This is a genomic window from Streptomyces sp. NPDC001970 (assembly GCF_053594115.1).
Genome location: NZ_JBSFDW010000017.1, coordinates 30,989 through 87,318, shown reverse-complemented (window position 1 = coordinate 87,318; position 56,330 = coordinate 30,989). Strand labels below are relative to the sequence as shown.

General features: G+C 71.3%; 45 protein-coding genes, 3 tRNA genes and 2 pseudogenes. 29 read left to right on the top strand and 21 right to left on the bottom strand.

What is annotated here, in order from left to right; translation table 11 throughout:
- The first annotated feature begins 118 nt into the window (after positions 1-118).
- The 3 genes from ACWCP0_RS21350 (at position 119) to dnaG (ending at position 4,859) form a co-directional block, all read left to right on the top strand.
- On the top strand, positions 119-1,441 hold the full coding sequence (locus ACWCP0_RS21350) for a deoxyguanosinetriphosphate triphosphohydrolase (protein ID WP_451080375.1): 1,323 nt from the start codon (positions 119-121) through the stop codon (positions 1,439-1,441).
- Between the two features lie 235 nt (positions 1,442-1,676).
- A complete protein-coding gene (locus ACWCP0_RS21345) occupies positions 1,677-2,945 on the top strand; it encodes an NAD(P)/FAD-dependent oxidoreductase (protein ID WP_451080374.1) in 1,269 nt (422 codons plus the stop codon).
- Between the two features lie 9 nt (positions 2,946-2,954).
- Positions 2,955-4,859 carry a DNA primase gene (gene dnaG / locus ACWCP0_RS21340; RefSeq protein WP_451080373.1) on the top strand — a complete coding sequence of 635 codons (1,905 nt, stop codon included), beginning with the start codon at positions 2,955-2,957 and terminating at the stop codon, positions 4,857-4,859.
- Position 4,860: 1 nt separating this feature from the next.
- On the opposite strand, the gene ACWCP0_RS21335 is transcribed toward dnaG, so the two are convergent.
- Entirely contained in the window at positions 4,861-5,850 is a 990-nt protein-coding gene (locus ACWCP0_RS21335) for a nucleotidyl transferase AbiEii/AbiGii toxin family protein (protein WP_451080372.1), read from the bottom strand.
- Positions 5,851-6,002: 152 nt separating this feature from the next.
- On the opposite strand from ACWCP0_RS21335, the gene ACWCP0_RS21330 reads away from it, so the two are divergent.
- Positions 6,003-7,259: an RNA polymerase sigma factor gene (locus ACWCP0_RS21330; RefSeq protein WP_451080371.1), complete on the top strand. Its 1,257-nt coding sequence runs from the start codon at positions 6,003-6,005 to the stop codon at positions 7,257-7,259.
- Here the strand turns inward: ACWCP0_RS21330 and ACWCP0_RS21325 are convergent.
- The 5 genes from ACWCP0_RS21325 to ACWCP0_RS21305 all read right to left on the bottom strand — a co-directional run bounded on the left by ACWCP0_RS21325 (position 7,247) and on the right by ACWCP0_RS21305 (position 13,413).
- Positions 7,247-7,561 carry a hypothetical protein gene (locus ACWCP0_RS21325; RefSeq protein WP_451080370.1) on the bottom strand — a complete coding sequence of 105 codons (315 nt, stop codon included), beginning with the start codon at positions 7,559-7,561 and terminating at the stop codon, positions 7,247-7,249. The genes ACWCP0_RS21330 and ACWCP0_RS21325 overlap by 13 nt on opposite strands.
- 101 nt (positions 7,562-7,662) lie before the next feature.
- Positions 7,663-9,588, bottom strand: a complete 1,926-nt coding sequence (locus tag ACWCP0_RS21320; protein ID WP_451080369.1) for an ABC transporter ATP-binding protein — start codon at positions 9,586-9,588, stop codon at positions 7,663-7,665.
- Positions 9,588-11,321 (bottom strand): ABC transporter ATP-binding protein, encoded by a 1,734-nt coding sequence (locus ACWCP0_RS21315; protein WP_451080368.1) that lies wholly within the window; start codon positions 11,319-11,321, stop codon positions 9,588-9,590. Before ACWCP0_RS21315 ends, ACWCP0_RS21320 begins: the two co-directional genes overlap by 1 nt.
- A 235-nt stretch (positions 11,322-11,556) precedes the next feature.
- The gene (locus tag ACWCP0_RS21310) at positions 11,557-12,996 is read right to left on the bottom strand and encodes an FGGY family carbohydrate kinase (protein ID WP_451080367.1); all 1,440 of its coding nucleotides are present in this window, start codon (positions 12,994-12,996) and stop codon (positions 11,557-11,559) included.
- A gap of 114 nt (positions 12,997-13,110) precedes the next feature.
- Positions 13,111-13,413 carry a YtxH domain-containing protein gene (locus ACWCP0_RS21305; RefSeq protein WP_451080366.1) on the bottom strand — a complete coding sequence of 101 codons (303 nt, stop codon included), beginning with the start codon at positions 13,411-13,413 and terminating at the stop codon, positions 13,111-13,113.
- A gap of 169 nt (positions 13,414-13,582) precedes the next feature.
- Here ACWCP0_RS21305 and ACWCP0_RS21300 point away from each other — a divergent pair.
- The 3 genes from ACWCP0_RS21300 (at position 13,583) to ACWCP0_RS21290 (ending at position 13,988) form a co-directional block, all read left to right on the top strand.
- Positions 13,583-13,655: transfer RNA gene (locus ACWCP0_RS21300), tRNA-Asn, on the top strand.
- A 5-nt stretch (positions 13,656-13,660) separates the two neighbouring features.
- Positions 13,661-13,733: transfer RNA gene (locus ACWCP0_RS21295), tRNA-Asn, on the top strand.
- Between the two features lie 178 nt (positions 13,734-13,911).
- Positions 13,912-13,988 (top strand) — tRNA-Ile (locus ACWCP0_RS21290).
- 565 nt (positions 13,989-14,553) lie between these two features.
- Here the strand turns inward: ACWCP0_RS21290 and ACWCP0_RS21285 are convergent.
- From ACWCP0_RS21285 to ACWCP0_RS21275, 3 genes are all read right to left on the bottom strand, one after another.
- Entirely contained in the window at positions 14,554-14,925 is a 372-nt protein-coding gene (locus ACWCP0_RS21285) for a hypothetical protein (RefSeq protein ID WP_451080365.1), read from the bottom strand.
- A 641-nt stretch (positions 14,926-15,566) separates the two neighbouring features.
- Positions 15,567-16,127 (bottom strand): NADPH-dependent FMN reductase, encoded by a 561-nt coding sequence (locus tag ACWCP0_RS21280; RefSeq protein ID WP_451080364.1) that lies wholly within the window; start codon positions 16,125-16,127, stop codon positions 15,567-15,569.
- Between the two features lie 82 nt (positions 16,128-16,209).
- The gene (locus ACWCP0_RS21275) at positions 16,210-16,980 is read right to left on the bottom strand and encodes an SDR family NAD(P)-dependent oxidoreductase (RefSeq protein ID WP_451080363.1); all 771 of its coding nucleotides are present in this window, start codon (positions 16,978-16,980) and stop codon (positions 16,210-16,212) included.
- A 236-nt stretch (positions 16,981-17,216) separates the two neighbouring features.
- Here ACWCP0_RS21275 and ACWCP0_RS21270 point away from each other — a divergent pair, with 236 nt between their 5' ends.
- On the top strand, positions 17,217-17,666 hold the full coding sequence (locus tag ACWCP0_RS21270) for a winged helix-turn-helix transcriptional regulator (protein WP_451080362.1): 450 nt from the start codon (positions 17,217-17,219) through the stop codon (positions 17,664-17,666).
- Positions 17,667-18,214: 548 nt separating this feature from the next.
- The gene (locus ACWCP0_RS21265) at positions 18,215-18,784 is read left to right on the top strand and encodes a cation transporter (RefSeq protein WP_451080361.1); all 570 of its coding nucleotides are present in this window, start codon (positions 18,215-18,217) and stop codon (positions 18,782-18,784) included.
- 141 nt (positions 18,785-18,925) lie between these two features.
- Here the strand turns inward: ACWCP0_RS21265 and ACWCP0_RS21260 are convergent, their stop codons facing one another.
- Positions 18,926-19,420: an Lrp/AsnC family transcriptional regulator gene (locus ACWCP0_RS21260; RefSeq protein WP_451080360.1), complete on the bottom strand. Its 495-nt coding sequence runs from the start codon at positions 19,418-19,420 to the stop codon at positions 18,926-18,928.
- Between the two features lie 123 nt (positions 19,421-19,543).
- On the opposite strand from ACWCP0_RS21260, the gene ACWCP0_RS21255 reads away from it, so the two are divergent.
- Both ACWCP0_RS21255 and ACWCP0_RS21250 read left to right on the top strand, forming a co-directional pair.
- Positions 19,544-20,467 (top strand): SMP-30/gluconolactonase/LRE family protein, encoded by a 924-nt coding sequence (locus ACWCP0_RS21255; RefSeq protein ID WP_451080359.1) that lies wholly within the window; start codon positions 19,544-19,546, stop codon positions 20,465-20,467.
- Positions 20,468-20,502: 35 nt separating this feature from the next.
- Positions 20,503-21,486 (top strand): aldo/keto reductase, encoded by a 984-nt coding sequence (locus ACWCP0_RS21250; RefSeq protein ID WP_451080358.1) that lies wholly within the window; start codon positions 20,503-20,505, stop codon positions 21,484-21,486.
- A 464-nt stretch (positions 21,487-21,950) separates the two neighbouring features.
- Here ACWCP0_RS21250 and ACWCP0_RS21245 read toward each other — a convergent pair.
- Together ACWCP0_RS21245 and ACWCP0_RS21240 are read right to left on the bottom strand one after the other, a co-directional pair.
- Positions 21,951-22,028 (bottom strand): annotated as a pseudogene (locus tag ACWCP0_RS21245) (hypothetical protein); the annotation flags it as partial.
- 583 nt (positions 22,029-22,611) lie between these two features.
- Positions 22,612-22,953, bottom strand: a complete 342-nt coding sequence (locus ACWCP0_RS21240; protein WP_451080357.1) for a YciI family protein — start codon at positions 22,951-22,953, stop codon at positions 22,612-22,614.
- 459 nt (positions 22,954-23,412) lie between these two features.
- Between ACWCP0_RS21240 and ACWCP0_RS21235 the strand changes: the two genes are divergently transcribed.
- From ACWCP0_RS21235 to ACWCP0_RS21165, 15 genes are all read left to right on the top strand, one after another.
- Entirely contained in the window at positions 23,413-24,036 is a 624-nt protein-coding gene (locus ACWCP0_RS21235; protein ID WP_451080356.1) for an aminoglycoside adenylyltransferase domain-containing protein, read from the top strand.
- Between the two features lie 227 nt (positions 24,037-24,263).
- Positions 24,264-24,752, top strand: a complete 489-nt coding sequence (locus tag ACWCP0_RS21230) for a hypothetical protein (RefSeq protein ID WP_451080355.1) — start codon at positions 24,264-24,266, stop codon at positions 24,750-24,752.
- Positions 24,752-25,789 carry a phosphate ABC transporter permease subunit PstC gene (pstC, locus tag ACWCP0_RS21225; RefSeq protein ID WP_351231858.1) on the top strand — a complete coding sequence of 346 codons (1,038 nt, stop codon included), beginning with the start codon at positions 24,752-24,754 and terminating at the stop codon, positions 25,787-25,789. The genes ACWCP0_RS21230 and pstC overlap by 1 nt, the downstream gene beginning before the upstream one ends.
- A 1-nt stretch (position 25,790) precedes the next feature.
- Positions 25,791-27,080 (top strand): phosphate ABC transporter permease PstA, encoded by a 1,290-nt coding sequence (gene pstA, locus ACWCP0_RS21220; protein ID WP_451080354.1) that lies wholly within the window; start codon positions 25,791-25,793, stop codon positions 27,078-27,080.
- Positions 27,081-27,214: 134 nt separating this feature from the next.
- A complete protein-coding gene (gene pstS / locus ACWCP0_RS21215) occupies positions 27,215-28,894 on the top strand; it encodes a phosphate ABC transporter substrate-binding protein PstS (RefSeq protein ID WP_451080353.1) in 1,680 nt (559 codons plus the stop codon).
- Positions 28,891-31,443 carry a hypothetical protein gene (locus tag ACWCP0_RS21210; protein ID WP_451080352.1) on the top strand — a complete coding sequence of 851 codons (2,553 nt, stop codon included), beginning with the start codon at positions 28,891-28,893 and terminating at the stop codon, positions 31,441-31,443. The genes pstS and ACWCP0_RS21210 overlap by 4 nt, the downstream gene beginning before the upstream one ends.
- Before the next feature lie 96 nt (positions 31,444-31,539).
- Positions 31,540-32,538 (top strand): substrate-binding domain-containing protein, encoded by a 999-nt coding sequence (locus ACWCP0_RS21205; RefSeq protein WP_451080351.1) that lies wholly within the window; start codon positions 31,540-31,542, stop codon positions 32,536-32,538.
- A 110-nt stretch (positions 32,539-32,648) separates the two neighbouring features.
- On the top strand, positions 32,649-34,223 hold the full coding sequence (locus ACWCP0_RS21200) for an Ig-like domain repeat protein (protein WP_451080350.1): 1,575 nt from the start codon (positions 32,649-32,651) through the stop codon (positions 34,221-34,223).
- Between the two features lie 124 nt (positions 34,224-34,347).
- A complete protein-coding gene (locus tag ACWCP0_RS21195) occupies positions 34,348-36,234 on the top strand; it encodes a WxL protein peptidoglycan domain-containing protein (protein WP_451080349.1) in 1,887 nt (628 codons plus the stop codon).
- 73 nt (positions 36,235-36,307) lie between these two features.
- Entirely contained in the window at positions 36,308-37,180 is an 873-nt protein-coding gene (locus ACWCP0_RS21190; RefSeq protein ID WP_451080348.1) for a hypothetical protein, read from the top strand.
- Between the two features lie 20 nt (positions 37,181-37,200).
- Entirely contained in the window at positions 37,201-37,443 is a 243-nt protein-coding gene (locus ACWCP0_RS21185; RefSeq protein ID WP_451080347.1) for a hypothetical protein, read from the top strand.
- Positions 37,440-38,414: a sortase gene (locus ACWCP0_RS21180; RefSeq protein ID WP_451080346.1), complete on the top strand. Its 975-nt coding sequence runs from the start codon at positions 37,440-37,442 to the stop codon at positions 38,412-38,414. Before ACWCP0_RS21185 ends, ACWCP0_RS21180 begins: the two co-directional genes overlap by 4 nt.
- A gap of 82 nt (positions 38,415-38,496) precedes the next feature.
- Positions 38,497-39,312: a phosphate ABC transporter ATP-binding protein gene (locus ACWCP0_RS21175; RefSeq protein WP_451080450.1), complete on the top strand. Its 816-nt coding sequence runs from the start codon at positions 38,497-38,499 to the stop codon at positions 39,310-39,312.
- Between the two features lie 182 nt (positions 39,313-39,494).
- The gene (locus ACWCP0_RS21170) at positions 39,495-40,790 is read left to right on the top strand and encodes an MFS transporter (RefSeq protein ID WP_451080345.1); all 1,296 of its coding nucleotides are present in this window, start codon (positions 39,495-39,497) and stop codon (positions 40,788-40,790) included.
- Between the two features lie 164 nt (positions 40,791-40,954).
- The gene (locus ACWCP0_RS21165) at positions 40,955-44,635 is read left to right on the top strand and encodes a S8 family serine peptidase (RefSeq protein WP_451080344.1); all 3,681 of its coding nucleotides are present in this window, start codon (positions 40,955-40,957) and stop codon (positions 44,633-44,635) included.
- A gap of 119 nt (positions 44,636-44,754) precedes the next feature.
- On the opposite strand, the gene ACWCP0_RS21160 is transcribed toward ACWCP0_RS21165, so the two are convergent.
- The 4 genes from ACWCP0_RS21160 to ACWCP0_RS21145 all read right to left on the bottom strand — a co-directional run bounded on the left by ACWCP0_RS21160 (position 44,755) and on the right by ACWCP0_RS21145 (position 48,478).
- Positions 44,755-45,000, bottom strand: a complete 246-nt coding sequence (locus ACWCP0_RS21160) for a hypothetical protein (protein WP_451080343.1) — start codon at positions 44,998-45,000, stop codon at positions 44,755-44,757.
- Positions 44,984-45,235, bottom strand: coding sequence for a DUF6400 family protein (locus ACWCP0_RS21155; RefSeq protein ID WP_351236209.1), 252 nt, complete (start codon positions 45,233-45,235; stop codon positions 44,984-44,986). Before ACWCP0_RS21155 ends, ACWCP0_RS21160 begins: the two co-directional genes overlap by 17 nt.
- 110 nt (positions 45,236-45,345) lie before the next feature.
- Positions 45,346-47,019, bottom strand: a complete 1,674-nt coding sequence (locus ACWCP0_RS21150) for a carboxyl transferase domain-containing protein (RefSeq protein WP_451080342.1) — start codon at positions 47,017-47,019, stop codon at positions 45,346-45,348.
- A complete protein-coding gene (locus tag ACWCP0_RS21145) occupies positions 47,012-48,478 on the bottom strand; it encodes an acyl-CoA synthetase (protein ID WP_451080341.1) in 1,467 nt (488 codons plus the stop codon). Before ACWCP0_RS21145 ends, ACWCP0_RS21150 begins: the two co-directional genes overlap by 8 nt.
- A 92-nt stretch (positions 48,479-48,570) precedes the next feature.
- Between ACWCP0_RS21145 and ACWCP0_RS21140 the strand changes: the two genes are divergently transcribed.
- Together ACWCP0_RS21140 and ACWCP0_RS21135 are read left to right on the top strand one after the other, a co-directional pair.
- The gene (locus tag ACWCP0_RS21140; protein WP_451080340.1) at positions 48,571-49,131 is read left to right on the top strand and encodes an esterase/lipase family protein; all 561 of its coding nucleotides are present in this window, start codon (positions 48,571-48,573) and stop codon (positions 49,129-49,131) included.
- Positions 49,128-49,256 (top strand): hypothetical protein, encoded by a 129-nt coding sequence (locus tag ACWCP0_RS21135; RefSeq protein ID WP_451080339.1) that lies wholly within the window; start codon positions 49,128-49,130, stop codon positions 49,254-49,256. The genes ACWCP0_RS21140 and ACWCP0_RS21135 overlap by 4 nt, the downstream gene beginning before the upstream one ends.
- A gap of 63 nt (positions 49,257-49,319) precedes the next feature.
- Here ACWCP0_RS21135 and ACWCP0_RS21130 read toward each other — a convergent pair whose 3' ends face one another.
- The 3 genes and pseudogenes from ACWCP0_RS21130 to ACWCP0_RS21120 form a co-directional block, all read right to left on the bottom strand.
- Positions 49,320-49,676: a hypothetical protein gene (locus tag ACWCP0_RS21130; RefSeq protein ID WP_351236162.1), complete on the bottom strand. Its 357-nt coding sequence runs from the start codon at positions 49,674-49,676 to the stop codon at positions 49,320-49,322.
- 90 nt (positions 49,677-49,766) lie between these two features.
- Positions 49,767-51,437, bottom strand: a pseudogene (gene ctaD / locus ACWCP0_RS21125) (aa3-type cytochrome oxidase subunit I); the annotation flags it as partial.
- Between the two features lie 452 nt (positions 51,438-51,889).
- Positions 51,890-52,549, bottom strand: coding sequence for a LysE family transporter (locus tag ACWCP0_RS21120; protein ID WP_451080338.1), 660 nt, complete (start codon positions 52,547-52,549; stop codon positions 51,890-51,892).
- 70 nt (positions 52,550-52,619) lie between these two features.
- Here ACWCP0_RS21120 and ACWCP0_RS21115 point away from each other — a divergent pair, with 70 nt between their 5' ends.
- Entirely contained in the window at positions 52,620-53,048 is a 429-nt protein-coding gene (locus tag ACWCP0_RS21115) for an Lrp/AsnC family transcriptional regulator (protein ID WP_451080337.1), read from the top strand.
- A gap of 331 nt (positions 53,049-53,379) precedes the next feature.
- Here the strand turns inward: ACWCP0_RS21115 and ACWCP0_RS21110 are convergent, their stop codons facing one another.
- Together ACWCP0_RS21110 and ACWCP0_RS21105 are read right to left on the bottom strand one after the other, a co-directional pair.
- The gene (locus ACWCP0_RS21110; protein WP_451080449.1) at positions 53,380-54,909 is read right to left on the bottom strand and encodes a GAF domain-containing sensor histidine kinase; all 1,530 of its coding nucleotides are present in this window, start codon (positions 54,907-54,909) and stop codon (positions 53,380-53,382) included.
- Between the two features lie 43 nt (positions 54,910-54,952).
- Positions 54,953-55,990, bottom strand: a complete 1,038-nt coding sequence (locus ACWCP0_RS21105) for a rod shape-determining protein (protein WP_451080336.1) — start codon at positions 55,988-55,990, stop codon at positions 54,953-54,955.
- Between the last annotated feature and the right edge of the window lie 340 nt (positions 55,991-56,330).

Genomic DNA, 56,330 nt, shown 5'->3' with positions numbered 1-56,330 from the left:
GGCGCGGCTCGTGCTGCAGCGTTACGACGAGACGGCGGCCGGCCTCTCCACGGCGAACCGGCGTCGACTGGTCACCGCCTGAGCGACGCTGTCCCCGTCTGCGGTTACCGTCAGGTGCATGGAAGGCACCACGGGCAGCACCCACCCCCACGACCACGGCGTCGATCAGCGCTACGACGCCGCGGCCACCGCGCGCTGGGCCGCCGAGCCCGACAAACGCCCGGGCCGCACCGCCTTCCAGCGCGACCGCGCGCGTGTGCTGCACTCCGCGGCGCTCCGCCGTCTCGCCGGCAAGACCCAGGTGGTGACCCCCGGCTCGCGCAGCGCGGCCTGGGACCCGAGCCCGCGCACGCGCCTGACCCACTCCCTGGAGTGCGCCCAGGTCGGCCGTGAGCTGGGCGCCGCGCTCGGCTGCGACCCCGACCTGGTGGAGGCCGCGTGCCTCGCCCACGACATGGGCCATCCCCCCTTCGGGCACAACGGCGAGCAGGCGCTCAACGACGTGGCCAAGGACTGCGGCGGCTTCGAGGGCAACGCTCAGTCCCTGCGGCTGCTCACCCGTATCGAGCCCAAGCGCTTCGTCCACTCCTCCGACACGGGTGAGCTGGTCAGCGTCGGCCTCAACCTCACCCGCGCGGTGCTCGACGCCGCGACCAAGTACCCCTGGGCACGCGGCGGCCACCCCACCGATCCCGACTCGCCGAAGTTCGGGGTCTACGAGGACGACCTCCCCGTCTTCGACTGGGTGAGGGAAGGCGCCCCCGCCCATCGGAAGTGCTTCGAGGCGCAGGTCATGGACTGGTCGGACGACGTGGCCTACTCGGTCCACGACTTCGAGGACGGCCTCCACGCCGGGCACATCGACCCGAATGCGCTGCTGTCCGAGCACGAGCGCCAGGAGATCTGGGCGGTGGCCATCGGCCGTTACGTGTCCAAGGACACCGATCCGCACAGGCTCGCCGACGCACTCGACCGGCTCGTCGACGAGGAGTGGTGGCCGCACGGCTACGACGGCTCGGCCGTCGCCCAGGCCCGCCTCAAGGACGCGACGAGCCAGCTGATCGGCCGGTTCTGCCTGGCCGCCGAGGGCGCGACCCGGCAGGCGTACGGCACCGGCCGGCTCACGCGGTACGCCGCCGAGCTGGTCGTCCCGGACGAGGCCCACCTCGAGTGCGCGGTCCTCAAGGCGGTCGCCGACCGCTATGTCATGCAGCGCGCCGAGCAGGAGGCGCTCCGGGCCGAACAGCGCATCGTCGTCGCCGAGCTCGCCGACGCCCTGGTCACCCGCGCACCGGAGGGCCTGGACCCGCAGTTCCGCGCGCAGTACGAGGCGGCGGACGACGACCGTTCGCGCAAGCGGGTGATCGTCGACCAGATCGCCTCGCTCACGGACGCCTCGGCCCGCACGCTCCACGCCCGCCTGACATCGCCCCGAGGCTGAGTGCGCCGGCGGGTGAGCGCGTCTGCCGAGTGCGCCGGCGGCCGAGCGCGTCCGCTGAGCGCGCCGCGACCGACCGCGCGGCCGGGCCCGCCCGGTCAGGCGGTGTGCGTCGCGAGATGGCCTGAACCGACACGCCCGCCGGGACACCCCCTCTTCCCCCATCACGCTCCGTGCGGGAGGCTCGCAGAAGGCGGCGTAGCGTGCAGTGGAAGCGGAAGCCAAGAGGAGGCATCAAGTGGTCGACGCGCATCAGACATTCGTCATCGTGGGCGGGGGACTCGCCGGAGCCAAGGCTGCGGAAACCCTCCGCGCCGAGGGATTCACCGGCAGGGTCATCCTGATCGGTGACGAACTCGACCACCCGTACGAACGCCCGCCGCTCTCCAAGGGCTATCTGACCGGCAAGGAGGAGCGGGAGAGCGCCTTCGTCCACGAGCCGGCCTGGTACGCCCAGCACGACGTCGAACTGCACCTCGGCCAGCCCGTCACCTCCGTCGACCGCGAGGGCCGGTCCGTGCGCCTCGGCGACGGCACCACCGTCCGCTACGACAAGCTGCTGCTCGCCACCGGCTCCGAGCCCCGGCGCCTCGACATCCCGGGCACCGGCCTCGCGGGCGTCCACCACCTGCGCCGCCTCGCCCACGCCGACCGGCTGCGGCAGGTGCTCGCCGGCCTCGGCCGTGACAACGGCCATCTGGTGATCGCCGGAGCCGGCTGGATCGGCCTGGAGGTCGCGGCCGCCGCCCGTGGCTACGGCGCCGAGGTCACCGTCGTCGAGCCCGAGCCCACCCCGCTCCACCAGGTGATCGGCCCCGAGCTGGGCCAGATCTTCACCGACCTCCACCGGGAGCACGGCGTCCGCTTCCACTTCGGCGTCCGCCTCACCGAGATCATCGGCCAGGACGGCATGGTCCTCGCCGCCCGCACCGACGACGGCGAGGAGCACCCGGCCCACAGCGTCCTCGCCGCCATCGGCGCCGCCCCGCGCACCGGCCTCGCCGAAGCCGCCGGGCTCGCCCTCGTCGACCGTGCCCACGGCGGCGGCGTCGCCGTCGACGCCTCCCTGCGCACCTCCGACCCCGAGATCTACGCGGCCGGCGACGTCGCGGCCGTGCACCACCCGCTCCTCGACATCCGGCTCCGCGTCGAGCACTGGGCGAACGCGCTGAACGGCGGTCCCGCCGCCGCCCGCGCGATGCTCGGCCAGGAGGTCTCGTACGACCGGATCCCGTACTTCTTCTCCGACCAGTACGACCTCGGCATGGAGTACTCCGGCTGGGCGCCCCCCGGCTCGTACGACCAGGTCGTGCTCCGCGGCGACGTCGGCAAGCGGCAGTTCGTCGCCTTCTGGCTGAAGGACCGCAAGGTTCTCGCCGGAATGAACGTCAATGTGTGGGACGTCACCGAGCCCATCCAGAAACTCATCCGTTCCGGCGCGCCCGTTGATGCCGAGGCCCTCGCCGACCCGGCCACTCCGCTCAGTGCTGTCACACCGGCCCCGTAGAATCGGTGCGTGGCAGGCAGGATCAACGATGACGACGTGAAGGCGGTACGGGACGCGGTCCCGATCGACTCCGTCGTGTCCGAATACCTCCAGCTGCGCAATGCGGGCGGTGGCAACCTCAAGGGCCTGTGCCCCTTCCACGACGAGAAGTCCCCCTCCTTCCAGGTCAGTCCGAGCAAGGGTCTCTTCCACTGCTTCGGCTGCCAGGAAGGCGGGGACACCCTCACCTTCGTGATGAAGGTCGACCACCTCTCCTTCTCCGAGGCGGTCGAGCGGCTCGCCGCGAAGGCCGGCATCACGCTGCGGTACGAGGAGGGCGGGTACAACCCGAGCCACCAGCGGGGCGAACGCATCCGCCTGGTCGAGGCCCACCAGATCGCGGCCCGGTTCTACGTCGAGCAGCTGGAGACCTCCGCGGAGGCCGAGATCGGCCGGAAGTTCCTCGCCGAGCGCGGCTTCGACCAGGCGGCGGCCCAGCACTTCGGCGTCGGGTACAGCCCTGCGGGCTGGGACCACCTCACCCGCTTTCTGCGCGGGAAGGGCTTCTCCGACAAGGAGCTCATCCTGTCCGGGCTCTCCCAGGACGGCCGCCGCGGCCCCATCGACCGCTTCCGCGGACGGCTGATGTGGCCCATCCGGGACATTTCCGGCGATGTCGTCGGTTTTGGCGCCCGCAGGCTCCGCGACGACGACAACGGCCCGAAGTATCTGAACACCCCCGATACGGCGATCTACAGGAAGTCCCAGGTGCTGTACGGCATCGACCTGGCGAAGAAGGAGATCGCCAAGTCCAGCCGGGCCGTGGTCGTCGAGGGCTACACGGATGTCATGGCCTGCCATCTCGCCGGGGTGACCACGGCGATCGCGACCTGTGGCACCGCCTTCGGCACCGACCACATCAAGATCCTCCGCAGGCTGCTGATGGACAACGGCAGCGCGAAGGTGATCTTCACCTTCGACGGTGACGCGGCCGGCCAGAAGGCCGCCCTGCGCGCCTTCGAGGACGACCAGAAGTTCGCCGCCGAGACCTTCATCGCCGTCGCGCCCGACGGCATGGACCCGTGCGAGCTTCGCCTGGCCAAGGGTGACGAGGCCGTGCGGGAGCTGGCCGAGCCGCGCAACCAGCTCTTCGAGTTCGCGATCCGGCACCTCGTGAAGAACTACGACCTGGAGACCCCGGTCGGCCGGGCCGCCGCGCTCGACGAGGCCGCGCCGATCGTCGCCCGGATCAAGAACAGCGCGTCCCAGCACGAGGTCGCCGTCCAACTCGCGGGGCTCCTCGGCATCCTCGACACCCAGTTCGTGGTGAAGCGGGTCGGGCAGCTCGCGCGGTGGGCCAGGGAGCGCGGCGGCGGCCAGGGCCCGGCGCCCGCGCGCCAGGCGCCGTCGTACGACACCGCGCGCCCCGCCGCGGGTCCGAGCGGCCCCGCGCTCAACCTCCGCAGCCCCGCCCACCGCACCGAGCGCGAGCTGCTGAAGCTCGCCCTCCAGTACCCGGAGCTGGTCTCCCCGGCCTTCGACGCGTACGGGGTCGACGAGTTCACCGCACCGCCCTACGCCGCCGTGCGCCAGGCCATCGCCGACGCGGGCGGCGCGGAGCCGGGCGTGCCCGACGCGCCGTCCTACCTCGCCCGGGTCCGTGACGCGGCGCCCGACGACACGGTCCGCGCGATGATCACCGAGCTCGCCGTGGAAGCGGTCCACGGCCGCACGATCGACGAGACCTACGCCGGCGACCAGCTCGTCCAGGTCCGCCTCCGCGCGGTCGACCGCCGCATCCGCGACGTCCAGGGCACCCTCGCCCGCGTCGGCGCCCACGGGGACCCGGAGCACCACGCGGCCGTGCAGAACGAGCTGTGGGTGCTGCAGCAGTACGGACAGTCGCTGCGGAGCAGGGGCGCGGAGGCGCTCTGACTCAGCGGCCGGCGAAGGTGGGCGCGAGAGCCGCGAGCAGCCGCTCGCGGTGGGCCCCGTACTCGCCGGCGAGGTGCGGATACTCGGCGCGGAAGCCCGCCCATTCCCGCTCGCCGTCGAGATCCTCGAAGACGCTCAGCGTCACGGGGTTCTTGGCGTACCAGGCCGAGTCGTCGGTCTTGAAGATCTCCTCCAGGAGCTCGTGGCGCAGCGGGTACCGCTCGGCGAGCAGCACGGCGTCGTACATGTCCTTGCCCTGCGGATGGAAGTCCGTGAACATCCACAGCAGTTTCCAGGCGAGCGACAGCTCCGGTGTGACCGCCCACAGCAGCGATCCGGCCCCGACCTCGGTCGGCTCCGCAGGCACCGGCAGGAACTCGTTGAAGACGAAGTCCAGCTGAACCGTCCCGCGTGCGTCACCGTCCGCCGCCCACGGCAGCACCATGCGCCGGCCGGGCACCCGGTCGTACGTCCAGATGTACTCGGACTGCGCCCCGTCCGCGAAGATGCGGACGACGCCGCCGCGCTCCTGCGCCGCACCCTCGGCGGCCTCCGCGATCCCGTCGAACATGCGCTGGGTGCGGCCCTGCTCGATGCGCCAGTCCGGCGGTACCACCACGAAGTCGAGGTCGCCCGGCTCCCGCGCGGCTGTGCCGAACCAGACGTCGAGCAGCACGCTGCCGCGCAGTACCAGCGAGTCCACCCATGCCGAGCCCGAGATCGCGGCAAGCACCGAGTTCAGGGCTTCCCGGCGCGCCGTTCGCCAGGCCGCGGCCGCGTTGTCGTCGGTGAACGTCGGTTCTCCCGGCCGGAATGCTTCGCCGAAGTGCAGGAGAGCCGGATCGAAGACCTTTTCCTGCTGCATGCCCTGCCCGTTGAACGTCACGAGCGTGCGAGGAAGCTCCAGTCTGCGCCGCCGGCGCTCCGCCCCGGGCTCGTCCGGGTCTTCCGGGCCCCGCGGAATCCGGCGCCGCTCCCATGCGGTGCTCATGGCTCCACCCCCCTGGAGCCGAGCGTCCCAGATGTCCGCGCCACCCCGCACCTGGATAGGCAGCCCCGTAACCGCCCGGTCACGGACCGGACTCAAAAAGTCACCGCACGCCCCTCGTGGCAGAGATGTGTCGTACCCCACACTGGGGTGCGGTGCCTGAGTCCTCGGAGCGCGGCCGGTCCACCGGAGGTGGGCCACACACCCCCGCGGATCCGCTCATCGTGTACGGGACGGACAGCGGCCCGGCCGCCGCCCCCGTCCCGCTGCCGCCTGCCCCCGAACCGGCAGCGCTCACCCTGGAGGTCGCCACCGTGCAGACCCAGACCCAGACCCTGACAGAAGCCGATACGGTCACGACGGTTCCCCCGCAGAGCCGGGCCGCGCACCACCCCGAGAACCAACCACCACCGACGCCGGACGCCGAGGCGGTGCCGGAACTGTCCGAGGCGCCCGAGCTGCCCGAGCCGCCGCGGGGCGGGCGCGCGGAGACCGGCAGCGGGCCCTCGTCCGACCTCTTCCGGCAGTACCTCCGTGAGATCGGCCGGATTCCGCTCCTCACCGCCGTCGAGGAAGTGGAGCTCGCCCGACGCGTCGAGGCCGGCCTGTTCGCCGAGGAGAAGCTCAAGCGCACCCCGGACCTCGACTCGCAGCTCGCCGTCGACCTCGACAAGCTCGTCGTCATGGGCCGGATGGCCAAGCGCCGGCTCATCGAGGCCAACCTCCGCCTCGTCGTCTCCGTCGCCAAGCGGTACGTCGGCCGCGGGCTGACCATGCTCGACCTCGTCCAGGAGGGCAACCTCGGGCTGATCCGGGCCGTGGAGAAGTTCGACTACGCACGCGGCTACAAGTTCTCGACGTACGCGACCTGGTGGATCCGCCAGGCCATGTCGCGGGCCCTCGCCGACCAGGCCCGGACCATCCGCGTCCCGGTCCATGTCGTCGAGCTCATCAACCGCGTCGTGCGCGTCCAGCGCCGCATGCTGCAGGAGCGCGGCTACGAGCCGACCGCCGAAGAGGTCGCCGCCCAGCTCGACCTGGCGCCCGAGAGGGTCGGCGAAGTCCTGCGCCTCGCCCAGGAGCCGGTGTCGCTGCACGCGCCCGTCGGCGAGGAGGACGATGTCGCGCTCGGCGACCTCATAGAGGACGGCGACGCCGCATCGCCCGTCGAGTCCGCGGCGTTCCTGCTGCTCCGCGAGCACCTGGAAGCGGTGCTCTCCACGCTCGGCGAGCGCGAGCGCAAGGTGGTCCAGCTCCGGTACGGACTGGCCGACGGGCGGCCCCGCACCCTGGAGGAGATCGGACGGATCTTCGGCGTGACACGCGAACGCATCCGCCAGATCGAGTCCAAGACCCTCAACAAGCTGCGGGACCACGCCTTCGCCGACCAACTGCGCGGCTATCTGGACTGACCGGCCAGCGGGACTGACCGCCCATCCGGACCGGCCGTCCAGCGGGACCGGCCGTCGTCGGGGGAGTCCGTGGGCGGGGCGGTCCGCCCCTCCCGTTTCGTCCGTGCGTCGATGCTCGCACCCACGGCGACGCCGAGGGCCGTCCCGATCGCGATGCCCGCCGCCAGGTTGTCCGTCGACAGCCCGAAGGCGACTCCGAAGGACATGCCCAGCGAGATCCCCAGTCGCGTCGCCTGGCGGCCGCCCGTCCGACCGACCTCCTTGTCGCCCGCGCCCTTCCCCATGGTCCCGCCCTTCCCCATGGTCCCGGCCCTCCCCGTTGTCCCCGCTGTCCCCGTCGTTGCCTCACCGTAGCCCGTCGACCGGGCCCGGCGTTCCCGCCGGACCCGGTCTCCCGTACGCATCAGTCGACTTCGACGACCGCCTGCGCGAACTGCGCCGCGTACAGCCGTGCGTACGCGCCCTCCGCCGCCAGCAGCTCCTCGTGCGTGCCCTGTTCGACGATGGAACCGTTCTCCATCACCAGGATCACGTCGGCGTCCCGGATCGTGGAGAGCCGGTGCGCGATCACAAAGCTCGTCCGCCCGTGGGCGAGGCGCGCCATCGCCTTCTGTATCAGCACCTCGGTACGGGTGTCGACCGAGCTCGTCGCCTCGTCGAGCACCAGGATCACCGGGTCGGACAGGAACGCCCGCGCGATGGTGATGAGCTGCTTCTCGCCGGCACTGACGCCCGAGCCCTCGTCGTCGATGACGGTGTCGTAGCCGTCGGGCAGCGTGCGGATGAAGCGGTCGGCGTGCGCCGCACGCGCCGCCTCCTCGATCTGCTCCCGCGTGACCTTGCCGGACGTCCCGTACGCGATGTTCTCGGCGATCGTCCCGCCGAACAGCCAGGTGTCCTGCAGCACCATGCCGATCCCGGCCCGCAGGTCGTCCCGCGACATGGCCGCGACGTCCACCCCGTCGAGGGTGATCCGGCCGCCCGTCACCTCGTAGAACCTCATCAGCAGATTCACGAGCGTGGTCTTGCCCGCGCCCGTCGGGCCGACGATCGCGACCGTGTGACCCGGCTCGACCTTCAGGGACAGGTCCTCGATGAGCGGCTTCTCCGGGTCGTAGCGGAAGGCCACCCTCTCCAGCGCGACCGCGCCGCGCAGCTTCTCGGGACGGGCCGCGCCCGCCGGGTCGGGCCCCTGCTCGTCGGCGTCCAGCAGCTCGAAGATCCGCTCGGCCGATGCGACGCCCGACTGCACCAGGTTCGCCATCGACGCGACCTGCGTCAGAGGCATCGAGAACTGCCGGGAGTACTGGATGAAGGCCTGCACATCACCGATCGACAGCGTGCCCGAGGCGACCCGGAGCCCGCCGACCACGGCCACGAGCACATAGTTGATGTTCGAGACGAAGAACATCAGCGGCTGCATGATCCCGCTGTTGAACTGCGCCCGGAACCCGGCCTCGTAGAGCGCGTCGTTCTGCTCGGCGAAGTCGGCCGCGGACTCCTGCTGCCGTCCGAAGACCTTCACCAGCGCATGGCCGGTGTACATCTCCTCGATGTGCGCGTTGAGCCGGCCCGTCGACTGCCACTGCTGCACGAACTGCGGCTGCGAGCGCTTGCCGACCTTCGCCGCGATGAACACCGAGAGCGGCACCGTCACCAGCGCGACCAGCGCCAGCAGCGGTGAGATCCAGAACATCATCGCCAGCACACCCACGATGGTCAGCAGCGAGTTGATCAGCTGGCCCATCGACTGCTGCATGGTCTGCGAGATGTTGTCGATGTCGTTCGTCGCGCGGCTCAGCACCTCGCCGCGCTTGGCCTGGTCGAAGTACGACAGCGGCAGCCGGGACAGCTTCGTCTGGACGTCCTCACGCATCCGGTACACGGTCCGGTTGATCACCCGGATCGAGGCCCGCGTCGCGACCAGCATCAGCAGCCCCGCGGCCACGTACACCACGAGCGCCACCAGCAGGACGTTCCCGACCGCGGTGAAGTCGATGCCGTGGCCCGGCGTGAAGTCGACGCCGGACAACAAGTCCGCGAGCCCGCCGTCGCCCCGCTCGCGCAGGCCCTCGACGGCCTGGTCCTTGGTCGAGCCGTCCGGCAGCTCGCGGCCGACGACACCCGCGAAGACGAGGTCGGTCGCCCTTCCGAGGATCAGCGGCCCGACCACCGACAGGGCCACGCTCAGCACCGAGGCCGCCAGCATCACCCACAGGGTGCGGCGCTCCGGGGCGAGCTGCCGCAGCAGCCGCTTGCCCGAACCCTTGAAGTCCATGGACCGCTCGCCGGACTGGCCCATCATCATGCGTCCGCCAGGACCCGCCATCAGGCAGCCTCCGCCTCGGTCAGCTGGGAGAGCACGATCTCCCGGTATGTCTCGTTGCTCTCCATCAGCTCGTGATGGCGACCGGTGCCCACGACCCGGCCCTCGTCGAGGACCACGATCCGGTCGGCGTCACGGATGGTCGACACCCGCTGGGCGACGATCACGACGGTCGACTCGGCCGTCTCCAGCGCCAGCGCGCCGCGCAGCGCGGCGTCCGTCGCATAGTCCAGGGCCGAGAAGGAGTCGTCGAAGAGATAGATCTCCGGCCGCTGCACCAGCGTCCGCGCGATCGCGAGCCGCTGCCGCTGCCCGCCGGAGACATTGGTGCCGCCCTGCGCGATCGGCGCGTTCAGCGCGCCGTCGAGTGCGCGGACGAAGTCGGCGGCCTGGGCGACCTCGAGCGCGTGCCACAGCTCCTCGTCGGTCGCGTCGGGATTGCCGTACCGCAGATTCGTGGCGACCGTGCCGGAGAAGAGGTACGGCTTCTGCGGCACGAGCCCGACGGTCCGCGCCATGAGGGCCGGGTCCAGCTGCCGTACATCCACGCCGTCGACGAGCACCTCGCCGCCGGTCACGTCGAACAGCCGTGGGACGAGCCCGAGCAGCGTCGACTTGCCGCTGCCCGTCGACCCGATGATCGCGGTCGTCTCGCCCGGCCGGGCCACCAGCTCCACGTCCTGCAGGACGGGCTCCTCGGCACCCGGGTAGCGGAAGTGCGCTCCCCGCACGGCCAGATGGCCGTGGCGTGGCAGTTCCCGCACGGGCCTGGCCGGCGGGACGACGCTCGACCCGGTGTCCAGGACCTCCTGGATCCGCTCGGCGCACACCTCGGCGCGCGGGACCATCATGAACATGAAGGTGGCCATCATCACGGCCATGACTATCTGCATCAGATAGGCGAGGAAGGCCGTGAGCGCGCCGATCTGCATCCCGCCGCTGTCGATGCGGTGCGCACCGAACCAGACGACCGCGATGCTCGACACGTTCACGACCGTCATGACGATCGGGAACATCAGTGCCATGAGCCGGCCGGTCGACATGGAGACATCCGTCAGCTCGGTGTTCGCGCCGCGGAACCGCTCCTCCTCGTACGGGTCCTTCACGAACGCCCTGATCACGCGGTTGCCGGTGATCTGCTCCCGCAGCACCCGGTTCACCGTGTCGAGCCGCTCCTGCATGGTCCGGAACAGCGGCCGCATCTTCTTCACGATCAGCGCCACCGAGATGCCGAGCACCGGCACGACCGCGAGCAGCACCATCGACAGCGGTACGTCCAGGGCCAGCGCCAGGACGATGCCGCCGACGCACATGATCGGCGCGGAGACCATCAGCGTGAACGCCATGAGCGCCAGCATCTGGACCTGCTGGACGTCGTTGGTCGTGCGCGTGATGAGCGAGGGCGCCCCGAAATGCCCGACCTCGCGGGCCGAGAACGACTGCACGCGGTCGAAGACGGCGGCCCGCACGTCCCGGCCGAGCGCGGCCGCGGTCCTGGCTCCGTAGTGGACGGCCCCGATGTTGCAGACGACCTGGACGATGCTGACGGCGACCATCAGCGCGCCGAAGGCCAGGATGTAGCCGGTGTCGCCCCGGACGACACCGTTGTCAATGATGTCGGCGTTCAGGGTGGGCAGATAGAGGGTGGCGCTGGTCTGCAGCAGTTGCAGAGCCACCAGCAGGGCGAGGGGTTTGCGGTACGGAAGCAGGAACGTTTGGAGCAGTCTTATGAGCACGCCAAGGTCTCTCGGGTCGGCACAATCGTGGAGTCGCCCCAATCTTGCGTCACTCCACGACCCGCTGCCCAAAGGATTTCGCCAAACCCAGGTCAAGAACGCGCACCCACGAGATGACGCGCACTCCCGACGGTCGACGGCCGGGGGGTGCGCGGGCGCGGGCTCACGGCGACCCGGAGTCCTGACGACCTGGGGACCCGGCGTCCCGGAGTCCTGACGACCCGGCGTCCGTGCGTCAGGAGCCGAACGCCCCCGGATGCACCTGCTCCCGTGTCGCGACGTACTGCTGCCGCACCGCCTGGCCCACCGGCAGGTCGTCGCCCGGCTCGAAGATCTGCGCCGCAGCCCCCTGCCAGGCCGGCGGGGTGTGCGGGGCGAGCGTGCCCTGCGCCACACCGAGCGCCCAGGCCGCCTGCCGGGCCGCGCCGAGCGCCGCGTAGTCCGCGGGCTGCGGTACGACGACCTGCGCGGCGAAGATCGCCGGCGCCGCCGCCTGCACCGCGTGCAGCTCCGCGGCCTGCCCCAGCAGGAACACCCGCCGCACGTCCACGCCGCGCCGGCGCAGCACGTCCAGCGCGTCGGCGAGCCCGCACAGCATGCCCTCGAAGGCCGCGCGCGCCAGATGCTCGCGCTTCATCGACTCGCGCCGCAGCCCGGTGAGGGTGCCCGCGGTGTGCGGCAGATGCGGGGTGCGCTCGCCCTCCAGATAGGGGAGCAGTACGAGACCGGAGGCGCCCGGGGTCGACTTCATCGCGAGCGCGGACAGTTCGGTCAGGTCCTCGATGCCCAGGAGCTCGGCGGTGCCCCGCAGGGCCCGCACGGCATTGAGGGTGTGGACGACCGGCAGGTGCATGCCGGTGGCGTCCGCGTAGGAGGTGATCATTCCGGACGGGTCGGTGAGTGCCTCGTGGTGCACCGCCATCACGGAACCTGAGGCGCCGAGCGACACCACCGCGTCACCGGGCCCGAGCCCGAGCCCGAACGCGGCGGCCATGGTCTCGCCGGTGCCCGCGGAGATCAGCAGCCCTTCGGGAGTGGTTCCGGCGGCATCGGAAGGCCCCAGCACCTCGGGCAGCGCGGCCTGATGGCCGAGCGCCATCTCCACGAGGTCCGGGCGGTACGAGCCCGTACCCGCCGACCAGTACCCGGTCGCCGACGCCCCGCCCCGGTCCGTGGTCCGGCGCACGGGCCTGCCCAGCAGCTGCCACACCAGCCAGTCGTGGGGCTGCATCACCAGCACGGTGCGCTGGGCCGCCTCGGGCTCGGTCCGCGCCAGCCAGCGCAGCTTCGCGACGGGCAGCCCCGACTGCGGTACGCACCCGACGGCCTCGGCCCAGGCCTGTCGTCCGCCGAACGCCTCGATCAGATCCGCCGCCGCGACCTGCGCCCGCTTGTCGTTCCCGACGAGCGCGGCCCGCACCGGGGCCCCGGACGCGTCGAGCGGGATCAGTCCGTGCTGCTGTGCCGACACACCGATGGCCTGCACGCCCTCCAGCAGCCCGCCGGCGGCCGCCTCACCCAGCGACAGCAGCCACGCCTGTGGATCGACGTCGCTCGCCTTGGCCTCGACCGGGTGCGGTGCGTAGCCCTGGCGCAGTACGGCGCCCGTGTCCGTGTCGCAGACGACGATGCGAGTGAAGGTGGACGAACTGTCCAGCCCGGCGACTATCCCCATGCCGTTAGATTCTGCCGCACTTGGGCGCCTGCGGCGGACCGGGGACGGTCGGAGCGGCGCCGGCCCGCCGTGCGGTCCCGGACCCGGCCCGCCGCCCGGGCCTCCCGGTCCCCCTCACGTATTGGTCGTACCCCAGTCGTCCTCGACGCCGCCCTGACTCCGCTCCCGCAGGGACCGCACCCGCTCGGCCACCGAGTCGGGCACATGGTCCCCGACCTTCTCGCTCACCGCGTGGTACGCCTTCCCCGCCACCTCGCGGCTCGTCTGCGCGGCGGACTCCGCGGCGTTGCGCACGGCCGGGTTCTGCGTGAACTCCCGGGCGGACTTCTTCAGCTGCTCGTAACGCTCGCGCCCGGCCCGGGTGCCGAGCACGTAACCGACGGCCACTCCGGCGATGAACGTGATCCGGTATCGCATCGCTGCCACCCTTCGCCTGCGCCGTCCCCGACGCCGGGATCTGAGGTCACGAGGTCACAGGGGGAACCGATTGGCGGAGCACCCCCCTGCTTGCGCTAATGTATGTGTCGCAGCGAGCGAGCGCCGCCCGGGAAGCCCGGGGTAGGTACGTTCGGTGCACACGCAGCAATCCCCTGTAGCTCAATTGGCAGAGCAGCCGGCTGTTAACCGGCAGGTTACTGGTTCGAGTCCAGTCGGGGGAGCGCGATCCCCTGTAGCTCAATTGGCAGAGCATTCGGCTGTTAACCGGAGGGTTACTGGTTCGAGTCCAGTCGGGGGAGCGGCCGAGAAAGAGGACCCTACGGGGTCCTCTTTCCATGTGTTCCCCGGCTTCCGGAACCGCGCAGGCGGCAGCGCAGTCCTCATGGTCAGAGCGACGCCGACCATCCGAGGCAGGAGATCGTATGAGCGGCTATGCTGCGGCAGACGGCGCGCACAAATGTGCGCGACGCGCCGTTAGGGGCGGTAGCTCAGCCGGTTAGAGCAGCGGACTCATAATCCGTCGGCCGTGGGTTCGAGTCCCACCCGCCCCACCACAGGCCAGTGGTGAAGAAACGATCTGACCAGCATCTTTGCTGGCCGGAGGCGAGCGCAGCAGGGTCTTGGCGGCCCGTCCTGGTCATGGTGTCATGATCGTGAGGACAAATTGAGGACGCGGGTCACGCGGCGGGGCGCATTCCCTCGTCCGGACCATCGTCGTCGGCCTCCGGGCCTTTTTCCTGGGCCTTCGACTGGGTCTCGTCCCGTCCTGGGCGTGCCTTTCGGGGGCGCGGCACGACTGCGCTCGTCGACTCAGCCTCGGCCGTCATGAGCTGAGGCAGGACACTTGTGTACGTGTCCGAGGTGATCTGGCGGGGGCTGTGCCCCATCTTGGACGACCTTGATGTCTGCTTTCCCCAGCAGCGCCGGCGTTGCCGTCAGGTGCCGCGTGTCGTGCAGGCGGATCGGGGGAAGCCCGGACAGCTCAACGAGCCGCTTGAATCTCAGGCTCATCCAGTCGGGGTGAAGGGGCTCGCCGTTCTCGTGGGTCCACACCCGGTTGGTCTCGACCCACGCTTTCTCACCGGACCACTGCTGTCGCTCCCTGTCCTGGCGCATCCGCTACTGCTGCCACAGCTCGCGCGTCTGGGAGTCGAGCGTGACGGTACGCACGCTGTCCTGCTTCGGGGCCTCGTCGTACTGGCGGTAGGCGATCTCAACGATCTGCGCGGAGATGCGGAACCACGAGCCGGTCAGGCTGACCTCCGGCCAGGGCAGGGCGCACATCTCCCCGCGGCGCGGGCCGCGGAAGATGAAGGCGTGCCACATGGCGCAGAGCCGGTCGTCGTGGACGAAGTCGGGGAACTGGCCGGTCTGCTCCGGCGTCCGGACCATGACGGCACTGGGCTTCTGGCCCGTGCGCTTCCACTCTTCGACTCGCTCCGGTGTCCAGACGAGCGCCTTGGGCCGCTTGACCGCCGGCAGCTCGACCACGGCGGCCAAGTTGGTCGAGTACTCAGCCTCTTCATTCCGGCGCCCAGGAATGAGCTGAGGGTGGCGTTGATGCGGTGCATCGTCGCGGCGCTGGTGATCTTCCGCTTGCCCTTGCGGCCGTCGCGGAGCGCGGCGTTGGCGTCGAGGTAGGCACGGCGCGCGATCCGGCGCCCTGCTTACCCGCGGCGCGGACCCAGGCCGTGTGGGCGGCGTCGCGGGCTTCGTGCAACTCGATCACCTTGGCACAATGACGTTGCAGGCCCAAGGGACGCTACACACGAACGATGATCGATTGGCGTGCCCAGGGATGCTCACCGGCAACCTCGCCCGAGGCCGGTCGACCGACGAGCTGTCGGCAGAGGTCACCCATGTCGGCCGCTGCACTCTCATCTCACCGGCCTGTCCCGATCGGGCATACACCATCCGTACGATCAGGGTGCCCGGCCCCAGATGGCCCCCGCGCCGACTGCTGAGTGCGGTAACCCCGGTCATTTATGGAGCCGGTGCGGGGAGCGGAACGTTGCCCACGTTCCCACGCCGCCCGTGCGCCTTGTGTACGGATCACGCCGGGTGGAAGGCCGTCCCTGCCCTCCACCCGGCACCGGAACGCCTCCGCTCGGAGCGTGCCGGGTATACGGGGTTCAGGACGCGGGGGCCTCGATGGTGGCGGCGAGGGCGCTGAGCACCTGCCTGAGCTGCGCGACGGCTTCGGTGTCATCGGCCGGGTGGGTCTCGGCGAAGCGGGTCACTGAGCCGGGTATCGCGAGTTTGGCGTCCTCCAGGATCGTGGCGCCGGCGATACCGGCGGACTTGCGGGCGTCGTCCTGGGCCCACACGCCGCCGTACTGACCGAAGGCGGTGCCGACGACGGCAGTCGGCGAACCCGCCAGGGCGCTGGCGCCGAACGGGCGGGACAGCCAGTCGATGGCGTTCTTCAGCACGGCGGGCATGGTGCCGTTGTACTCGGGGGTGACGAGCAGGAACGCGTCGGCGCGCGCGGCGGTCTCGCGCAGGCGGGCGGCGGCGGCGGGACGCTGCTCGTCGGTGTCGATGTCCTCGTTGTAGAAGGGCACCTCGGCCAGGCCCTCGTAGAGGGTGACCTCGACGCCCTCGGGGGCGTGTTTGACGGCGGCCTCGGCGAGCTGACGGTTGTGCGAGCCGGAGCGCAGGCTGCCGACGAGGGCGAGGACGTGGACGGACATGGGTTCTCCAGACATAGACATGCCGACGGAACAGATGGGTACTGAGCGAGGTGTGGATCTTGGTCTGCGGTAGCGAGCAGCGCTACTCGCGCATGGTCAGGCCGCCGTCCACCGACAGGATCTGGCCGGTGATCCAGCTGGACTCCGCGGACAAGAGGAAGGCGATCATGGAGGCGAGGTCCTCGGGCTCACCAAGCCTCGGGAGCGCGGTTTTCTCCGACAGAGCCTCGCGGACCTCGGGGGGCGTGCCGGCGCGGACGTTCTCCGTGAGGACGACCCCGGGGGCGACGGCGTTGGCCCGGATGTTCTTTCGGCCCCACGCATGGGCGGTGTGGCGGGTGAGCGCGTGCAGGGCGATCTTGGATGAGGCGTACGCGGTGAGCCACGATTCCCGCTGCCACGCCGCCAGGGAGGAGACGTTGACGATCGAGCCACCGCCAGCGGCGACCAGCGCGGGGAGGCTCTCGCGGATCACGAGCCCGGTGCCGGTGACGTTGATGCGCATCATGTCGGCCCACACGTCGGGGTCCATGGTGTCGACGCCCTGGTCGCGGGCCATGAGGTCCGCGCTGACGGCGGCGGCGACATTGGCGACGCCGTCGAGCCGGCCGAACCGGTCAGTGGTCTGGGCGACCAGAGAGGCGATGGAATCCTCGTCCCGGAGGTCGAACTGGACCGTAAGCAGCCGATCGGCCGCTTCCGATGCCTGCTCGCAGGTCCGCGCGAGCTTTTCGGCGCTGGTACCGGCCGCGGTCACTCGGGCGCCTTCGGCCAGCAGTCGCCGCACGGTGGCCGCGCCGATGCCCGATCCGCCGCCGGTGACGATGAAGACCTTGTCCTTGAGCCCTTCCATAGCTGGGCGCATCCTTTCGGCTTGTGAGGGTGCGGCGCCGGTGCGGCAGGCGGGAACAGTGCCGGAGCGATGAGGCGGGAATACGCTCGAAGTGCCCGGCGGTTGCCGCCCTGTGCGCAGAACGACCGCTTCGACCAGTGCGTTGACGCCTGGTGCGCAGCCCACTGTGCAGGAGCGCGACAAGGGTTACAAAAGGCATGTTTATGTTCCTGAGGAACACCGGAAGGGCGTCATCCGTGAGCAACGACGAGGGCCAGGCGGCTTCCGCCGACAAGGCGCGGGCGAACGTACTGCGCCTCTCGGGCCCGTGTGCGCGCTGGGACGAGCGGGACGCGGACTTCATTCGCGAGATCCTCGACCTGGTGGGCGACAAATGGAGCATGCTGGTCATCGGCGTCCTGGCCGCCGGCGACGCCCGCTACTCGGACCTCGACACCATGATCCCCGCCATCTCCCGGCGCATGCTCACCCTCACCCTCAAGCGCCTTCAGCGCAGCGGGCTGGTCGACCGCACTGCCTACGCGGAGGTGCCACCCCGCGTCGAGTACTCCCTCACCGGCCTCGGCGCCTCCCTGCTCTCCGCCATCGAGCACCTGGCCGCCTGGAGCTCCGAGCACCACATCGAGATCCGACGCCACCAGGACACGTACGACACGAGCGCCACACACAGCACGCGACCGGCGTGAGGCGGAGTGGACCTCGCGCCACAGGGGGATTCTTCAGCGGTCGGAGGATTCGGACACGACCGCGAGACTCGCCAGCTGAGACACCAAGTGAGACGTCACGTGACGTCTCAGGTCACAGCATCGTCGTAGGCCGCGACCGATGAGATCCCACAGACGTGGTCGGGTCTCGAATTTCGTGTCGGAATCTCGGAGTTGGTGTCGGATCAGAGTCGGATGCGACAAGGATCTGAGACTCGCAGGTCGTGCCTACCACTCGTCTAGGTGAAGCCGTGAAGGTGTTGTCAGTGGCCAGTTGGATCTCCCCGCTGGTGGCCAGTTCCTGGCGAGCCAACTGGCCGTGGATCTCACCGTGCGTGGTCGCGGAGGGCTCGTTTCGCTCGCCTGAGAGACTGAGCGCACCGTGCCCCCGATGGGCTGGGGCGGGTGGGGAGGTCTGAGTGAGCGGCGACGGGATCGGGTTGCCCGGCGGGCGGGTGTCCGTCTCGGTAGACGCGACCGGTGGACGCAGCGAAAGTGTTCGCGGAGCGGTACGGGTGTGTGCTTGCTCGGTGGCATGGGCCGTGATCGCGGGCGTGGCGTCTCTGGTGGCCGGCACGGTGACCGGTTCGCTGGCCCTGCTCGCCTTCGGCTTGAGCTCTGTGATCGACGGGTCGGCCTCCACAGTCTTGCTCTGGCGCTTCAACCGTGAGCTGCGACCGACCAGCCCTGACCCGCGTGCGCTGCAGCGCGTGGAGGGGCGCGCCACCCGGGTGGTCGGCGCCGCGATGCTGGCCTCGGCGGCCTATGTTCTCGTCCAGGGCGGACGCTCGCTGCTCACCCACGCCCACCCTGAGCAGAGCGCCATGGGTGCGGCGCTTCTAGCTGCCTCTCTGGTGCTGCTCCCGCCGTTGGGTGTGATCAAGGTACGGCTGAGCAAGCGGCTCCACAGCCACGCGCTGCGCGGCGACGGCATCCTCAGCCTGGTCGGAGGCACCTTGGCCGCCACCGCGCTCTTGGGCCTGGTCGCGAACGAAGCACTGGGCTGGTGGTGGACCGACTCCGTCGCCGCGCTCCTTATCGCGCTGTTCTTGCTCCGCGAAGGTGCGCGCACGCTCAGAACACCGACAGCCAGCCCCTGACGACTTGCCGTAGAGCCACGGGCACCCGCGCCTCCCGATCACAGATTGTCACGGCGTAAATGGCCGTACGTGGGGAATTCAGACGGCCCTGCCAACATTTCCGTGAACGGGCAGATGCCTCAGTGCGTCGGTGACGCTCCGTCACCCGGGCCGCGATACTCGCTCTTGCTGGCCTGATGGCGGTACATGGGTGCTTCGGACTCCCGTCGACACCGGCCTTTCGAAGAACGTCTCCAGGGCCACCGTCGCCTGGGTGCCGCTGACGCCTTCGATCTCGTACAACCGCCGCAGTACGTCCTGGAGTTGTTCGGTCGTCCCGGTCCTGACCTTGACCAGGACCGATGCGCTGCCCGCGATGATGTGGGCCTCCTGCAGCTCGGGGATCGCCGCGAAGTACTCGCCGGCGTCGCCCATCCAGGCGGACGAGTCGACCATGACGAAGGCCAGCACGCCGCCGCCGACCGCGGCGGGGTCCACCTCGACCGCCGTACGGCGGATCACCCCCGACTCGCGCAGCTTGCGCACTCGTTCATGGGCCGCGCCCGCGGAGAGTCCGATGGCCTTGCCCAGGGCGGCATACGCCTGGGTGGCGTCCTCCTGCAGCAGGTTCAGCAGCTTCCGGTCCACATCGTCCATGACGCCCTCTCCTAAACCCGCTCCATCTAACGCCTAGCCCTACCATATGACATCCTGCCATACTCAGCTTCGGCAGGATACTGTTCAGTGCTTGGAGCACAGAACGACCGAAGGAGAACGGACATGGCCACCGGCCGCCCCGCGCCTTACGAAGTACTCGACGACAGGTTCCGTACGGAGAAGTGCGCCGCGGGTGATCTGCAACTGGAGACGCTCCACGTGGGCTCCCGCTGGGCGGAGGGGCCGCTGTACATACCTGCCTGGCGCCAGCTGATCTGGAGCGACATCCCCAATGACCGGATGCTGCGCTGGGATGAGGCGACCGGAGCGGTCAGCCTCTTCCGCTCGCCCGCGGGGCACTCCAACGGCAACACCCTGGACCGCGAGGGCCGTCTGGTCACCTGCGAGCAGGGCAATCGCCGGGTCACCCGCACCGAGCACGACGGCTCGCTCACCGTGCTCGCCGACCGCTACCAGGGCAAGCGGCTCAACAGCCCGAACGACGCGGCCGTGAAGTCCGACGGCTCGATCTGGTTCTCGGACCCGGACTTCGGGATCACCAGCGACTACGAAGGCGTGCGCGGCGAGAGCGAGATCGGCGGCAACAACGTCTACCGCATCGATCCGGCCACGGGCGAAGTGCAGCTGGTCGCCGACTGCTTCGGCGCGCCCAATGGCCTGGTTTTCTCGGCCGACGAGAGCGAGCTGTACGTCTCCGACACCCGGGCAGGCTTCATCCGGGTCTTCGACGTACGCGATGACGGCACGCTGTCGGAAGGCAAGATCTTCACCGAAGCGGGGGCTCGTAAGGAGGCTCGCTTCGACAACCTCCGCTTCGACGACCGGGGCCACCTCTGGGCCGCGGCCATGGACGACGGAGTGCACTGCTACTCCCCGGGCGGTACCCTGCTCGGCCGCATCCTGGTGCCCAACAAGGTCTCCAACATCCGCTTCGGCGGCCAGAGGCGGAACCGCCTCTTCATCACGGCGAACGACACGCTCTACTCGCTGGTCATGGGGGTTGCGGCGGCACCGATGGTGGTTTGATCCCCAACCCCACCCCTTCCCTAAAGGATCACCGTATGGAGCAGCGCGTATTGGGCAGGACGGGCCGCAAGGTGCCCGTTGTCGGGCTCGGGACTTGGCAGCTGGGAGAGGGGTGGGGTGATGTGCGCGCGGAGGACGCCTTCGCCGTGCTGGACGCGTCGGTCGCGGCGGGCGTGACATTCTTCGACACGGCGGATGAGTACGGCGACGGTCGCAGCGAGCAGCTGATCGGCGGCTACCTGCAAGAACGCCCGGATGCTGGGGTGTTCGTGGCGACGAAGATGGGGCGTCGGTCGGAGCAGCTGCCGGCCAACTACACGCTGGAGAATTTCCGCGCCTGGACGGACCGTTCCCGGGCCAACCTCGGCGTGGACACGCTGGACCTGGTGCAGCTGCACTGCCCGCCAGCGCCCGTGTACTCCTGCAACGAGGTGTTCGACGGGCTGGACACGCTGGTCGCGGAGCAGCGGATCGCGGCGTACGCGGTGAGCGTGAGGACATGCGAGGAGGCGCTGACGGCGATCGCCCGGCCAGGTACGGCGAGCGTGCAGATCGTCCTCAACCCCTTCCGGCTGAAGCCTCTGGATCAGGTGCTTCCGGCGGCCGCCGAGGCGGGGGTGGGGATCATCGCGCGGGTGCCGCTGGCGTCGGGGCTGCTGTCTGGCAAGTACACCAAGGACACGGTGTTCCAGCAGGACGACCACCGTGCCTACAACCGGCACGGCGAGGTCTTCGACCGGGGCGAGACGTTCTCGGGCGTCGACTTTGAGTCCGGCGTCGAGGCGGCGGCGGAGTTCGTGGAACTGGCACCCCAGGGCGCCACCTCGGCGCAGACCGCGCTGCGGTGGAACATCCAGCAGCCGGGCGTGACCACCGTGATCCCCGGCGCCCGCTCCCCGGAACAGGCCCGCGCGAATGCGGCGGCCGCGGAACTGCCACTGCTGTCGGGCGCGACGCTGGGGGCCGTGCGCGACCTGTACGACCGGCGCATCCGGGGGCAGGTCCACCACCGTTGGTAGCCGGGGCGAAGCCGATCATGAGGCCGTCGCTGCAGTGACACGGGATGGCCGGACAGCCAGGCGGCGGCGGTGTCGGCTTCCCGGTCTTCGAGCACGTCAACGGGCTCGCCAGTCTCACAGTTGATCAGGATGCTGCCATAGACGTGACCTCGTTTCAGGGCGAAATCATCGATGCCCAGCACGCGCGGAGTGCCGGCCACAGGATCGGGCAGGGACATGAGCAGTCGGAGCATTGTGGTGCGGCTGACCGGCGCGGGCAGCAGTTCCGCCGGCCGGGCGCCGGGTCGCCCGGCCAGGACGACGCTGATCGCCTCCAGCAGGAGGCCGAGAAGCGGCGTTCGGCGTCCGTAGCGGACGGTCAACCCTTCGACCTGCTCGGCGAAGGTGACGCGCACACAGTCTGCGTTGTCGCAGAGCAGGCGCCGGATCATCAGCTCGATACGCACCCGGCGGCCTCCGACCGCAACATCGGCCAGGCGGCGTTCGTAACCGCTGTGTCGTCGTCTCGACGGCGCACCGCAGTCCGGGCACGGCGCTGGCACGGCCGCGACCGTGCCCGCCACGATCCGTAACAGGTCGCCCTCGGGCACCACATGCTCCACCAGCACCCCGCCGAGGTGCGGCAACACCGTCTTCAGCAGCTCCTCACGCGGAGCGATTATCGCGGCCCGGGTGACGGAGCGTCACCGGCGCACAGAGGCATCTGCCCGTTCACGGAAATCTTGGCAGAGCCATTCAGACTGGCCGCTGTCAAGGTGTGCCCCCGTCGGCGTGTCGACGGGGGCACCGTGCTGTGGACGGTAATCCGGCTCCTCGCAGTTGAGGGTGTAGGGCTGGTCGGCGCGTCGGTGGCCGGGTAGGGCGACAGCCCGCATCCAGCCCGGTCGTATCGTACGAGCCGACATCCCTCGGCCAGGCGCTCGTAGAAGGCGCGCTCCTCCGACAGCTCCCAACTCAGCTCGAGATGGCTGAGCCGGCCGCTGACGTACAGCAGAGGCCGACCGGCTCCGATCGACGAGTAGGCCAGCGAGGTGCGGTCGGCCGAGGTCACCCGCCCCATGCGCTGCTGCACGCCTTTCATTATGGGCGCGCGACGCACGACCGACTCTGGCTGAGGTGCCCTCGTCAGCTGGCCGGGTCGTACTGGAACTGCCGGACCTCTTGCGAGCAGCGGCAGGCGACGGCGATCTTCGCGGCCCACTCGAGTGCCGCCTCCCGCGAGGGCAGCTCGAGAACGGTGTAGCCGCCGTTGGGCACCTTGTGGCCTGGGTACGTGCCCTCGGTGACGGTGCCGTCACCGGCCACGAGCACCGGGTCCACGTCCTCATCGATCCCGCCGCCGAAGACGTACACGCCCGCCGCCTTGGCCTCGTCGATGACGGCATGCGAGGCTTCGACCACCGCCTCGAAGTCCTCCTTGGGGAACACCATGGCCTCACCGGGGAACGAGATCAGGTACTTCGTCATTCGCGGACTCCTCTGCTCCGGCGGCGCCATCCGTCGGCTCTTCTCTGCGGCACCGCTCTGGTGCCCAGCCCGATTGTGGCTCCGGCGCCCGACATGTGGTCAAGGTAGAGCGTCGCGACCGACCCGCAGAACCTGCTTGAGCGGTGCCGTCTGAGAGCACGTTCTCAAGCGCGCGCCCGCGAAGGAGGGTCAGCCATGGATCACTTCGACACGATCGTGATCGGCGCGGGGGTTGCGGGTCGAGTTCTCCAGATGATGGAGGTTCCTAGGCCATCCATCCAGGAGACGCCGAGGTGCTCGACGCTACCCCCCGACCGCTTTCGCCTGTCCTGATCTGACCACGTTCTGTCGGCTCGACAAGCTGGGTCTGGAGGTCACCGGGCAGCGGCTCGAGCCCGATCGTGCGGTGCTGGCGTGGCGACAAGTACGTCACCGTGGTCATCGACCTCACCCCGATCCGTGAGGGCACCGGCCCCGCCCGCGCTTGTCGACGGGCTGCTGGAGATCTCCGGCAGCAGGGCTCGGCGGGGATCCTCCCGCCCCGTGGAGCTGACCGTCGTCGTCCAGTCCGATGTCCGTCCCTGGCGCTATCCGCCGACCTGCGAGTTCCTGTACGGCGAGTGGCTGCGGGACGAGTACGAGCGCGGCGGGACGCCGTCGCCGGCGCCGTGCCCCGACCTCGCGCCGCTGATCACCATGGTGCTGATGGGGGACACCCCGCTGTTCGGTCCGCCGCCGGGGGAGGTGCTCGATCCCGTCCCGCACGAGGACCTCGTCCGCGCCGTCGTCGCGGGTGTGCCGGCGCTGCTCGACGATCTCGAGGGGGACACGCGCAACGTCGTCCTGGCGCTCGCGCGCATCTGGACGACGCTCGCGACCGGGGACATCAGGTCGAAGGACGCGGCCGCGGCCTGGGCGCTCACCCGGCTCCCGGTGGAGCACCGGACGGCGATGGGCCGCGCGCGAGCGATCTGTGCCGGGGACGCGGCGGAGGACTGGACCGACCTCCTGCCGGACGTCCGCGCGCTCGCCGATCGGCTCGTCGCCGCGATCGAGGAGTCGGCCGCGCGCCGCAGCCGGTAAGTCCCTGACGCACCGTCATCGAGGGCCCGGGATCCGCGCAGCGTCATCAAGGCCTTGATCACGATTACCTTGGGTTCTACCGAGCCTCCCATTCATTTTCCCTCCGTTCGGCCTTCACCTTTCTGTGCACACAGGCCCTTCACAACCCGCGAGCGTCAGGTGCGCTTGGGGAGATCTTCCGACCTGTGGCGATAGCGCCGGGGTGGAAGTGGAAGGGGGTGGTTTCGATGGTTCGTGCACGTTTCTTGTACGTGGTGCGCGTATCGCCGCAGAGACCGGATGGCGGGGAGAAGCCCGTCGGATGGCGGCTGGTCGGTGCGAACAACCGTGAACTGGGGCGCGGCGCCGAGGCGTTCGGCAGCCTCGCGGAGTGCCAGGCCGCGGTGGGCGAGCTGCGGGAGAAGGTCGCGGGGGCCCGGCTGCTCATGAGCATGTCGGACGCGGCGAGCAACTGGACATGGCGTGTGGAGATCGAGGGGCGGGTGTTCGCGGTCGCCGGACGGCCCTATCTGCGCCAGCGGGAATGCCAGTTCAACCTCAACCAGTTCCTCGCGGCGGTCCCGGTGGCACAGCTGGCCGAGGGGATGCCGAACCTGCCGCGGCAGCGCGGTGGGTTGCAGCGGGGTCCCGCGCGGCCCAGGTCTACGCGGGCAGAGTCCGACGACGACGGTCACGCCGGCAAGCCGGTCGGCGTCCGGGCCGGGGCGGGTGCGTGATGACCGTGGTCGTGTCCGGAATCGGGCACCCGTCCGATCCCGGTCCAGAGCCCGAGCCCGTCGACGCGCCGCGTGCGGTGCGGGGCAGGGGCGCGCTCGCGGACCGCCTTTTCCGCGGCGGGGCGCGGGGCAGCGGGGCCGTGGTCCTGGCCGTCATGCTGCTGGTCGGGGTCTTCCTGACCTACCGTGCGTCCGAGGCGCTCGGCGTCGCCGAGTTCGGCTTCCTCACCACCTCCGCGTGGGAGCCGGACTCGCACAATTTCGGCATTGCCGCGGTCCTCACCGGCACGGTGCTCATCGGCCTCGTGGCGATCAGCATCGCGGTACCGCTGGCGCTGGGCACCGCGCTGTACATCTCGGAGTACGCGCCCCGGCGGCTGAAGTCGTCCCTCGTCAGCCTCGTCGACCTCATGGCCGCCGTGCCGAGCGTGGTGTACGGCCTCTGCGGCGCCTTCTTCCTGCAGGGGTACATCGTCGGGCTCTCCCGCTGGATCTCCACGTACTTCTCGTGGATCCCGATCTTCGCGGTCGACGGGGCCGACCCGACCGACCCGCTGCAGACGACGACGGTCTACACGTCCTCCAGCTTCATCGCCGGCATCGTCGTGGCGCTCATGGTCACCCCGATCGCCTGCTCGGTGATGCGGGAGACGTTCTCGCAGGCGCCTCCGGGTGAGCGCGAGGGAGCCTTCGCGCTCGGGGCGACGAAGTGGGGAATGATCCGCGCCGTCGTCCTGCCGTTCGGCTGGGGCGGCGTGATCGGCGGCACCATGCTGGGCCTCGGCCGTGCCCTCGGCGAGACCATCGCCGTCTACATGATCATCTCTCCGGTCTTCGTCGTGCAGTGGCACGTCCTGCAGAACGGAACCAACTCCGTGTCCGCGCTGATCGCACTGCGCTACGGCTCCGCGAGCGAGTTCGGCATGTCGGCCCTGATGGCCGCGGGACTCGCGCTGTTCCTGATGACGCTGGTCGTGAACTTCATCGCGTCCTCGGTCGCGGCACGCGGCCGCTCGGGCAGCGGGGCGGAGGCCTGAGATGACCGAACTCATGAAGGACGCGCCCGTGCAGCCGCCGGCGACCGTGCGGCCGGCGGTCGGCGCACCCGAGGACGCGTCCCCCGAAGTCCGCAGGAACACCTCGACCCTGCATGCATCGGACCTCCTCGCCCTGGCCGGCGCGGCCGTGGGCTCGCTGGCGCTGACGGTTCTCCTCTTCGTCTGGATCGCTCCGTTCGACTCGGTCCTGGGCTTCGTGGTCCTCGCGTACGTCCTCTTCCTCGGCCTGTACGCGGCGCTGGTCTCCTTCGACGAGAGCGGCGTGACCGTACGCGACAAGGTCGCGGCGGTGCTGTGGCTGAGCCTCGCTCTGGTCCTGCTGGCGGCGCTGGTCCTGGTGGTGGGCTACACCCTGTGGCGCGGCCGGCCCGCCCTGGTGCACCTCAACTTCTTCGTGGAGGACATGTCGAGCACCGGTCCGCTGCAGCCGCTCAGCCAGGGCGGTGTCGTCCACGCGATCGTGGGCACGCTGGAGCAGATCGCCATCGCGCTGGTGATCACCGTGCCGCTCGGACTGGCGTGCGCGGTGTTCCTCAACGAAGTGCCCGGCAGATACGCCCGGTTCGTACGGACCATCGTCGAGGCGATGACCGCGCTGCCGTCGATCGTGGCCGGACTCTTCATCTACGCCACGGTCATCCTCATCCTCGGCGTCGACAAGTCCGGGTTCGCCGCCGCGCTGGCGATCAGCGTGATGATGCTCCCCATCGTCATCCGGGCCGCCGACGTGGTGATCCGGCTGGTGCCCGGCTCGCTGCGCGAGGCGTCGTACGCCCTGGGCGCCTCCCAGTGGCGCACGGTGTGGACCGTGGTGCTGCCCACCGCGCGCTCCGGGCTCACCACCGCGGTGATCCTGGGCACCGCCCGGGGGATCGGCGAGACCTCACCGGTGCTGCTCACCTCCGGCCTCGCGACGGGCCTGAACGCCAATCCGTTCAGCGGCCCGCAGGTCTCGTTGCCGCTGGCCACGTTCGGACTCGTCGGGTCCCCCCAGCCCAGCCTGATCGCCCGCGGGTTCGGCTCCGCCGCCCTGCTGATGGTCATCGTGCTGATGCTGTTCGTGGTGGCCCGCGTGATCGGCGGTCGCGGTCCCGGCGAGCTGAGCCGCAACCAGCAGCACCGGCGGGTGGTGGCCTCGCGCCGCGACGCCGAGCGCATGGCCCGGCGCGCCCGGCTCAGGACGCAGGCAGCCGGGGCGCCCGGGGGCTTCCCGGCAACGGCCGCCCCACCGCCCGGCCCGTCCGACGCCTCCGTCCGGCCCCCGGAGTGACCGGACGCCGCGCAACGCGTCCCGCACCCGCACCGCCGTGCACCGCCCCGTACCGACCAGACCACACCGACCAGGAGTCACCAGCCATGCCCGGATCGCCTCCGGCAACGACAGCACGCCTCCTCCCGAGAGTCGTGACCGCCTTCGCTCTCGTGGCCGCCCTCCTGCTCGGCGTCGCGATGCCGGGCGCCGAGCCCGCCGTCGCCGCCACCTACGTCCCGATCTCGGGTGCCGGATCCACCTGGAGCCAGAACGCCCTCGATCAGTGGAAGGCCAACGTCAAGCAGTACGGCATGACGGTCAACTACAACCCCACCGGGTCGTCCGACGGCCGTAACCAGTTCCGGAACGGCACCGTGGACTACGGCGTCTCCGAGATCCCGTACGGCATCAAGGACTCGGGCGTCGTCGACTCGCCGCCGTCCCGCAAGTACGCCTACATGCCGATCGTGGCCGGCGGAACCTCGTTCATGTACAACCTCATGATCGGCAACCGGCGGGTGACCAACCTCCGGCTGTCCGGAGAGGTCGTCGCCAAGATCTTCACCGGGCAGATCAAGACCTGGAACGACCCGGCGATCAAGGCCGACAACCCGGCGCTCGCCTCGGCGCTGCCAGCCCGCCGGGTCGTGCCCGTGGTGCGCTCCGACGGCTCCGGCACCAGCGCGCAGTTCACCAAGTGGCTGAGCGTGAAGCACAGATCCCTGTGGGACGACTACTGCCGCAGGGCGGGCCGCCAGACTCCGTGCGGGGAGACGTCGAACTTCCCGATCGTTCCGGGCAGCGGCTTCGTCGGCCAGTCGGGCTCGAACGGAGTGTCCGGCTACGTCGCCCAGAGGGGCAACGTCGGCACCATCACCTACGTCGAGTACTCCTTCGCGGTGTACACCACCCACTTCCCGGTGGCCAAGGTGCTCAACGAGGCCGGGTACTACACCGAACCGACCGCCAAGAACGTGGCGGTGGCGCTCACGAAGGCGAGGATCGAGGAGAACCCCTCCTCGCCGGAGTATCTGACGCAGAAGCTCGAGGGCGTCTACAACGACACCGACAAGCGGTCCTATCCGCTGTCGAGCTACAGCTACATGATCATCCCGACCAAGCTGGAGTCCAACTTCAACGCCCAGAAGGGCAAGACCCTCGGGGCCTTCGCGTACTACTTCCTCTGCCAGGGGCAGCAGCGGGTCGACCGTCTCGGCTACTCACCGCTCCCCATCAACCTCGTGGAGGCCGGGCTCCAGCAGGTCCGCAAGATCCCCGGCGTGAACCCCGAGAACATCAACATCAAGAACTGCCACAACCCCACCTTCTCCAGCGACGGCACCAACACGCTGGCCAAGACCGCGCCCTACCCGCCCGCCTGTGACTTCAAGGGCCCGACGCAGTGCTCCACCGGCACGGGCGGCGCCAAGACCCCGACCACCGTCAACGGCTCGGGCTCGGGCTCGGGCTCCGGCGGCAGTTCGTCGGGCTCCGCCCAGGGCGGCACGAACGGCGGCAGCACCGGCTCGGGAGGTGCGACCGCCGGCGCGGGCGGCAAGGGCACGGGCGGTACGACGACCGGCACCGGCAGCGGCGGGGCCACGGGCGGCCCCGGTGGAGCCACGATCGACCCGGACACGGGCCAGGTCATCGGGGACGGTGGCGGGGCGGCCGGCGGCAGCGGCGATGCTTTCGCCGTACCGGTCACGACCTCCAGGGGCATCGGCGGCGGCACGCGGACCGCGCTCATGGCGGTGGCGGGCGTGCTGATGGTGGCGATCACCGTCGGACCGCCGCTGATCGGCCGGCGGCTGAAGCGAGGCCGGTCATGATCGCAGCGCTCCGCCGCTTCCTCGCGACCTCGGTCACTGTCGCCCTCGTCCTGCTCTCCGTGATCGGCACCGCCGTGCTGGCGTCTGCGCCATGGCCGGCGGACGCCGCAGACCGGGCCGGAGCCGGGGACGGATCCGCGGTGACCGTCTCCGGACAGGGCCCCTACGCGAATGTGAAGGTGACGGTCGGCCAGACGCGGAACCTGGTCAACCAGGCCGTGAAGATCAGCTGGCAGGGCGCCGCTCCCACGGTCCCGGACACCAACTACGCCGCCAACTACCTCCAGATCATGCAGTGCTGGGGGGACGACGCCGCGGGACCCAGCCCCGAGCAGTGCCAGTTCGGCGGCACGTCCGCACAGGAGCTCGGCAACTCCGCCGGCGCGTTCACCAACACCCGGCAGCTGACCTACGGCGGGCTCAAGGACCCGGCCCAGCAGCTTCCCCCGGCGGGCGAGACCGGCATCTCGTACGTCCCCTTCAAGTCCGTCACCGGCGATGTGAGCACGAAGGGGAACTGGAACGACTTCTACGACGTGAACACCACGAACGAAGTCGCCCACGCCCGCAGCGGCCCCGACGGCAAGGGCGAGGTGTACTTCGAGGCCCAGACGGCGCTGGAGGCGCCGGGTCTCGGCTGCGGCGAGGTGCAGGCCGGCTCCTCGAACGGGTCGCAGGGACGATCCTGCTGGCTGGTGGTCGTGCCGCGCGGCGAGACGGAGGTCGACGGCAGCTCGTACCGCGCCCAGTCGAGCGGACAGCTGCAGTCGTCGCCGCTCAGCGCGAGCAACTGGCAGCACCGCCTCGTCGTGCCGTTGCGCTTCGAACCGATCGGCAGCTTCTGCCCGATCGGCGCCGACGAACGGAGCGCACTCGGGCACGAGATCATCGCCGAGGCCGTCATCCGCTGGCAGCCGGCCCTGTGCCAGACCGGCAGCCGGACCATCTACGGCTATGCGAAGGTGACCGACGAAACGGCCCGCGGCCAGTTGGTCTCCGACGCGCCCGGCATGGTGTTCCTGGGCCGCCCGGTCACCGGCGACCAGGTTCCGGAGGGACCGAAACCCGTCTACGCGCCCGTGGCGCTGTCCGGGCTGACCATCGGCTTCTTCGTCGAGAGCCAGGCCCGCTCCAGCGCGCCCGCCGAGGTCAAGGCACGCAACGGAGCACGGCTGACCAGCCTCAACCTCACCCCGCGGCTCGTCGCCAAGCTGCTCACCGAGTCCTACCAGGACGGCAACTCGCGCTTGGCGCCGAGCACCGCGGAGAACCCCTTCAACCTGGTGTACGACCCGGAGTTCCTCAAGCACAACCCCGCCTACAAGGACCTCGAGTACCGCTCCAGCCTCGGCGACGCGCTGGTGGCGGAGGAACTGTCCGACGCGACGGGGCAGCTGTGGAACTGGGTCGACCAGGACCCGGCCGCCCGGGAGTTCCTCGACGGCACCCCGGACAACGAGGGACGTCACGGCGACCCCGCCTTCTCGGGGATGAAGGTCAACCCGCACTACCGGGGCATCGACCTGCCGATCAGCGACTTCCCCAAGAGCGACCCGTTCTGCCAGCCGTTCGCGGACCACCCGGACCATCCCCTGTGCATCCAGGACAAGCACCCGTACGCCTCCGACATGCACACGGCCGCCCGAGCGGCCTCCCGCGGCGACACCCTGGCCCGGGCCAACTGGGACGGCACCAGCACGCCCCCCGGCTACAAGAAGACCCCGCCGCAGACCGCGGGCCAGCGGGCGGTCCTCGCCGTGACCGACACGGCGACGGCCGGCCGCTACGGGCTGGTGACGGCCAAGCTCCAGAACGCCGCGGGCCGCTTCGTCGGCCCGGACGAGGCCGGACTGCTCGCCGGCCAGACGGCGATGAAGCCCAGCGGCGTCGACGGAGTGCTGAGCCCCGACCCGATGACCAATGCCCGGGACGCCTACCCGCTCACCCTCCTCTCCTACGCCGCGACCGTGCCCGAGCGGCTCACCAAGGAGGAGGGCCGGGACTACGCGGCGCTCCTGAAATACGCGGCGGGCGCCGGCCAGCAGCCGGGTGTGGCGGCCGGAACCCTCCCCGAGGGATATGCCCCGCTGCCGCAGAGCCTGCGCGCGCAGACCCGTGCCGCGGCCGATGCCATCGCGTCCCGGGCGGGCGCCTCGCCCGCCCCCGGCGATGACTCCGGCGGCTCAGCGGCGGGCCCGGACTCCTCCGGCGGCGGTACGGCAGCCGGCGGGAACACGAGCGGCGGCACCGGGACGACGGGCGGGCAGCCGGGCGCGGCCGGAGGCGCCGTGGCGTCCCCGTCCGCGGCGGCCGCGCAGCCCTCGGGGAAGCCCTCACCGGGCGCACCCGCCGCCGCCTCCGGGGAACCGCTCCTCCGCACTCCGGCCTGGGCGCTCGGAGCGGTGCGCTACGCCCTTCTGATCGCCCTCGTCGTCGGGCTCGCCGCCGCGGCCGGCGGCCACCTGCTTCCCCGGGTGGTGCCGCGGCTGTCGGCGGGAATCGCGGCCCGGCGTGCCGGGGCCACGCCCTCAGGAAAGCAAGGGGGGTGATGCCCGAACCCGAAACACCGACAGGTCCGCGCCAACGAACTGTCCGAACACGCGCCGGGCATCACCCGGCGAAAGCCTATCCGAGAGGTAACGCACGTGAACAAGCGAAAGACAGCCATTGCCGCCGTCGGCATAGCCGGTCTGCTCACCGGCAGCGTCTGCGCGAGCCAGGCCGTCGCCGACCCCTCCGGGCCGCCGCCCTACCGCCAGCTCTCCGGTGTCGGCTCCGACACCACCCAGGACGTGATGAACGGCCTGGCCAACGCCATCACCATCGGCGGCCAGAAGGTCATCGGCTCGTACGACGCCACCGGCTCGGCCCAGATCACCACCAAGAACCCCGCCACCACCCCGGGCTGCACCATCAACCGCCCGAACGGCTCGGGCGCCGGTCGCACCGCCCTGCTGAACTCCCTGCAGGCGAACAACGGCTGCCTCGACTTCTCCCGGTCCTCCAGCCTCAGCCTGGGCGCCGCGAACCCCGGGCTGACGTACGTGCCGTTCGCCGTGGACGCCGTGAGCTACGCGATCACGCCCACCAGCGCCGTGCCGCGCAAGCTCACCCTGAACGACCTCAAGGCGATCTACCACTGCGACGCCAACTACGTGGGCCAGGGCCCCAACTACAGCCTGACGGTCTACCTGCCGCAGGCGGGCTCGGGCACCCGCAGCTTCTGGCAGTCCACGATGGGCATCACCGAGGCCGACGTGGTCGCCGGTGTCTACCCCTGCATCAAGGACGCCAAGGGCGGCGCTCCCGTCCAGGAGCACGACGGCCGTGTCCTCGACGACAAGTCGATCGTCCCGTTCTCCATCGCGCAGTACAACTCGCAGGCCTCGCAGACGATCGCGGACCTCCGCGGCCTCGCGATCCTCGGCACCATCGACGGTTTCGCGCCGAACACTCTGAACAGCAATTTCGGTGTGAAGCGTGACGTCTACAACGTCATCCCGACCAGCAAGATCGGGACGGCGCCGTGGAGCACGGTCTTCGTCGGCTCGAACTCCCTCGTCTGCCAGCAGCAGGGCGTGATCAACACGTACGGCTTCGCGACCAACGCGAACTGCGGCGACACCAGCAAGCAGACCCCCTGACGCTCCGGCGGCGCGCCCTTCCCGGCCGCCTTCCGAAGCACCCCCAACCCCCCATGTCCGACGCAACGCTCATGCCACTTCCGAATCCTTCCCAGAAGGAGAGCACGACTGTGTGGAAGAACTCACTCTCGCGGAGCCTGGCGGGTGGCCTCGCGAGCCTGATGGCCGTGCTGGCGGGCGGCCTGCTCCTGGCCCCCGCGGCGCACGCCGCCGAAATCGGTACCGCCGAGGTCACCCCGGCGACCGGCTCCGACACCTCCAGCATGTCGCTGACCACGTCGGGCCCCTGCCCCGACAGCGCCACCAACGTCATCGTCACGGTGACCGGTTCGGGCTTCCCGGCCGCAGGCCAGAACGTGGTCGGCAACTCGCCGATCGCGACGTACGCATCGACCCCGGAGGGCGGGCTCGTCATCCCGCTCACCCAGACGATGCGTGACTACGCCAACACGGCCGGCTTCACCAACCTGACGGGCAAGTACACCTTCCTCGTCACCTGCCGTACGGCCTTCAACCCCACCAGCCTCGGGGACTTCCCGGGCTCGGTCTGGTTCACGTCCAACACGACGTACCAGAACACCGACCCCTCCGCGGTCACCGACACCACCACCTCCCTCGCCGTCTCCCCGGCCGCCCCGGTCACCGCGGGCACCCCGGTGACGCTGACCGCGAACGTCGGCCCGGCCGGCGCGGCGGGCACCGTGCAGTTCCGTGACAACGGCGCGGCACTGGGCGGCCCGGTGACCGTCTCCGGCGGCCAGGCCCAGCTCACCACGAGCAACCTGGGCGCAGGCACCCACTCGCTGACGGCCGCCTTCACGCCGTCGAGCGCCGCCTACAACGGGTCCACGTCGAGCGCCGTCTCGTACCAGGTCAACGCCGCCCCGGCGACGCCGACCACCACCGCGCTGGCCGTCTCGCCCGCGGGCACCGCCCCGCAGTTCAGCCCGGTCACCATGACCGCGTCGGTGGCGCCCGCGGCGGCGGCCGGTTCGGTCAAGTTCCAGGACACCACGGGCGGTACGACCACCACGCTGGCCACGGTGCCCGTCGCCGCCGGCCAGGCGACCTTCACGACCAGCAGCCTGGCGCCCGGCGACCACTCCTTCTCGGCGACCTTCGTGCCGGCGAACACCGCCGCCCACCTGGGCTCCGACTCCGCCGCGGTCGCGTACGTCGTCGGCGCCTTCGCCGGTGTCACCGCCTCGCAGGACATCACCACGACCGTCGAGGCCGGTGCGCTGGTCATCAGCGTCGACAACCCGCACGTCACCCTGCCCTCCCCGCAGCTCAACGCCAACGGCGACCTGCTGGCCACCACGGGCGCCATCAACGCGGTCACGCTGACCGACACCCGCGCCGGCAACCCCGGCTGGTCCGTCAGCGGTCAGGTGGCCGACTTCTCCGACGGCGGCACGCACAAGATCAACGGTCAGAACCTCGGCTGGACGCCGAAGCTGATCGACAAGGGTGCGTCCCAGACCGTCACGGCCGGCGCGGCGGTCGCCGCGGCGAACGGTGTCGACCCCGCGGACGCGGGCACGGCCGGACTCAAGTCCTCCCGTTCCCTCGCCACGGGCGCCGGTCTGGGCACGGCCCACCTCGGCGCGGACCTCGCCCTCAACGCGCCGACCTCGACCGTGGCCGGCACCTACACGGCCACGCTCACCCTGACGGCCATCTGACCCCGTCGGATGGTTCCGGGCGGCCCCACCCCCAGGTCGTGCCGCCCCGACCGGGACGGGCAGCGATGCCCGTCCCGGTCACACCTCCGCTCCCGCCGTTCCGCGCCCGATCGGACGACCCGACATGATCACCACCTCAGCCCGCCGAATCGCCGCCGCGCTCGCCGCCGGCCTCATCGCCGTCCTCCCGGCCACTGCCGCAGCCGCCTCGGCCGCATCCCCGGTCCCGGCCACCCGGCAGAGCGACGGCGGACAGGGGCGCACCACGTTCGGCGTCCAGCCCTCCGCAGCCAAGAAGCCCGACGCGCGGCCGAACTTCTCGTACGGGGCGACCCCGGGGGCCGTCGTCAAGGACCACATCGCCGTCTTCAACTACTCCGACAGGCCGCTCACGCTCCGCGTGTACGCGGGCGACGCCTTCACCACGGCCGACGGCGGCTTCGACCTGTTCGCGGCGGACCACAAGCCGACCGATGTCGGCGCCTGGGTCAAGCTCGGCAGGAACGTCCTGAGCGTGCCCCGCCGCTCCCACGTGATCGTCCCCTTCACGATGACCGTCCCCCGCAACGCCACCCCCGGGGACCACACCGGGGGCATCGTCGCGTCGCTGTCCGCGGTGCGTACGGACAAGAAGGGCAACAAGGTCTCGGTCGACCAGCGGGTCGGCGCCCGGATCTATCTGCGGCTCTCCGGCGAACTGAATTCCCAGCTCGCCGTCGAGGACCTGCACACCACCTACCACGGCACCACGAACCCCTTCGGGACCGGCAGCGCGACCGTCACGTACACCGTGCGCAACATCGGGAACGTCCGGCTGGCGGCCCGTCAGGCGGTGCACGTGCGCGACGCGCTCGGCGGCGAGGCCGACGTGGCGAAGGTCCGCGGCATCACCGAACTGCTCCCCGGCGCCTCCCTGAAGATCACCACCTCGGCCACGGGCGTCCGCCCCACCGTGCGCGACACCACCACGGTCACCGTCGACCCCGAGCCCGTACGGGGCGACGTGAAGCACCGCGTGCTGCCGCGCGTCACCCGCACCGCCGCGTTTCCGGCCGTGCCGTGGACGCTGCTGATCGTGCTGTGCGCCGTCGCCGTGCTCCTGACGCTGAACCTCGTCCGAAGGCGTCGGCGCCGCGGACCGACGCGGGGCCCCTCCGGGCAGCGCCGCACCGAAGCCGCCGCGACCCAGGGCCTCGCCTCGTCGGCCGCCGGCCTGGCGGCGGTCGTGCTGGCCGCCGCGGCGATCGTGGCCGGCACCCCGGCCGGCGCACGGGCGGCGGAGAACGGGGCACTGGCCGTCACCCCCGCGCGGGGAAGCGACGCCGAGCCGATCACCCTCACCGCCGCCGGACCCTGCCCCGCGAAGACCACCAACGTCATCGCCCGCGTCACCGGAGCGGGATTCCCGCGCGGCGGCCAGATCGTCGTCGGCAACGCGCCCCTCGCCACGTATCCGCAGGCGCCGGGCGGCGGTCTCGCGATCCCCCTGACCTTCACGATGCGGGACTACGCCAGCAGGGCCGGGTTCACGGCGCTGCGCGGCACCTACACCTTCACGGTCAGCTGTCTGAAGGGCCCCTTCGACCTGACGAGCCTGCGGGACTTCACCGGATCCCTGCGGTTCACCGCGAAGAACGCGTACCGGGACGGGACGTCCGTCGCGGCCGTGGAGGGCACCGCCCAGGGCGAGAAGGCGCCCGGGCGGTCCGGACAGCCCGTACCGCCGACCGCGTCGGGGGGCGGTACGGGCGCAGGAACGCAGGGAGCTGCACCGGGGAGCGCGGCGGGCGCGGGCGACGCGGCCTCCGTGATGCCCACCGCCCCCGCGAACGGTGCCGGTGCGCCCGCCGCCGCTGCCGGCGACGCGGATCCCCGGAACTCCGGCACCTCGTTCGCCGCCTGGTCGGTGGCCGGTTTCGCGGTCGCCCTCCTCTCGCTCGTCGCGGGTGCCGCCCACTGGGCGCGCGGCCGCCGGGCTCGCGCCGCCGCCCCGTCCGCCACGGACGACTGACCACGCCCCGCACCCCCACCACACCCACCCCACGCACTCATGTCGTGCATCCACTGCTGAGGAGAGACCCACCATGCCGAGCACATTGATCACCAGGCCGGCCGCCGTCGTCATCGGCTCGCTGGCGGCGGTGTCCTGCGCGGCCGCGCTGTTCGCCGCGGGCGCCGCGCATGCCGAGCCCGCCGGTTCGATGGAGGTGGCCCCGCACACCGGAACGGACGTCAGCCTGATGGAGCTGACCACGTCGGCCGTCTGCCCGGAGACGGCGACCAACCTCATGGTCACGGTGAAGGGCTCGGGCTTCCCGGCCGAGGGCCAGAACGTGGTGAGCAACTCGCCGCTCACCACGTACGGGACCACGCCGGGCGGCGGCATCAAGGTGCCGCTGACCTTCACCATGCGGGACTACGCGAACCTCGCCGGGTTCACCACGCTGCAGGGCCGCTACGACTTCACGCTGATCTGCCGCACCGCCTTCAACGGCACCAGCCTCGGGGACTTCACCGCGCCGATCTGGTTCACCTCCGACACGGAGTACCGGGACACCGACCCGGCCGGCCCCTCCACGCCGCCTTCCTCCTCGTCGCCCTCCACCACCAACTCCCCGACCGGCACGGCGTCGCCGACGGACACCGCCTCGCCGACCGACACCGCGAGCCCCACGGACACCGCGTCGCCGACGGACACCGCCTCGCCGACCGACACCGCGAGCCCGACGGACACCGCGACCCCGGACGGCGGCTCCCAGGGCATCACGACCGAGGTCAGCGGCGGTTCGAGCGGCTCGGGCGGTACGGGCGGCGGCAACGGCTCCCTCGCGGCCACCGGCGCCGACGCGACCGTGCTCGGCGCGGTGTCGGCCGCCCTCGTCGCGGCGGGTGTCACCGTCGTCCGCCGGGCACGCCGGCGCGAGGAGTTCCCCGTCACCGACACCCCCAACGTCTGAGCCGGGGAGACACACCGACCATGAAGTTCCCCACCGCGCGTCGGCCCCTGTCGGTCGCACTCGCGCCCCTGCTCGCCGCCGGTGCGATCGCGCTCGGCACCGGCGGCGCCCGAGCGGACACCCTCGGCACGATGGAGGTGACGCCCGGCGCCGGTACGGACAGCAGCGGCGCCCCGGGGCATCCGATCACCCTCACCGTGACGGCGAAGCGCGCCGGACACGCCGCCGTCCCCGCCACCTCCACGGCGCGGAGGATCGGATGACGGCACCGGGCGCCGTGGCCGACACCACGGCACAGGGAGAGCAGCCGCCTCCGGCGGGCGGCCGGCCCGCCGGCGACCCGTGGCTCCCGCCGCCCGGCCGGGCGCGCCCGCCGCGCCCGGCCGCCGGCCCCGGACTGCGCGTCGCAAGCGCGGCGCTGAGCATCCTGGCCGCGCTGCTGCTCGGGTTCGTCGTCGACGCCGGTCTCGTCGGCCAGCTGCGCCACGCGCGCGACCAGCAGGTCGACTACGCGGACTTCCGCAACGCCCTGGCCAACGGGACGGCCCCGGTCGGCCGTTCCGAGGGCGGCGGCACGGCGGCCGCGCCCGGGGATCCGGTGGCGCTGCTGGAGATACCCGCGCTCGGCCTGCGCGAAGTCGTCGGCGAGGGCACCACGGCGGAGGACCTGGGACGGGGGCCCGGCCACCGCCGGGACACGCCCCTGCCCGGCCAGGCCGGAGTCAGCGTCGTCATGGGCCGGCAGGCCGCCTACGGTGGGCCGTTCGGCCGGCTCGGCGAACTGAGCACGGGGGACAGATTCACCGTGACCACGGGCCAGGGCAAGCACACGTACCGGGTCATCGGCCCGCGCCGCGCCGGTGACCCGCAGCCGCCCGCGCCCGCCGAGGGCGGCGGCCGGCTCACCCTCATCACGGCCGACGGCACCCCGTTCATGCCCCGCGGCATCCTGCGGCTCGACGCCGACCTGGTCTCCGACGTCCAGCCCACACCGGCGCCGGCCCTCCCGCCGGGCGCCCTGCCGGAGGACGAGACGGCGATGGCCACACAGCAGGCGGCCTGGCTGCCGCTGGTGCTGTGGGGGCAGGGCCTCGTGCTTGCGGCCGCGGGCCTGGCCTGGGCACACGCCCGCTGGGGGCGGCCGCACACCTGGGTGGTCGGGGTACCCCTGCTCGGCGCACTCGGCCTCGCCGTCGCCGACCAGGCGGTCCTGCTCCTCCCCAACCTGCTGTGACCGTGACCGAGTTCTGCCGGACTTTCATGAGTAAGGACATGCCGTGACCCAACAGAGCACGCGGACCGAGACCACCCTTCCGCTGCCGACGCACCCCGGCGGGGCCCGGAGCACCGGCGGCACCGGGGCCACCCTCGACGCCCGGCGGATCTCGGCCTGGTTCGGCGACCACAAAGTCCTCGATCGCGTGTCGCTGACCATGCCGGCGAGCCTGGTCACGGCGCTCATCGGCCCGTCCGGCTGCGGCAAGTCGACCTTCCTGCGCATCCTCAACCGCATGCACGAGCTCGTCCCGTCCGCCTCGCTGGCGGGCGAGGTGATGATCGACGGGCAGGACATCTACGAGGCGGGGCAGCGGCTGACGGAAGCCCGGCGCCAGGTCGGCATGGTCTTCCAGAAGCCCAACCCGTTCCCGGCGATGTCCATCTACGACAACGTCACCGCGGGCCTGAAGCTCACCGGCATCCGCATGGGCGGCGCGGCCAAGGACGACCTCGTCGAGGAGTGCCTGACCAAGGCGGGTCTGTGGAAGGAGGTCCGCACCCGCCTGCGCCAGCCCGGCGGGGCGCTCTCCGGAGGCCAGCAGCAGCGCCTGTGCATCGCCCGGTCCCTGGCGGTGCGGCCCAAGGTGCTGCTGATGGACGAGCCGTGCTCGGCGCTGGACCCCACGTCCACGCGCCGTATCGAGGAGACGATCCGGGAACTGGCGCACGAGGTGACGATCGTGATCGTCACGCACAACATGCAGCAAGCGGCGCGGGTCTCCGACCAGTGCGCGTTCTTCCTCGCGGAGCAGGGCACCCCGGGGGCGATCGTCGAACACGGCCCCACGTCGGCCATGTTCGGCACCCCCTCGGACCCGCGCACGGCCGACTACGTCGAGGGCCGCTTCGGGTAGGGGCGCCACCTGCGGCGGGCCTCCTCCCCGAGCCCGGCCCCGGGGCCCCGGACCGTCCGGTGGGCCCGCCGCAGGCGCCCTCGCGCGCGCACCCAGTGCGGTAAGGGGCCCTTGCTCATGCGTCCCTATACTTCCCCCATGCCGCCCATAGCTCACCGCCCCCGCCCCGCGGTCGTCGTCGCATGACCGACACCGGCACCGGCACAAACACGGGCACGCCCACCGGCACCCCGGCCCCCGAGGGACGCGGCCGCGTCCTCGCCGACCTCACCCCGCTGCGGACCTCCGTGCACTACCGGCGGCTGTGGTTCGGGAACACCGTTTCGTGGATCGGGCAGGGGATGACCACCCTGGCGATCTCCCTCCAGGTGTACGACATCACCGGGTCCACCTTCTCCGTCGGGCTCGTCGGGCTCTTCTCCCTCGTCCCCCTGATCGTCTTCGGGCTGTACGGCGGAGCCGTCGCCGACACCGTCGACCGGCGCAAGCTCGGGTTGTACAGCGCGAGCGGGTCCGCGGTGCTGTCGGCCGGGCTCGCGTGCGCCGCGTTCGCGGGGTTCCACCACGTCTGGTTCCTGTACGGCGTCGTCGCGCTCCAGGCCGTGTGCGCCGCGCTCAACGCGCCTGCGCGGTCCTCGATGATCCCGCGACTGCTGCCACCCGAGCAGTTGCCCGCGGCCAACGCCCTCAGCTCCATGACGACGACCTCGGGGATGCTGATCGGGCCGATGCTCGGAGGGCTGATCGTCGGGTACGGGGGCTATCAGACCGCGTACCTGGTCGACGCCGTCGCCTTCGGCGCCTCCCTCTACGCCATGTGGCGGCTGCCCGCCATGCTGCCCGACCGCGACCGCACGGCGGCGAAGCGGGCGTCGGTCCTCGACGGGCTGCGCTTCCTCGCCACCCGCCCGAACATCCGCATGACGTTCTTCTCCGACTTCTGCGCGATGATCCTTGCGCACCCCCGGGCACTGTTCCCCGCCGTCGCCGTGCTCTGGTACGGCGGTGACGCCCGCACCACCGGGCTCCTCGTCGCCGCACCCGCCGTCGGGGCCCTCATGGGAGGGGTGTTCTCCGGCTGGCTGGGGCGGATCCGGCGGCACGGGGCGGCCATCCTGCTCGCCGTCGCAGCCTGGGGGACGGCGATCGCCGTGTTCGGGCTGACCAGGAACCTCTGGCTCGGGCTGTTCTTCCTCGCCCTCGCGGGCTGTGCGGACACCGTGTCCATGGTGTTCCGGAACACCATGCTGCAGGCGGCGGCGCCCGACGAGATGCGCGGGCGCCTGCAGGGCGTGTTCATCGTCGTCGTCGCGGGCGGGCCGCGCCTCGGGGACTTCCTCGCCGGGTCCGTCGCCGGCCTCACGTCCCCCGCGGTCGCCGTCACGGGCGGCGGGCTCGCCTGCGTGCTGGCGATCGGTCTGCTCACCCTGCGCGCACCCGGTTTCGTACGGTACGACGCCCGCACGCCGACGCCGTAGGAGCAGCCGCGGCAGCACACGCCGGGAAGCCGCGGGTGACTGGCAGGTATCCGCCATGGCACGTAACCGCCAACATCAGGCCGCCCCAAGCGACTTGGGTTCACCCCACACTCTTCGAAACGCCCGGAGCCACCCCTTCACCGGGTGTACGAGGAGAGACACTCATGACCAGAGCGCCCGCGAGAAGGAGAGCCCGGCTGCTGGCGGCCGGGCTCTCGCTCGTACTGCTCCCGGCCGGACAGGCCCTCGCCGCCCAGACCCCCGAGAGCCCCAAGGGCGGTGTCGCGCCTGCGGATGCGGCTCCCCGCCACACCGTCACCCTCATCACCGGTGACAAGGTCACCGTCACCGATCTGGGCGGCGGCCGCAAAGCCGTGGCCGTCGAGCGTCCCAAGGACGCCACCGGTGCCGTGCGCAGCGAGATATCGGACGGCCGTGTCACCGTCGTACCCGACGAGGCCCGGCCCTACCTCGACGCCGGGGTCCTGGACAAGCGGCTGTTCGACGTCACCGGGCTCATCGAGCAGGGTCTCGCCGAAGGCGGACCGCTCCCGCTGATCGTCACGTACGCCAAGGGCAGCCGTGCCGCGACCCCGCGCGGCGGGGACACCGTACGGTCCCTCCCCAGTATCGGCGGCGTGGCGATGAAGGCCGAGCCGGGGATCCTCTGGGACACGGTGGCCACCACCCGCCGTGCCTTCTCCGGCGGCATCGAGAAGATCTGGCTCGACGGACGCGTCGAGGCCGACATGGCCGAGTCCAACGCCCAGATCGGCACCCCCGACGCCTGGGAGGCCGGACTCACCGGCCAGGGGGTCAAGGTCGCCGTCCTCGACACGGGCGTGGACGCGGGCCACCCCGATCTCGCCGGACGCGTCGGTGAGTCGAAGAGCTTCATCGAGGGCCAGGAGGTCGCGGACCGCCACGGCCACGGCACCCATGTCGCCTCCACGGTCGGCGGCAGCGGCGCGGGCTCCGACGGCAGGGAGAAGGGCGTCGCGCCCGGTGCCGACCTCGCCGTGGGCAAGGTCCTCGACGACGCGGGCAGCGGCAGCGAGTCGCAGATCATCGCCGGCATGGAGTGGGCCGCCAAGGACATCGACGCCAAGATCGTGTCGATGAGCCTCGGTTCGCGGGAGCTGAGCGACGGCACCGACCCGATGGCCGAGGCCGTCAACGCCCTCAGCGCCCAGACCGGCGCCCTCTTCGTCATCGCCGCGGGCAACGCCGGCGCTCCCGGCAGCCTCGGCTCGCCCGGCACCGCCGACTCCGCGCTGACGATCGGTGCCGTCGACTCGGCCGACGAGGCCGCCTACTTCACCAGCCAGGGCCCGCGCCACGGCGACCACGCCCTCAAGCCCGACCTGTCCGCGCCGGGTGTCGGCATCCTCGCCGCGCGTTCCCAGCTCTCCTCCGGCAGCGGCCTGTACACCGCGATGAGCGGTACGTCGATGGCCACCCCGCATGTCGCGGGTGTTGCCGCGCTGCTGGCCGAGGAGCACCCCGACTGGACGGGCGCGCAGCTCAAGGAAGCGCTGATGTCGTCGTCGAAGCCGCTCGACGCGAGCCCGTACGTGCTCGGCGCCGGCCGCGTCGACGTACCGGCCGCGACCCGCGCCCGCATCACCGCGACCGGCTCAGCCGACCTCGGCTTCTACGGCTGGCCGTACGAGGCCAACAAGCCGGTCACCAGGACCGTGACGTACACCAACCACACCGACGCGCCCGTCACGCTGACGCTCGCCGTCGAGGGCGCCCCGGCGGGTGTCGCCACGCTCGCCGACTCCACGCTCACCGTGCCCGCGCACGGCACCGCGCAGACGACGGTGACCGGTGACGGCGCCAGGGCCGATGTCGGCAACAACGGCGGCCGGATCACCGCCACCGCCGCCGACGGCACGGTCGTCGCCCGCACCGCCATCGGCCTGGTCAAGGAGGAGGAGCGGTACACGCTCACGGTTCACGTGAAGGACCGCGACGGTGCCCCGACGGCCGCCTACCTGGGCGTGCAGAAGCTCGCCGAGGGCGAGGACCCGTTCCCCGAGAGGGTCGGCGAATCCGGCACGCTGGAGCTGCGCCTGAGGCCGGGCACGTACACGGTCGACACCTTCCTCGACGTACGCGGCAGCAAGGGCAAGGACTCCCTCGGCCTCGGTTTCCTCACCGAGCCGGAGATCACCCTCGACCGGGACCGCGAGATCACCCTCGACGGCCGGAAGCTGCGTGAGCTCAGCGCCGACGTGGACAGGCGTACCGAGACCCGTCAGCTGCTGATGGAGTTCGACCGGAAGGCGAACGGATCCCACTACGGCGGGGCCGTGCAGGTGCCGCCCAAGTACGACTCGGTCTTTGCGGCGCCCACCGGCAAGCCGGCCACCGGCACCTTCGAGTACCGGACCGTCTGGCGCCTCGGCAAGCCGATGCTGGAGGCCGAGGCCGGCGGCAAGCGGATCAGCGACACCAGGGTGCAGGCCGGCACGACCCCCCTCGACGGCGAGCTGCGCCTCGGCATCGTGGACGCGGGCACCGGCGACGCCGCCGCCTACGAGGGCAAGGACGTGCGCGGCAAGGCCGTCGTCGTCCGCCACACCGGCGCGGTCACCCCGGCACGACTCGCCCAGAACGCGCAGGACGCGGGCGCCAAGGCGCTGTTCGTCACCGATGACGCGCCCGGCCGGCTGATGGCCTGGTTCGGCACGGCCGAGTACGAGGACCGTCCGCTGCACGTCGTGACCGTCAACGCCGCCGACGGGGCACGGCTGATCGCCGCGGCCGCCCGGCACGAGCGGGTGGAGCTGACCGGTACCCGGTACACGCCGTACGTGTACGACCTCTCCGAGGGCCACCGGGGCGCGGTGCCGGACCGGGACCTCACCTACCGGCCCGGCGAGCGTGATCTGGCCGTACTGAACACCAGGTTCCACGCCACGAAGGCCGCGGACGGCAGCGACTTCCGCTACTCGATCACCGACACCTTCCCGATCGGCTTCGGCTTCCAGGAGAAGGTCGCCTTCCCGGTGGAGCGCACGGACTACGTCAGCACCGGCCCCGGCCAGCGCTGGCACGAGTCCGTCACCAACGGCCCGGGCGCCGTCGAGCAGCGCAGCGGCACACCCGTCTACAAGGGCGGCACCCGCTCCACGCTCAACTGGTTCAAGCCGGTCTGGCACCCGTGGCTCGGCACCGGACTCGGCTGGGGTCAGGAGCGCGCCGGCAACAACCTGCAGTTCAACACGCCCGGCTGGGGCGACTCGGGCCCGGACCACACCGGCTTCGGCGACGTGTGGAGCGACGACTCGATGACCCAGTTCACCGAGGTGTACGTGGACGGCGTGCGGGTCGACCGCAAGATGAGCTCGGGCGCGTACGCCCGGAACGTCAAGTCGACCGAGCAGGAGTTCAGGGTCGTCACGGACACGACGATGGACCCGGAGCGGTGGGTGCTTTCCACCCGCGGCCACTCCGAGTGGACCTTCCGGTCCAAGGAGACCCCGGACGACCGGTGGACCTTCCTGCCGCTGCTGAACCTCGGCTTCGACGTCGACACCGACCTCAACGGCAATGTGCGGTCGGGGAACAAGCTCGACGTCGGGATCTTCTCCGAGTACGTGAAGGGCGCCGTCGGCACCGGCGCGATCACCGGCGCCGCGCTGGAGGTGTCGTACGACGACGGGAAGACGTGGTCGAAGGTCCGGCTCGACGGCGTACGCGGCAAGTCCGCCGCGTGGGAGGCGTCGCTGTGGGTGCCGAAGAGCGCCGACCACCTCTCCCTGCGTGCCTCGGCGACCGACGACCGGGGCGGCTCGGTGAAGCAGGAGATCATCCGGGCGGTCGGCGTGAAGTGACACGCTGACCGATCCCCGGAGCAGAGGCCCGGTACGGCGAAGCGGCGCCGTACCGGGCCGTTCGGCGTGGTACCGGGCTTTTCGGCGTTGTACCGGGGTTCGGCGCCGGGCCGGGCCGTTCAGCAGGTGGGTGCGTCGCCCGCCGGGCGGCCCGTGCGACGCCGGGTGTCGAGCGACCACATATGGGTGCAGCCCGGGCACTGGAGGTGGACGACCGCCCCCTTGTTGGAGATCAGGTACCGCCAGTGCTCCCGGCAGTTCCGCCCGTCGGTGCAGTCGGCGCAGTCCTTCGCGTCGTCGCAGCGGGGGCAGGGCACCCAGGCGCGGCGGGCGATGTCCGCCTGCGGATCAATGGGCAGCCGCACGGCCGGGCTCCCCTCCGGGCAGGACACCGGCGGCCACGAGCATGTCGTACGTGCGCTGCTGCTCGGCGTCGAGGCCGGAGTACAGGAGCGCGTAGGCCTCGTCCTCACCCTGCAGCGCGGCGATCGGGTCCCAGTCGGGACCGAGCGCCGCCACGACCTCGGCGCGTCGCCTGGCCTCCTCGAAGGTCAGGTCGATCGTGAAGGGTATGTGGCCGGGGGCGCTGTCCTGGTCCATGGCGAGACTTCCGGTGGTGCAGTAGAGGTCTGCCACGTTTATCAGAGGGCGGGGACGAGAGTGAAGCGTCGCGGTTCGGCTGTGACGCACTTCATGAGTGCCTTGTCCTGTTACTCCTGACTTGTCACGATTCCGCGTACGACGCCGAACTCCACCAGGTCCTGCGGCCGCAGCCGCAGCTGGTCCGCGGTCGCGGGAGCGTCGGACGGGGCGCGCTTGAGGATGGCCGCGGCGAGTTCCGGGGCGATGACGGAGAAGTAGCTGTCCGGCGTGGCCCAGGTGTGGCCCGGAGCGGCCAGTGCCAGGGCGCCGCCCGACCCGCCCTCACCGATCAGCAGCGTCGTCACCGGGACCCGCGCCTCGGCTATCGCCGCGAACACCTCGGCGATGGCCGCGCCCGCGCCGTCCCGCTCCGCCTCGGCGTCATTGGCGGCGCCGGGCGTGTCCACGAGCGTCAGCACGGGAATGCCCAGCCGGTCCGCGAGCCGGATCAGCCGGGCGGCCGTCCGGTACCCGGCGGGCCGTGTCGCGGTCCCCGTCTGCGCGGCGTACGCGACCGACCGCCCGCCCCGCAGCCCGAAGCCGCAGAGCATCCCGGCGCCCGTGCCGCCACGGCGTTCGCCCCGGACCGCGAGGCGCTCGTCGAAGTACGCGTCGAGATAGGCCCCGGCCCGCGGGCGCCGGGCCGACCGTGCCTGCTGGACCGCTGCCCAGCCGGTGGGCGCGACCGTCGTGGCGCCGAGGGCGGCGGGCGGGGGGACGGGCGGGCCGCCGCGGCGGACTTCCTCCGCGCCGGCCGCGACGGCTCCGGAGGGCCCGTGCGTGGCCGGCGCTCCGGTGGCCACGGGCGTGCGTGCACCGGCCCGCGGCTCCGCCGCTGTCTTCGAGACCGCCGCGTCTCCCGTGGGCGACGCCCTGTCCGGAGGGGGCGTCCCGCGTCCGGCTTCGCCGCTGCCGGCAGCCGAGCCGACCGCCGTCGCGGCAGCCGAGCCGCCAGCCGTCGCGGCAGCCCGGCTGCCCGCCGTCGCGGCGGGGGAGCCCGGTCCGGAAGGCCGTCCGGCGACAGGTTCCGGTGGCCGCGACCCGCCCGTCAGCAGGGTCAGCCACAGCGCCAGCGTCGGGCGCAGCTCCTCCGGGCGGACGATCGCGTCGATCTGCCCGGCGGCCAGCTGGCCCTCCGCCGTGTACGCGAACGGATCGGCGTCCGGCGGGCGCACCCGGGAGCCCGCGAAGCCGATCTGGGCCCCGGGCAGGGCGAGGATCACGTCCGCGCCCGCGCCGAGCGTGGCCCAGCCGCCGCCCGTCGTGGGGTCACGGACGACCGCGACCTGCGGGAGCCCGGCCGCGCGGACGAGGGCCGAGGCGCGGGCCACGCGCTGCAGCTGGGTGAGGGCGACCATGCCCTCCTGCATCCGGCTGCCACCGGTCGCGATCAGCGACACCAGCGGGAGACACGCGGTGCGCGCGTGCGCGTACGCCGCCTCCAGCCGGTCCCCGGTCCGCTCACCCAGCGACCCGCCCATGAAGGGGAACTCGAAGGAGACGACCACGGCACGCCGCCCGCAGAACTCCGCGGTGCCCCAGAGGACCGACTCCTCCTCGCCGGTCCGCGCCACCGCCCTGGCCCGCGAGGCGCCGTAACCGGCCCAGCCGATGGGCCCGTCGCCGGATGCGGACGCGGATGCGGGCGCGGCCCCCGGCGCGGCCCCGGTTCCGGGTCGCGCCTCCTCGAACCCGTCCGCGACCAGCGCGATCGCTTCACGCGCGGTCAGCCCGTCAGACATCGGCCCGGCCGTCGGTCAGTGCCCGCTTCATGATCTTGCCCATGTCGTTGCGGGGCAGTGCGTCGAGGAAGCGGACCGTGCGCGGCCGCTTGTGCGGGGCCAGTTGCCCGGCCACATGGTCCGCCAGCTCCCGCGCGGCCGGCGGGCTCGCCGGATCCGCCGGCACCACCCACGCCACCACCCGCTCGCCCAGATCCGGGTCCGGCTCACCGGTCACCGCCGCCTCCCGCACCCCGGGGTGCTCCAGCAGCGCGTTCTCGATCTCCCCGGCGCCGATCTTGTAGCCGCCGCTCTTGATCAGGTCCGTCGCCCTGCGGCCCACGATCCGTACGTGACCGTCCGCGTCCCGGACCGCCATGTCCCCCGTACGGAACCAGTCCCCGTCGAAGGCCGCCGCCGTCGCGTCCGGCCGGTTCAGGTACGCGGTGAACAGGTTCGGGCCGCGCACCTGGATCTCGCCTGCCGTCTCACCGTCGTACGCGGTGATCTCGGAGCCGTCGTCCTCGACGAGCCGCAGCTCGACGCCCGGCAGTGGCAGACCGACGGACCCCGGGCGCGGCTCGCCGTCCACGCGGACACTCGTGTTCATCAGGGTCTCGGTCATCCCGTACCGCTCGACGACCCGGCGCCCCGTCGCCGCGAAGATCCGCTCGTGGTCGTGGACCGGCAGTGCCGCCGAGCCCGACACCAGCAGCCGCGCGCCGGCCAGCGCCTTGCGCAACTCCGGGTCGTCCTCCACCGCTTCGGCCAGCCGGTGGTACATGGTCGGCACCCCGAAGAGCATCGTCCCGCCCGCCCCGAGCTCCCGCGCCACGCCCTCCGGCGAGAACCTCCCGAGGTGCCGCACCGAACCGCCCCGCCGCAGTGGCCCGAGGATCCCCAGGATCAGCCCGTGCACATGGAACAGCGGCAGGGCCTGCACGAGGACATCGTCACCGGTCCACGCCCACGCGTCCTCCAGCGCGTCCAGCGTCGCCGCGATCGCCCGCCGGGGCTGCACGGCACCCTTGGGCGGGCCCGTCGTCCCCGACGTGTAGACGATCAGTGCGGGAGCGCCCGGGTCCGGCTCGGGAGGCAGCTCGGGCCGGCCGGACGGCGGCGCCACCGGGATGTCCACGCGCTCCAACCCGCCCAGCACCGGCGGAAGTTCGTCCTCCGGCCCCGCCAGCACCAGCGACGGCGTGCTGTCCCCGACGATGTGGGCCAGTTCCCGCTCGCCGGTCTTCGGGTTGAGCGGTACCGCGGGCACCCCCGCGAGCAGCGCGGCGACCACCCCGACCGCGGTCTCCAGCGACGGCGTGGCCCACACGGCGACCCGCCCCGCCTCCGGGAGCCGGCCCGCCAGCGAGCCGGCCGCCGCGGCGAGCTCACCGTAGGCCAGCGCACGGTCGCCGAAGCGCAGTGCGGGCCGGCCGGAACACTCGTCACCCGCGGCCAGGGCCGGAAACAGGGCACTCACTCGTCGTCCTCCTCACGTCACGCGTGCACGGGGCTGGTCATCCCCGCCCGCAGCCCCCACCATTCTCCCGAATACTCGCCGAGGGGAATGCCGTGGCCGTAGCGCGCGCACGAACGATCATGCTCTTCGCCGTCCTCGTCGCGCTCCTCGTCCCCCCGGCCCAGGCACATGCCCAGGCCCGCGCCGCGCGCAACCCCGTCGTCCTCGTCCACGGCTACAACGCCGACCCCGGCGTCTGGGGCAGCCTCCGCGACGACCTCAAGGCCGACGGCTACACCGACGCCGAGCTCTTCTCCTGGGGGTACGACACCCACCGGTGCGTCAACGAGACCCTCTCCGGCAACTTCGCCTCGTACGTCGAGGACGTCCGCCGCCGGACCGGCGCCGAGCGCGTCGATGTCGTCGCCCACTCCTTCGGCAGCCTCGTGACGCGCTGGTACGTGAAGTTCGGCGGCGGCACCGGGACCGTCGCCCACTGGGTCTCCCTCGGCGGCCCCAACCACGGCACCTCCGTCGCCTGGGCCTGCGCCCTCTGGGACCAGGCCTGCCGCGACATGACGCCCGGCTCGTACGTCCAGACGAACCTCGCGTCCGGCGACGAGACCCCGGACGCGGTGAAGTACGCGACCTGGTGGTCCACTGCGACGAGATGATCAACCCGGACAGCAGCGTTCCCCTGACCGGGGCCACGAACAACGCCGCCGGGTGCCTCGACCACAACGCCCTGCTCGGCGACGACGCGGTCTCGCAGGGCGTTCGCGCGTTCCTGCGCACCTAGGTGCGCAGGCCGGGGACGTGGAAGCTGCGGTGGCCCTGGCGACGGCAGGTCATGTACGGCAGGTCATGCGAGGACGATCAGCATGGCCAAGGCCAGTGCGAGACTCATGATGACTGTGGCGACGCAGATGCACAGCAGACGTTGCTTGAGCGCGGCGTACCGCGCGGCGTACTCCCGGCGCAACTCCTGGGCGCGGGCGGCCGTCATTTCCAGGGACCGCTTCGTGACAGCCATGCGGTCCTGCGTGTAGAGGTTGACGATCTCGAGCCGCTGGCTGGAGGTGAGCCAGTACATTTGATCGGCGAATTTCTCTGCGTCGCGCCGGGCTTCCTGAATTCTGCTCTGGACGAGCAGATACCCCTCAATCCTGTTGATACCTGCTGCGGTCTCCGAGACCGGGTCCCCCGAGGGGCCGTTCATTCATGACCGCCCGTCTTGATCGCCGCGCTCCGCGGAGCCGCCGCGGTCCCGCCTGACCAGTTCACCGTCCTCGGCGGGGCGGTTGTAATGCATGGCGGCGAGGCCCGGATGGTGCAGGTCGAACGCCGGGGATTCGGAACGGATCCGTGGCAGGGTGAGGAAGTTGTGCCGCGGCGGCGGGCAGGACGTCGCCCATTCGAGCGAACGGCCGTAGCCCCACGGGTCGTCGACCGCGACCTTCTTGCCGTACTTGGCGGTCTTCCAGACGTTGTAGAGGAACGGCAGCATCGACAGGCCGAGCAGGAACGAGCTGATCGTGGAGATGGTGTTCAGCGTGGTGAAGCCGTCGGCGGCCAGATAGTCCGCGTAACGGCGCGGCATGCCCTCGGCACCCAGCCAGTGCTGGACGAGGAACGTGCCCTGGAAGCCGATGAACAGCGTCCAGAAGGTCATCTTGCCGAGCCGCTCGTCCAGCATCTTGCCCGTGAACTTCGGCCACCAGAAGTGGAATCCGGCGAACATCGCGAACACCACGGTGCCGAAGACGACGTAGTGGAAGTGCGCGACGACGAAGTACGAGTCGGAGACGTGGAAGTCCATCGGGGGCGAGGCCAGGATGACACCGGTCAGACCACCGAAGGTGAAGGTGATCAGGAAGCCGATCGTCCAGAGCATCGGGGTCTCGAAGGACAGTGAGCCCTTCCACATGGTGCCGACCCAGTTGAAGATCTTCACACCGGTCGGCACCGCGATCAGGAAGGACACGAAGGAGAAGAACGGCAGCAGCACAGCGCCGGTGACGAACATGTGGTGGGCCCATACGGTGATGGACAGACCGGCGATCGCGATGATCGCGGCCACCAGGCCGATGTAACCGAAGATGGGCTTGCGGCTGAAGACCGGGATGACCTCGGAGATGATGCCGAAGAACGGCAGGGCGATGATGTACACCTCTGGGTGCCCGAAGAACCAGAAGAGGTGCTGCCACAGCACCGCGCCGCCGTTGGCGGAGTCGAAGACGTGGGCGCCGAACTTGCGGTCCGCCTCCAGGGCGAACAGGGCCGCCGCCAGCACCGGGAAGGCGAGCAGCACCAGCACAGCGGTCAGCAGCACGGTCCAGGTGAAGACCGGCATACGGAACATCGTCATGCCGGGCGCGCGCATGCAGATGATCGTGGTGATGAAGTTGACCGCACCGAGGATCGTGCCGAAGCCGGAGAAGGCCAGACCCATGATCCACAGATCGCCCCCGACCCCCGGCGAGTGGACCGCGTCCGTCAGTGGGGAGTAGGCGAACCAGCCGAAGTCGGCCGCACCCTGCGGGGTGAGGAAGCCGGACAGCGCGATGATCGAGCCGAAGAGGTACAGCCAGTACGCGAACATGTTCAGCCGCGGGAACGCCACGTCGGGCGCGCCGATCTGCAGCGGCATGATCCAGTTCGTGAAGCCGGCGAACAGCGGCGTCGCGAACATCAGCAGCATGATCGTGCCGTGCATCGTGAACGCCTGGTTGAACTGCTCGTTCGACATGAGCTGCGCACCCGGACGGGCCAGCTCGGCGCGCATGAAGAGCGCCAGGACACCGCCGAGGAGGAACATGCCGAACGATGTGACCAGATACAGCGTGCCGATGGTCTTGTGGTCGGTGGTGGTCAGCCACTTCACCACCACATTGCCGGGCGCGTGGCGGCGCAGGGGAACTTCATTCTCATAGGCATCCGCCGGCGGAATGCCGGACTGGGTTCCCACGTCACCGTTCACACAAACTCCCGCAGAAATAGGCTCCCGGACCCCGCCCCAAGGCTTGCAGTCATGCTTCACTCGATACACATGCATGCCCGCTGGGCAATCTATCCGCACGCCCCGACTCACGTCCCGCCTGGATATCGGCTGTTCGGGTGATACTCCATCGAAATCGAGGAATTCTCCGGGTCGGCCCGCGGTGCGTGAACTATTCGTCACTTCATCGTCGGAGCCATCTGCTCCGGCGGCGCGGGCGGGAGCCGCCGCCCGTCGGCAGCGGCCGGTCGGTGAGCGCCCGCCGGGATCCGCCCGAGCGGCCCCACCGGAACCGGCACTGCCACCAGCGGACTTCTCGAAGGAGCTCATGCCGAGCCGGTCCTTGCAGCCGCCCGGGCGGCGCCTTCGGATTCCACGCCCGGAAGTGAGCAGGGGAGGGCCGGCTGCGGCTCACGGCAACCGGCTCACCTCCCTCACGGAAGCGGGAGGGCGATCTTCACCGCGTACACGGCCACCAGGCCGTACCCCACGCGAAACGTCCAGGCCCGCGCCCGCGCGCCGATCCGCGACCCCGCCAGCCCGCTCGCGGCGACGAGCAACTGCTGCCACACGAACGACGCGGCGAGGACCCCGGCCACGAACACCACTCCTGCCGTGCCGCCGCTGAGGGTGGAGCCCTGGGCGGTGGTGAGCGCCGCGAAGTACAGGGCGGTGGTGGGGTTCACCAGGGTCAACGCGGCGAACCGGGTGAAGGTCCGCACCGGCCCGCCGGCCCCCTCGGCGGCCTCCGCCGTCGAAGCGGTCTCGTCGCCTGCCGGCCGTGCCGACCGTGCCGACCGTGCCGACCGTGAGGCCCACAGCCCCCGGACCGCGATCACCATCAGCACGGCCGCCGACACCAGTCGCACCCACGCCTCGGCCCCCGAGAGCACGGACGCGACCAGCGGGCCGAGGGCCGTCGCCACCGCCGCGTACGCCATGTCGACCACCGCCACCGCGGCGGCCGCGGCGACGGCGCCGCGGCGCTCGCGCATCCCCTCCTGGATCAGCAGAACCCCCACCGCACCCAGCGGCATCGCCACGCCAAGGCCGGCGGCCGCGCCGGCGACCGCCGTCGTCCACGTCTCGCTCATGGCGCACACCATCGGACGGTGCCCGTGGCCCGCGCGGCCGATTTCGGGCGCGCACTGCGACAATCGCGGTATGGACCCCCTCGACAGCGAAATCCTCGGTGTATTGCAGGAGGATGCGCGGATCTCGTACCGCGATCTGGGTGTACGGGTCGGGCTGAGCGCGAACGCGGCGGCCGACCGGGTGCGGCGGATGCGCCGCGAAGGCGTCATCCGCGGCTTCACGACGCTGGTCGACCCGGCGGCGGCCGGCGCCCGGGAGGGACTCGTCGTCTTCATCGACATCACGCTGCGCCTGGACACGACGAACGAGGAGTTCGAGGACGCGGTGCGCCGCTTCCCGGGCATCACGGAGGTCGTCCACGTCACGGGCGCCCACGACTACCTCGTCCGCGCCCGCGCCGCCGATCCGACGGCCCTCGACACCCTCCTACGCCGCCTCAAACGCGAAGCGGGCGTCGCCCAGTCCAGCACCCGCATCGCGTTGCGCACGGCGAGGTAGCCGATCGGGGCTCCCGCCCACCGGGCTCAGCCGCGGGGGCCGGCGCCCGAGGGGGGACGCGTAGGGGTGGTGTTCCGGACGTGAAGGCGCCCGCGGTCCGCGCGGAGTGCGGTGAGGACCGGCAGTCCTGGACACGAGCCCCGGAGCGGACCCCGACGGCAACCGCACGGCACCGGGTGCCCCCGTGACACCCAGCCTGTTGGGGGGCACCTCCCAGGCGAAGCTCCGGGGGAGTTCGAGGACGGACACACCGGGCGCCGGCGCGTCACCGTGTCACCCCGCACCCCGCCCGGCCGCCGCGGCGCCGGGCAGCCGCGGGGGTCCGAGGGCGTCAGCCTCCGGTCCATGTCGTCGTCGTGCCCGAGCCGCCGTCCTCCCGCATTCCGTCGTCCGTCACCGTCAGCCGCAGCCCCGGACGCCCGTCCGGAAGCGTCACCGTCGCATCGACCTCCACGCCGACCGCGGTCAGCCCGGCCCGTCGGTGCGCCGCCGCGAGCGCGCCCCGCAGGGCCGTCAGGAGCCGACCGGCCTGCGGCTCCCGCACCAGCGCGTCCACCGGCCCGGTGAAGTGCACCGACGGCTGGAAGCCGAGCAGCACCGCCGCCCCGCCCGTCTCCCTCAGCACCCGCCCCCGGAACGACGTCGGCGCCTCCGCCGGCGGCTGCTGCAACGCGAAGATCGCCGTGCGGACCTCCTGGATCGTGGAATCCAGTTCGTCCACGGCCCGCCCGAGCAACTCGTCCTCCCCGGGCTCCGCCCCCGCCGCCCGCCGCCTGGTCGACTCCAGCATCATCTCCGTGGCGAAGAGCCGCTGGACGACGAGGTCGTGCAGATCGCGGGCGATCCGGTCGCGGTCCTCGTACACGGCGAGCTGCTCCCGGTTGTGCCGCGCGTCCGCGAGGACCAGCGCCAGCGCCGCCTGGGAGGCGAACTGCGAGGCCAGCAGCCGGTCCACGGCGGTGTACGGGCGCCCGCCGCGCCGCCTCGGCAGGGCGAGCGTGCCGATGAGCTTCCCGCCGCTCTGCAGCGGCAGCATCATCGAAGGCCCGAAACGGTGCCGCACAAGCGTCGTCATACGGGGATCGGTCGCGGAGTCCTCGATGAACACCGGTTCACCACCGAGGAGTCGGGCGAGCACCGCCGACCCCGGCGCGATCGTCGTACCGACCAGATCGCCGGGGTCGTCCAGCGTCGAGGCCGCGACGATCTCCATCCCGCCGTCCTCCGTGGGCTGGAGGACCACCCCGGCGGAGGCGTCCGCGAGTATCCGCGCCTGCTCGGCCACGGTCATCAGGGCGTCCGAGGCGCTCTCTCCGGTGAGCAGCGCCGTCGTCACCGCCGCCGCGCCGTCGATCCAGCGCTCGCGCTGACGCGCCGCCTCGTACAGCCGCGCATTGCCGATCGCGATGCCGGCCTGGGAACCGAGGACCCGCAGCAGCGCCAGGTCGTCGTCGGTGAAGCTGCCGGAGCGTTTCTCGGTGAGGTAGAGGTTGCCGAACACCTCCGTGTGCACCCGGATGGGCACACCGACGAACGAATGCATCTCGGGATGGCCGTCCGGCACACCGCACGAGCGCGGATCGGCCGTCAGGTCGTCGAGCCGCAGCGGCCGCGGATCCTGGATCAGCGCGCCGATGAGTCCGCACCGCCCGTCCGGGAGGCGTCCGATCCGCTCGCGTTCGTCGCCGGTCAGGCCGGTGGTGAACAGTTCGGTGATCCGGGCGCGTTCGGGGTCGACGACACCGAGCGCCCCGTACCGGGCGCCGATCAGCGTGGCCGCCCAGTCCACGATGTGCTGGAGGGTGGTGCGCAGTTCGAGGTCGGTGCCGACGCTCAGCACCGCCTCCAGCAGCACGGGCAGCTTCGCCGGGGCCCTGCCCGCTCCGCCCTGACCGGGGGCATCCTCAGGCGGTGAGCGGATCGAGGATCATCGCCTGGATACGGCCCTCCAGCATCTCCCCGAGCCCGAGCACCGCGCACACGTCGGGCCGCTCGGCGATGTTCACCGGCATCCCGGTCGCGTCGCGCAGCATCTGATCGAGTCCGGGCAGCAGCGCGCTGCCGCCGACCATCATGATCCCGAGGTCGGCCAGGTCGGCGACCAGGTCCGGCGGGCACTCGCGCAGGATCTTCCCGATGCCGTCGAGCACGGCGGTGAGCGGGGTGTGGATCGCGTCGCGCACGGCGGCGGTGTCGACCTTCACCGAACGGGCGAGCCCGGTGGCGACGTCGCGGCCGTGGATCTCGGTGACGTCGGGCCCGTCGGGGGTGAGGCCGTTGCCGCTGAGGGCGAGCTGGAGGGGGCGTACGGACTGGCTGGGCAGCATCAGCTCGTGCTGGTGGCGCAGGTGCTGGATGACGGCGTGGTCGACGGCGTCACCGCCGACGGGGATCCGTACGGCGGTGACGATCGAACCGAGCGAGAGGACGGCGATCTGGGTGGTGGCGGCCCCGCACACCATGATCATGGTGGCGGTCGGCTGCTCCACCGGCAGCCCGCATCCGACGGCCGCCGCGATCAGCGTGTCGACGAGCTCGACGCGCCGCGCGCCGAGTCCGACGAGCGTCTCCACGGTGGCGCGCTGCGCGAGCGGATCGGCGTCGTGCGGGGTGCAGGCCGCGGCCCGCAGCCGGGGCTTGCGGCGCAGCTGGCGGCGGAGCTTCTCGCCGAGCAGATGGCGCAGCATCCGCTGGGCCATCTCGATGTCGACGACGGTGCCACCGCTGACGGGCCGTACGACCCGGATGTAGTCGGGCGTCCGCCCGGTCATCTTCTCGGCGAACTCCCCGACGGCGATGAGGGCTCCGTTCCGGGTGTTGACGGCGGCTACGCTCGGCTGGTCGACGACGAGCCCGACGCCCTTGACGAAGACACGGGTCCTCGCGGCGCCCAGATCGACGGCGACTTGGCATCGGCGCAACTGCTCAAGACTGACGGTCATGCCGTTCCTCCCGAGAGCGGTTCTCTTCGCATGGTGCGATCACCCGCGGCCCGGCGCGCGCTGGGCTGAGCCGGTCGGGGGGTGGGGGAGGGCTCGTACCTGACGTCACATCAGCAGCGACGGCGACCGGCATCCCGAACACGGGGGTGGTCACACGGCCGCTGGTGCAACCCTCGCGTGGCTGTGTCTTTCGGGGGGCACCCCCTGGACTCTCGGTCGGGTGGCCTGTGGCGCGCCGTTACGTGGGCCGCTGGTGCAACCCTCGCGTGGCTGTGTCTTTCGGGGGGCACCCCCTGGATCCTCGGTCGGGTGGCCTGTGGCGCGCCGTTACGTGGGCCGC

Excerpts from the sequence above, each read along its gene's own strand:
- ACWCP0_RS21255 (WP_451080359.1), top strand. The coding sequence starts at position 19,544 with ATGGCCACCGGCCGCCCCGCGCCTTACGAAGTACTCGACGACAGGTTC.
- ACWCP0_RS21170 (WP_451080345.1), top strand. The coding sequence starts at position 39,495 with ATGACCGACACCGGCACCGGCACAAACACGGGCACGCCCACCGGCACC.
- ACWCP0_RS21305 (WP_451080366.1), bottom strand. The coding sequence starts at position 13,413 with ATGCGATACCGGATCACGTTCATCGCCGGAGTGGCCGTCGGTTACGTG.
- ACWCP0_RS21115 (WP_451080337.1), top strand. The coding sequence starts at position 52,620 with ATGGACCCCCTCGACAGCGAAATCCTCGGTGTATTGCAGGAGGATGCG.
- ACWCP0_RS21105 (WP_451080336.1), bottom strand. The coding sequence starts at position 55,990 with ATGACCGTCAGTCTTGAGCAGTTGCGCCGATGCCAAGTCGCCGTCGAT.
- ACWCP0_RS21260 (WP_451080360.1), bottom strand. The coding sequence starts at position 19,420 with ATGGACGATGTGGACCGGAAGCTGCTGAACCTGCTGCAGGAGGACGCC.
- ACWCP0_RS21155 (WP_351236209.1), bottom strand. The coding sequence starts at position 45,235 with ATGGACCAGGACAGCGCCCCCGGCCACATACCCTTCACGATCGACCTG.
- ACWCP0_RS21135 (WP_451080339.1), top strand. The coding sequence starts at position 49,128 with ATGATCAACCCGGACAGCAGCGTTCCCCTGACCGGGGCCACGAACAAC.
- ACWCP0_RS21180 (WP_451080346.1), top strand. The coding sequence starts at position 37,440 with ATGACGGCACCGGGCGCCGTGGCCGACACCACGGCACAGGGAGAGCAG.
- ACWCP0_RS21185 (WP_451080347.1), top strand. The coding sequence starts at position 37,201 with ATGAAGTTCCCCACCGCGCGTCGGCCCCTGTCGGTCGCACTCGCGCCC.
- ACWCP0_RS21210 (WP_451080352.1), top strand. The coding sequence starts at position 28,891 with ATGATCGCAGCGCTCCGCCGCTTCCTCGCGACCTCGGTCACTGTCGCC.
- ACWCP0_RS21250 (WP_451080358.1), top strand. The coding sequence starts at position 20,503 with ATGGAGCAGCGCGTATTGGGCAGGACGGGCCGCAAGGTGCCCGTTGTC.
- ACWCP0_RS21280 (WP_451080364.1), bottom strand. The coding sequence starts at position 16,127 with ATGTCCGTCCACGTCCTCGCCCTCGTCGGCAGCCTGCGCTCCGGCTCG.
- ACWCP0_RS21190 (WP_451080348.1), top strand. The coding sequence starts at position 36,308 with ATGCCGAGCACATTGATCACCAGGCCGGCCGCCGTCGTCATCGGCTCG.
- ACWCP0_RS21275 (WP_451080363.1), bottom strand. The coding sequence starts at position 16,980 with ATGGAAGGGCTCAAGGACAAGGTCTTCATCGTCACCGGCGGCGGATCG.
- ACWCP0_RS21120 (WP_451080338.1), bottom strand. The coding sequence starts at position 52,549 with ATGAGCGAGACGTGGACGACGGCGGTCGCCGGCGCGGCCGCCGGCCTT.
- ACWCP0_RS21320 (WP_451080369.1), bottom strand. The coding sequence starts at position 9,588 with ATGGCGGGTCCTGGCGGACGCATGATGATGGGCCAGTCCGGCGAGCGG.
- ACWCP0_RS21195 (WP_451080349.1), top strand. The coding sequence starts at position 34,348 with ATGATCACCACCTCAGCCCGCCGAATCGCCGCCGCGCTCGCCGCCGGC.
- ACWCP0_RS21150 (WP_451080342.1), bottom strand. The coding sequence starts at position 47,019 with ATGTCTGACGGGCTGACCGCGCGTGAAGCGATCGCGCTGGTCGCGGAC.
- pstA (WP_451080354.1), top strand. The coding sequence starts at position 25,791 with ATGACCGAACTCATGAAGGACGCGCCCGTGCAGCCGCCGGCGACCGTG.
- ACWCP0_RS21310 (WP_451080367.1), bottom strand. The coding sequence starts at position 12,996 with ATGGGGATAGTCGCCGGGCTGGACAGTTCGTCCACCTTCACTCGCATC.
- ACWCP0_RS21165 (WP_451080344.1), top strand. The coding sequence starts at position 40,955 with ATGACCAGAGCGCCCGCGAGAAGGAGAGCCCGGCTGCTGGCGGCCGGG.
- pstC (WP_351231858.1), top strand. The coding sequence starts at position 24,752 with ATGACCGTGGTCGTGTCCGGAATCGGGCACCCGTCCGATCCCGGTCCA.
- ACWCP0_RS21325 (WP_451080370.1), bottom strand. The coding sequence starts at position 7,561 with ATGGGGAAGGGCGGGACCATGGGGAAGGGCGCGGGCGACAAGGAGGTC.
- ACWCP0_RS21350 (WP_451080375.1), top strand. The coding sequence starts at position 119 with ATGGAAGGCACCACGGGCAGCACCCACCCCCACGACCACGGCGTCGAT.
- ACWCP0_RS21240 (WP_451080357.1), bottom strand. The coding sequence starts at position 22,953 with ATGACGAAGTACCTGATCTCGTTCCCCGGTGAGGCCATGGTGTTCCCC.
- ACWCP0_RS21335 (WP_451080372.1), bottom strand. The coding sequence starts at position 5,850 with ATGAGCACCGCATGGGAGCGGCGCCGGATTCCGCGGGGCCCGGAAGAC.
- ACWCP0_RS21230 (WP_451080355.1), top strand. The coding sequence starts at position 24,264 with ATGGTTCGTGCACGTTTCTTGTACGTGGTGCGCGTATCGCCGCAGAGA.
- ACWCP0_RS21130 (WP_351236162.1), bottom strand. The coding sequence starts at position 49,676 with ATGAACGGCCCCTCGGGGGACCCGGTCTCGGAGACCGCAGCAGGTATC.